Origin of the sequence: Rothia sp. ND6WE1A (genome assembly GCF_001683935.1) — a bacterium.
In the GTDB taxonomy this organism is placed as follows: Bacteria; Actinomycetota; Actinomycetes; order Actinomycetales; family Micrococcaceae; genus Rothia; species Rothia amarae.
Genome location: NZ_LXTU01000051.1, coordinates 57,672 through 115,342 on the forward strand (window position 1 = coordinate 57,672; position 57,671 = coordinate 115,342).

The 57,671-nt window shown below is 49.9% G+C and carries 52 protein-coding genes (2 of these 52 cut by a window edge); 8 read left to right on the forward strand and 44 right to left on the reverse strand.

What is annotated here, in order from left to right:
* From ybeY to hrcA, 5 genes are all read right to left on the reverse strand, one after another.
* Positions 1 to 131, reverse strand: partial view of an rRNA maturation RNase YbeY gene (gene ybeY / locus A7E48_RS06520; protein ID WP_068171113.1) — the 5' end (the start) only. The gene continues 376 nt to the left of window position 1, outside the view; only the first 131 of its 507 coding nucleotides appear in the window; it begins with the start codon at positions 129 to 131; its stop codon lies beyond the left edge, outside the window.
* On the reverse strand, positions 131 to 1,225 hold the full coding sequence (locus A7E48_RS06525; RefSeq protein WP_068171116.1) for a PhoH family protein: 1,095 nt from the start codon (positions 1,223 to 1,225) through the stop codon (positions 131 to 133). The genes ybeY and A7E48_RS06525 overlap by 1 nt, the downstream gene beginning before the upstream one ends.
* Positions 1,226 to 1,319: 94 nt before the next feature.
* On the reverse strand, positions 1,320 to 2,084 hold the full coding sequence (locus tag A7E48_RS06530; RefSeq protein ID WP_068171118.1) for a 16S rRNA (uracil(1498)-N(3))-methyltransferase: 765 nt from the start codon (positions 2,082 to 2,084) through the stop codon (positions 1,320 to 1,322).
* Positions 2,085 to 2,096: 12 nt separating this feature from the next.
* A complete protein-coding gene (dnaJ, locus tag A7E48_RS06535) occupies positions 2,097 to 3,221 on the reverse strand; it encodes a molecular chaperone DnaJ (protein WP_068171121.1) in 1,125 nt (374 codons plus the stop codon).
* Positions 3,222 to 3,278: 57 nt separating this feature from the next.
* Positions 3,279 to 4,274: a heat-inducible transcriptional repressor HrcA gene (hrcA, locus tag A7E48_RS06540; RefSeq protein ID WP_068171123.1), complete on the reverse strand. Its 996-nt coding sequence runs from the start codon at positions 4,272 to 4,274 to the stop codon at positions 3,279 to 3,281.
* 117 nt (positions 4,275 to 4,391) lie between these two features.
* Here hrcA and A7E48_RS06545 point away from each other — a divergent pair, with 117 nt between their 5' ends.
* Together A7E48_RS06545 and A7E48_RS06550 are read left to right on the forward strand one after the other, a co-directional pair.
* Entirely contained in the window at positions 4,392 to 5,261 is an 870-nt protein-coding gene (locus A7E48_RS06545) for a DUF3097 family protein (RefSeq protein WP_068171126.1), read from the forward strand.
* A gap of 138 nt (positions 5,262 to 5,399) precedes the next feature.
* Positions 5,400 to 5,810: a DUF4870 domain-containing protein gene (locus A7E48_RS06550; RefSeq protein ID WP_233126012.1), complete on the forward strand. Its 411-nt coding sequence runs from the start codon at positions 5,400 to 5,402 to the stop codon at positions 5,808 to 5,810.
* A gap of 74 nt (positions 5,811 to 5,884) precedes the next feature.
* On the opposite strand, the gene hemW is transcribed toward A7E48_RS06550, so the two are convergent.
* On the reverse strand, positions 5,885 to 7,135 hold the full coding sequence (gene hemW / locus A7E48_RS06555) for a radical SAM family heme chaperone HemW (RefSeq protein ID WP_233126013.1): 1,251 nt from the start codon (positions 7,133 to 7,135) through the stop codon (positions 5,885 to 5,887).
* Entirely contained in the window at positions 7,132 to 8,979 is a 1,848-nt protein-coding gene (gene lepA / locus A7E48_RS06560; RefSeq protein WP_369796763.1) for a translation elongation factor 4, read from the reverse strand. Before lepA ends, hemW begins: the two co-directional genes overlap by 4 nt.
* Positions 8,980 to 9,159: 180 nt before the next feature.
* Between lepA and A7E48_RS06565 the strand changes: the two genes are divergently transcribed.
* Together A7E48_RS06565 and rpsT are read left to right on the forward strand one after the other, a co-directional pair.
* A complete protein-coding gene (locus A7E48_RS06565) occupies positions 9,160 to 9,714 on the forward strand; it encodes a type II toxin-antitoxin system PemK/MazF family toxin (RefSeq protein ID WP_068171132.1) in 555 nt (184 codons plus the stop codon).
* Positions 9,715 to 9,886: 172 nt separating this feature from the next.
* On the forward strand, positions 9,887 to 10,150 hold the full coding sequence (rpsT, locus tag A7E48_RS06570) for a 30S ribosomal protein S20 (protein ID WP_068171135.1): 264 nt from the start codon (positions 9,887 to 9,889) through the stop codon (positions 10,148 to 10,150).
* Positions 10,151 to 10,252: 102 nt separating this feature from the next.
* On the opposite strand, the gene holA is transcribed toward rpsT, so the two are convergent.
* From holA to leuS, 6 genes are all read right to left on the reverse strand, one after another.
* Positions 10,253 to 11,251 (reverse strand): DNA polymerase III subunit delta, encoded by a 999-nt coding sequence (holA, locus tag A7E48_RS06575; protein ID WP_068171138.1) that lies wholly within the window; start codon positions 11,249 to 11,251, stop codon positions 10,253 to 10,255.
* Between the two features lie 32 nt (positions 11,252 to 11,283).
* Positions 11,284 to 12,195, reverse strand: a complete 912-nt coding sequence (locus A7E48_RS10790; protein ID WP_083147247.1) for a ComEC/Rec2 family competence protein — start codon at positions 12,193 to 12,195, stop codon at positions 11,284 to 11,286.
* Positions 12,188 to 13,750: a ComEC/Rec2 family competence protein gene (locus A7E48_RS06585; protein ID WP_068171153.1), complete on the reverse strand. Its 1,563-nt coding sequence runs from the start codon at positions 13,748 to 13,750 to the stop codon at positions 12,188 to 12,190. Before A7E48_RS06585 ends, A7E48_RS10790 begins: the two co-directional genes overlap by 8 nt.
* Positions 13,747 to 14,658 (reverse strand): ComEA family DNA-binding protein, encoded by a 912-nt coding sequence (locus A7E48_RS06590; RefSeq protein WP_083147248.1) that lies wholly within the window; start codon positions 14,656 to 14,658, stop codon positions 13,747 to 13,749. Before A7E48_RS06590 ends, A7E48_RS06585 begins: the two co-directional genes overlap by 4 nt.
* 124 nt (positions 14,659 to 14,782) lie before the next feature.
* Positions 14,783 to 15,670, reverse strand: a complete 888-nt coding sequence (locus tag A7E48_RS06595) for a DegV family protein (RefSeq protein ID WP_068171155.1) — start codon at positions 15,668 to 15,670, stop codon at positions 14,783 to 14,785.
* Between the two features lie 55 nt (positions 15,671 to 15,725).
* The gene (gene leuS / locus A7E48_RS06600) at positions 15,726 to 18,221 is read right to left on the reverse strand and encodes a leucine--tRNA ligase (RefSeq protein ID WP_068171283.1); all 2,496 of its coding nucleotides are present in this window, start codon (positions 18,219 to 18,221) and stop codon (positions 15,726 to 15,728) included.
* Positions 18,222 to 18,401: 180 nt separating this feature from the next.
* On the opposite strand from leuS, the gene A7E48_RS06605 reads away from it, so the two are divergent.
* On the forward strand, positions 18,402 to 19,313 hold the full coding sequence (locus tag A7E48_RS06605) for an alpha/beta fold hydrolase (RefSeq protein WP_068171157.1): 912 nt from the start codon (positions 18,402 to 18,404) through the stop codon (positions 19,311 to 19,313).
* The gene (locus tag A7E48_RS06610) at positions 19,298 to 20,380 is read left to right on the forward strand and encodes a glycosyltransferase family 1 protein (RefSeq protein WP_068171160.1); all 1,083 of its coding nucleotides are present in this window, start codon (positions 19,298 to 19,300) and stop codon (positions 20,378 to 20,380) included. Before A7E48_RS06605 ends, A7E48_RS06610 begins: the two co-directional genes overlap by 16 nt.
* A 9-nt stretch (positions 20,381 to 20,389) precedes the next feature.
* On the opposite strand, the gene A7E48_RS06615 is transcribed toward A7E48_RS06610, so the two are convergent.
* The 29 genes from A7E48_RS06615 to hisS form a co-directional block, all read right to left on the reverse strand.
* Positions 20,390 to 22,438: a primosomal protein N' gene (locus A7E48_RS06615; protein ID WP_068171163.1), complete on the reverse strand. Its 2,049-nt coding sequence runs from the start codon at positions 22,436 to 22,438 to the stop codon at positions 20,390 to 20,392.
* A gap of 9 nt (positions 22,439 to 22,447) precedes the next feature.
* Positions 22,448 to 23,653 carry a methionine adenosyltransferase gene (gene metK, locus A7E48_RS06620; RefSeq protein ID WP_068171172.1) on the reverse strand — a complete coding sequence of 402 codons (1,206 nt, stop codon included), beginning with the start codon at positions 23,651 to 23,653 and terminating at the stop codon, positions 22,448 to 22,450.
* 9 nt (positions 23,654 to 23,662) lie between these two features.
* A complete protein-coding gene (gene coaBC / locus A7E48_RS06625) occupies positions 23,663 to 24,943 on the reverse strand; it encodes a bifunctional phosphopantothenoylcysteine decarboxylase/phosphopantothenate--cysteine ligase CoaBC (protein WP_068171173.1) in 1,281 nt (426 codons plus the stop codon).
* A 19-nt stretch (positions 24,944 to 24,962) separates the two neighbouring features.
* A complete protein-coding gene (gene rpoZ / locus A7E48_RS10795) occupies positions 24,963 to 25,358 on the reverse strand; it encodes a DNA-directed RNA polymerase subunit omega (protein ID WP_083147249.1) in 396 nt (131 codons plus the stop codon).
* Positions 25,359 to 25,496: 138 nt separating this feature from the next.
* The gene (gene gmk, locus A7E48_RS06635; protein ID WP_233126014.1) at positions 25,497 to 26,066 is read right to left on the reverse strand and encodes a guanylate kinase; all 570 of its coding nucleotides are present in this window, start codon (positions 26,064 to 26,066) and stop codon (positions 25,497 to 25,499) included.
* Between the two features lie 9 nt (positions 26,067 to 26,075).
* A complete protein-coding gene (mihF, locus tag A7E48_RS06640; RefSeq protein WP_068171176.1) occupies positions 26,076 to 26,390 on the reverse strand; it encodes an integration host factor, actinobacterial type in 315 nt (104 codons plus the stop codon).
* A gap of 223 nt (positions 26,391 to 26,613) precedes the next feature.
* A complete protein-coding gene (gene pyrF / locus A7E48_RS06645) occupies positions 26,614 to 27,465 on the reverse strand; it encodes an orotidine-5'-phosphate decarboxylase (protein ID WP_068171179.1) in 852 nt (283 codons plus the stop codon).
* Positions 27,466 to 27,467: 2 nt separating this feature from the next.
* A complete protein-coding gene (gene carB / locus A7E48_RS06650) occupies positions 27,468 to 30,770 on the reverse strand; it encodes a carbamoyl-phosphate synthase large subunit (RefSeq protein WP_068171182.1) in 3,303 nt (1,100 codons plus the stop codon).
* 24 nt (positions 30,771 to 30,794) lie between these two features.
* Positions 30,795 to 31,958: a glutamine-hydrolyzing carbamoyl-phosphate synthase small subunit gene (gene carA / locus A7E48_RS06655; RefSeq protein WP_068171183.1), complete on the reverse strand. Its 1,164-nt coding sequence runs from the start codon at positions 31,956 to 31,958 to the stop codon at positions 30,795 to 30,797.
* A 42-nt stretch (positions 31,959 to 32,000) separates the two neighbouring features.
* Positions 32,001 to 32,522, reverse strand: a complete 522-nt coding sequence (locus A7E48_RS06660; RefSeq protein ID WP_083147250.1) for a hypothetical protein — start codon at positions 32,520 to 32,522, stop codon at positions 32,001 to 32,003.
* A gap of 10 nt (positions 32,523 to 32,532) precedes the next feature.
* Positions 32,533 to 33,843: a dihydroorotase gene (locus A7E48_RS06665; protein ID WP_068171186.1), complete on the reverse strand. Its 1,311-nt coding sequence runs from the start codon at positions 33,841 to 33,843 to the stop codon at positions 32,533 to 32,535.
* Positions 33,844 to 33,858: 15 nt separating this feature from the next.
* Positions 33,859 to 34,839, reverse strand: coding sequence for an aspartate carbamoyltransferase catalytic subunit (locus tag A7E48_RS06670; RefSeq protein ID WP_068171188.1), 981 nt, complete (start codon positions 34,837 to 34,839; stop codon positions 33,859 to 33,861).
* A gap of 3 nt (positions 34,840 to 34,842) precedes the next feature.
* Entirely contained in the window at positions 34,843 to 35,418 is a 576-nt protein-coding gene (pyrR, locus tag A7E48_RS06675) for a bifunctional pyr operon transcriptional regulator/uracil phosphoribosyltransferase PyrR (RefSeq protein ID WP_068171191.1), read from the reverse strand.
* Between the two features lie 161 nt (positions 35,419 to 35,579).
* Positions 35,580 to 35,990: a transcription antitermination factor NusB gene (gene nusB / locus A7E48_RS06680; protein WP_068171192.1), complete on the reverse strand. Its 411-nt coding sequence runs from the start codon at positions 35,988 to 35,990 to the stop codon at positions 35,580 to 35,582.
* A gap of 10 nt (positions 35,991 to 36,000) precedes the next feature.
* A complete protein-coding gene (efp, locus tag A7E48_RS06685; RefSeq protein WP_068171196.1) occupies positions 36,001 to 36,564 on the reverse strand; it encodes an elongation factor P in 564 nt (187 codons plus the stop codon).
* A gap of 127 nt (positions 36,565 to 36,691) precedes the next feature.
* The gene (gene aroB / locus A7E48_RS06690; protein ID WP_068171199.1) at positions 36,692 to 37,789 is read right to left on the reverse strand and encodes a 3-dehydroquinate synthase; all 1,098 of its coding nucleotides are present in this window, start codon (positions 37,787 to 37,789) and stop codon (positions 36,692 to 36,694) included.
* Positions 37,782 to 38,369: a shikimate kinase gene (locus A7E48_RS06695; RefSeq protein WP_233126015.1), complete on the reverse strand. Its 588-nt coding sequence runs from the start codon at positions 38,367 to 38,369 to the stop codon at positions 37,782 to 37,784. Before A7E48_RS06695 ends, aroB begins: the two co-directional genes overlap by 8 nt.
* 51 nt (positions 38,370 to 38,420) lie before the next feature.
* Complete coding sequence (gene aroC, locus A7E48_RS06700; protein ID WP_068171201.1) at positions 38,421 to 39,635, reverse strand: chorismate synthase; 1,215 nt, start codon at positions 39,633 to 39,635, stop codon at positions 38,421 to 38,423.
* Positions 39,636 to 39,739: 104 nt separating this feature from the next.
* Complete coding sequence (locus tag A7E48_RS06705) at positions 39,740 to 40,636, reverse strand: shikimate dehydrogenase (protein WP_233126016.1); 897 nt, start codon at positions 40,634 to 40,636, stop codon at positions 39,740 to 39,742.
* A 34-nt stretch (positions 40,637 to 40,670) separates the two neighbouring features.
* Positions 40,671 to 41,870, reverse strand: coding sequence for an endolytic transglycosylase MltG (mltG, locus tag A7E48_RS06710; RefSeq protein WP_233126017.1), 1,200 nt, complete (start codon positions 41,868 to 41,870; stop codon positions 40,671 to 40,673).
* On the reverse strand, positions 41,867 to 42,424 hold the full coding sequence (ruvX, locus tag A7E48_RS06715; protein ID WP_083147252.1) for a Holliday junction resolvase RuvX: 558 nt from the start codon (positions 42,422 to 42,424) through the stop codon (positions 41,867 to 41,869). Before ruvX ends, mltG begins: the two co-directional genes overlap by 4 nt.
* Before the next feature lie 5 nt (positions 42,425 to 42,429).
* A complete protein-coding gene (gene alaS / locus A7E48_RS06720; RefSeq protein WP_068171211.1) occupies positions 42,430 to 45,114 on the reverse strand; it encodes an alanine--tRNA ligase in 2,685 nt (894 codons plus the stop codon).
* A 63-nt stretch (positions 45,115 to 45,177) separates the two neighbouring features.
* Complete coding sequence (locus A7E48_RS06725) at positions 45,178 to 45,684, reverse strand: hypothetical protein (RefSeq protein WP_068171214.1); 507 nt, start codon at positions 45,682 to 45,684, stop codon at positions 45,178 to 45,180.
* Positions 45,681 to 46,076 carry a DUF948 domain-containing protein gene (locus A7E48_RS06730; RefSeq protein ID WP_068171215.1) on the reverse strand — a complete coding sequence of 132 codons (396 nt, stop codon included), beginning with the start codon at positions 46,074 to 46,076 and terminating at the stop codon, positions 45,681 to 45,683. Before A7E48_RS06730 ends, A7E48_RS06725 begins: the two co-directional genes overlap by 4 nt.
* A gap of 197 nt (positions 46,077 to 46,273) precedes the next feature.
* The gene (gene rpsD, locus A7E48_RS06735) at positions 46,274 to 46,906 is read right to left on the reverse strand and encodes a 30S ribosomal protein S4 (RefSeq protein ID WP_068171218.1); all 633 of its coding nucleotides are present in this window, start codon (positions 46,904 to 46,906) and stop codon (positions 46,274 to 46,276) included.
* Between the two features lie 260 nt (positions 46,907 to 47,166).
* On the reverse strand, positions 47,167 to 48,519 hold the full coding sequence (locus A7E48_RS06740) for a replication-associated recombination protein A (protein ID WP_068171221.1): 1,353 nt from the start codon (positions 48,517 to 48,519) through the stop codon (positions 47,167 to 47,169).
* Positions 48,520 to 48,571: 52 nt separating this feature from the next.
* A complete protein-coding gene (dtd, locus tag A7E48_RS06745; RefSeq protein ID WP_068171223.1) occupies positions 48,572 to 49,006 on the reverse strand; it encodes a D-aminoacyl-tRNA deacylase in 435 nt (144 codons plus the stop codon).
* 190 nt (positions 49,007 to 49,196) lie between these two features.
* The gene (gene aspS / locus A7E48_RS06750) at positions 49,197 to 50,969 is read right to left on the reverse strand and encodes an aspartate--tRNA ligase (RefSeq protein WP_068171226.1); all 1,773 of its coding nucleotides are present in this window, start codon (positions 50,967 to 50,969) and stop codon (positions 49,197 to 49,199) included.
* An 83-nt stretch (positions 50,970 to 51,052) separates the two neighbouring features.
* Positions 51,053 to 52,402, reverse strand: a complete 1,350-nt coding sequence (gene hisS / locus A7E48_RS06755) for a histidine--tRNA ligase (protein WP_068171229.1) — start codon at positions 52,400 to 52,402, stop codon at positions 51,053 to 51,055.
* A 510-nt stretch (positions 52,403 to 52,912) separates the two neighbouring features.
* On the opposite strand from hisS, the gene A7E48_RS06760 reads away from it, so the two are divergent.
* Both A7E48_RS06760 and A7E48_RS06765 read left to right on the forward strand, forming a co-directional pair.
* A complete protein-coding gene (locus A7E48_RS06760) occupies positions 52,913 to 54,199 on the forward strand; it encodes a DUF349 domain-containing protein (RefSeq protein ID WP_068171232.1) in 1,287 nt (428 codons plus the stop codon).
* Between the two features lie 128 nt (positions 54,200 to 54,327).
* Positions 54,328 to 55,119, forward strand: coding sequence for a type IV toxin-antitoxin system AbiEi family antitoxin (locus A7E48_RS06765; protein WP_068171235.1), 792 nt, complete (start codon positions 54,328 to 54,330; stop codon positions 55,117 to 55,119).
* 2 nt (positions 55,120 to 55,121) lie between these two features.
* Here A7E48_RS06765 and A7E48_RS06770 read toward each other — a convergent pair whose 3' ends face one another.
* Both A7E48_RS06770 and secF read right to left on the reverse strand, forming a co-directional pair.
* Positions 55,122 to 57,521 (reverse strand): bifunctional (p)ppGpp synthetase/guanosine-3',5'-bis(diphosphate) 3'-pyrophosphohydrolase, encoded by a 2,400-nt coding sequence (locus tag A7E48_RS06770; protein ID WP_068171239.1) that lies wholly within the window; start codon positions 57,519 to 57,521, stop codon positions 55,122 to 55,124.
* A gap of 128 nt (positions 57,522 to 57,649) precedes the next feature.
* A protein-coding gene (secF, locus tag A7E48_RS06775; RefSeq protein WP_083147253.1) for a protein translocase subunit SecF crosses the window boundary here: on the reverse strand, positions 57,650 to 57,671 show its 3' end. 1,049 nt of this gene lie beyond the right edge of the window; the window shows 22 of its 1,071 coding nt (coding positions 1,050–1,071); the start codon falls outside the window, past its right edge; it ends in the stop codon at positions 57,650 to 57,652.

A 57,671-nucleotide genomic window follows, 5' to 3' on the forward strand; every position in this document is an offset into this window, starting at 1 on the left:
CTTACCTTCATATATTTGAAAGCGGCATCTACTAGGTCTTCAATCACAGCTGGATCAAATGCAGCAAATGCTTTCTGGACGGCGGGAGATTCACCCTCTGAGACTTCTTCAATCTCAAAATCAACAGCCATTAGCTTTGATCCCCCACATCAATCCCTGATTTCTCCAGAAGTTTTTCCGCTGCCGCTTCTATCGTTTGCCGTTTGACTTTACGATTACGTTTGCGTTCCATCGCCGTCTTGTCCTCATCCCACCGGTCGTATGCGGACACGATATCGGAGACCAAAGAATGCCGGACGATGTCGGTAGCTTCGAGAAGACAGAAAGATATATCTTCGACATCCTGCAGGATATTTCGAACCTGCTTCAACCCCGATGCCTGACCATTGGGGAGGTCAATCTGAGTAACGTCACCGGTAATCACCATTTTTGCACCGAACCCCAATCGAGTAAGGAACATCTTCATCTGCTCCACCGTGGTGTTCTGCGCTTCGTCCAAAATGATAAAAGCATCGTTGAGAGTACGTCCGCGCATATATGCAAGCGGTGCAACTTCAATGGTTCCAGCTTCCATCAACTTAGGAATTGATTCAGGATCCATCATGTCGTGAAGGGCATCATACAGCGGCCGCAAATATGGATCGATTTTTTCGTTCAGAGATCCAGGAAGAAATCCTAAACGCTCCCCCGCCTCAACAGCAGGACGGGTCAGGATAATTCGGTTAACTTCCTTCGCTTGAAGAGCATGCACTGCTTTGGCCATTGCAAGGTACGTTTTACCGGTACCTGCTGGTCCAATGCCAAAAACTACCGTGTGGTCATCGATACTATCGACATAGTTTTTCTGGTTAATAGTTTTAGGACGAATGCTCTTTCCCCGAGAGCTCAAAATATTCTGGCTCATCGCTGCCGCAGGCTGCGCCAATTCAGAATTGAGCATCGTTATAACACGCGAAACAGTCTCTTGACCGAGGGGAACACCCTGAGATGCCAACCGCGCCAGCTCGCTCAGTAAGCGAATAGTCGCCCCTACCGGCTCAGATGGACCAGTCACCACCACTTCTACATCGCGAGGACGAACAGTCACCGAGGGAAAATTCGACTCAATAAGCGAAATACTGGAATCGGATGGACCTAATACTGTCACCATTTGCTCACGCGAGGAAAAAGTGAAAGTTCTTGCTACGGACAACGGACGAGTTGCGCCCGAATTCTGGCTGTTCATACACGGCCTAAGGCCTAATCAGAGCTCCTTGAAGTTTGTTATGTTCAGATTATCTGGTGGTGTCCTAATAAAACAGAACCTTGGAGTGAATTTTCTACCACTGCCCAAGTAACGTTTTGAGGACGACAAGGGCTGAAGACCCAGCTGTAGAAGAACGCAATACTTCATTCCCCAGAAGCACCGTATGCGCTCCAACCGAAGTAAACAGCTCTACCTCACGAGGCGAAATTCCTCCTTCTGGACCAACCACTATATAGACCGATCCAGTCAGCTCAGATTTCTGAGCTTTCAGAAGCTCACTCAATTTCTGCTCGGCAGATTCATGCAAAATCAAAACGGTGGCACCAACTGCGCTGTCCTCTTCAAAAACCTCAGCTAAATCTGCTGAAGAGTGAAGATCAAAAACCGTGGGAATAAGAGCACTTCTCGACTGCTTTGCGGCCGCAACCACAGTATTTTTCCACTTGGCATGGTGCTTAGGCAATCGTTCCTTTTTCCACCGCACAATCGAACGATCAGCAAACCACGGGATGACACCTGAAACTCCAAGTTCAGTAGCAGTCTCAATCCCCAGAATGTCACGATCATTCTTAGCTAATGCCTGCACCACAATAAACTCAGTACCTGCATGGGCAGACTGAATTTGGCGAACCTTAACCCTTAGACCATCGTCAAGAAGTTCAACCACTTCCCCGCGCAGCCGCTTACCTTCTCCATCAGAGAGATCAATCTTTTCAGTCAGCTGAAGACGTTTAACATTTCGCGCATGGTGACCTTCGGTCCCCTGCACATCAACTACATCACCCACGGCGACGTCGTCTAGCTCCCCCTCCACAAGATAGAAAATAGGTGCAGACATTATAAAATCACCCTACTTATCGAAACGATCTTTGATACGAGAGAAGAATCCTTGCTTCTCAGAAATCGTCTCGCTCTGTTGCAAATCCTCCTGGCGTAGCTCCGCGAACTTCTCTAGCAATTCCTTTTCCTCACGGCTGAGGTCGGTAGGAGTGCGAACCTCAATATGCACATGCAAATCTCCCCGACCATTCTTGCGAAGATGCTGCACTCCGAGTTCCTTAAGGGTCAGCACATCGCCCGATTGCGCACCGGCTTTGATATCAAGCTTCTGCACACCGTCAAAAGTATCCAAAGAAATCGTGGTACCCAGCGCGGCTGCCGCCATCGAAATACCTACCCGAGCGTGAAGATCGTCGCCCTCGCGCATGAAAGTCGGATCCGGATTAATGCGGAGTTCGACATACAAATCCCCGTTAGGACCGCCGGCGGTGCCGGCCTCACCTTCACCGGAAAGACGAATACGAGCGCCACTATTGACACCTGCAGGAATCTTAACGGTCAGAGGCTTGCGCTCGCGGACACGCCCCTCACCGTAGCATTCCTGACACGGATGCTTAATGACGGTGCCAAACCCCTGACAGGAGGGGCACTCTACCGGCTGCACGACAGTTCCCAAGATGGACTGAACCTGACGCTGCATATAACCCTGCCCCTTACACATCTCGCAGGTTTCAGGGTGAGTGCCGGGTTCGCAACCGTCTCCCCCACAAACATCACATACTACGGCGGTGTCAACAGTAATTGGTTTGTTGATACCAAAAACTGCATCCTTCAAATCAATGCGCACGTTGATGAGCGCATCCTGCCCCTGGCGAGTTCTGGACGCAGGCCCTTGCGGCTGCTGGCTGAAGAAAGTTTCGAAAATATCTGAGAAACCTCCGAACCCGCCGAAGCCGCCACCACCAAAACCACCCTGAGCCTGACCATTTTCGTTACCTGTCTGGTCATAGATACGGCGTTTTTCAGGGTCAGATAGAACATCGTGCGCGTGCGACACACGCTTGAATTCCTCTGCGGCTTCAGGAGAAGGGTTGATATCGGGATGGAGCTTGCGCGCCATCTTGCGATAAGCTTTCTTGATTTCCTCCGGGCTTGCGTCCCTTGCCACGCCCAGGGTTTCATAGTGGTTGCTCAAAGAGTTACTGCTTTCTAATCGGCGTCAAAATTCTGATAAAAGTTTAGTGAGTGAAACTCATGTTCCCAAAATTCTTGAGAGATATTGAGCGACTCCCCGAACCGTTGCCATCGTCGATGAATAATCCATCCGGGTTGGCCCAATCACTCCAAGGTTCCTAGTGATTTCTGGTCCATAAGCTGAAGCAACAATAGAAGCCTCGCTCAAAGGCTGACTTTGTGTCTCGGCTCCGATTCGAACGGTTACTTCCTCTTCAGCCACCATCGCATTCAGCAATTGAAGCATAGTTACCTGTTCTTCCAGTGCCTCAAGAATCGGTGCAATACTTTGAGAAAAATCGTGGGTAGCATTGGCAAGATAAGAGGTGCCAGAGATGAGAAGCCGAGAATTTTGTTGAGCGAGTAACAAATCGTCTATACCAGCAAGAATACTTCGCAAGCTCATATTCGACAGTAATTCATTGTGCGCTACGATAGCTTTATGTGCTTCAAAGAAGCTTTTGCTTTTCACCAAAGAGTGTATTTTCTGCTGGGCATCCTCCGCTGATGCTAAGGGTTGCTTAAGTCCCATTATTTTTTGATGAACCTGCCCTGAATTATCAATCAAGATAACAGCCACGGTCAGCTCTGATGTTTCAATAATTTCTACATGCTGCACCGAATCACCAGTAGCAACGGGCAATTGCAATACAGCCACCTGATGGGTGAGCTGAGATAGCAGCCGCACCGTTTGCTCATAGACTTGATCCAAACTATCTGATGAGTCGAGAAAGCGATGAATCGCATTCTTTTCAGCGGGCTTTAGCGGCCTAGGTTTGGCTATTTCGTCAACAAAAAAACGATAACCTTTTGCCGTTGGAATACGTCCTGCACTTGAATGGGGCGCTTGAATAAGCCCTTGCTCCTCTAGCGCCATCATTTCATTACGCACCGTAGCGCTGGAAACACCTAGCTGATGTCGCTCCACCAGCGCTTTTGAACCTACAGGCTCACGTAAACTGACATAGTCTTCGATAATGGCTTGAAGAATTTGATGTTGACGTGTCAATGACAATCCTTTTCTCCATATCGAAATCTTAAAGTTGGCACTGTAATGCAAGAAATGCTAGTTCAACTCTAATACCTATGGTTTCTCTACCTCTCTTCGTACGCTCAAAGCAAAGGAGCACCGATGCCCAATAGATATGAATGGGGAGCGCAAGATCTTTCTGCCATGAACCAGCAATTTCAAAAACAGCAGCTGCGGGAGGTACCCGTCATGCCGGGGCTACTCCTTGAAGACGTTCAGAGCGGCTGGGTAGGCGTCGTCGTTTCCCTTGAAACAATCGGTGGGATGAGGGTCGTGGGACTGGAAGACGCACGAGGCAGAGTCAAATCCTTCCCCCTGGGCTTTGGTTTCCTACTCGAAGGTGAACCGGTTAAAGTCATCGCGCCGAAACGCGCACCTCAAAAAGCGGCTCGAATGGTGAGCCGTTCTGGCTCTCTCGCGGTGGAGGACGCACCAGCACAGGTGGCGCGGGCCTCCAGGCTATGGGTGGAAGGTATCCATGATGCCGAACTTATTGAAAAAATTTGGGGTCATGATCTGCGCGTCGAAGGTATTGTTGTTGAGCCCCTGCACGGCATAGACGATTTAGCGGAAAAGGTGGTAGCTTTCCAACCTTCAGCGCACCGCAAACTAGGTATTTTAGTAGATCATCTGGTGCCTGGAAGCAAGGAAAGCCGAATCTCTCAAGACACAATGCGCGTTAAAGGTGCCAGCGGCAATATCAAGATTGTGGGACATCCTTACATTGATGTGTGGCAGTCAGTAAAACCCTCCACGCTGGGCATCAAGCAGTGGCCAGTTGTTCCCCGGACGGAAGAATGGAAGGTTGGAATCCTCAAACGGTTTGGATGGCCCCATGAAGATCAAGCAGACATTGCTCATGGGTGGAAAAAGCTTCTCAGCAGGGTAAATAGTTACTCTGACCTTGAGCCTGAAATTCTAGGACCTGTCGAATCATTAATTGATTTTCTGACCGAGCAACCCCAAAGATAGCTTGTGTCTAAACTCTCCTAGCAGTTTAAGGGCATTTCCATTACTCTTCCCTTTTACTCAAAGTTTTACCTTAGAATAAGGGAAAGCCAGATACGTCGTCCGGTGAGAACCCGGTGCTTAGATAAGATTGAGAAATTATTGAAATCTACGTCAACCGCAAAAGCCACATTTGAAGGAAGCTCGTCTACACCCAATAAGCTTACGGTTCATGAGGACCGCAATATTGCGACCCTTGCACACTTCGGTGGAGTCATCGGCTGCATACCTTCGGGCATCGTTTATTACCTCTACCGTGATCGTGGAGCTTTCACTGAGCAAGAATCCCGCGAGGCTTTCAACTTTACGTTGTTACCTACCATCATCATTGTTGTTTCTATGCTCCTCACACCTCTGCCGCTGGTGGGATGGATTTTTGGGCTGGTTGCAGCGCTGCTCTGGAGCTATCTGGCGCTGATGTCTTTAATTGCCGGTATCAAGGTCAATAAGGGAAATCCTTACCAATACCGTGCAAACACCATGCTCTTTGACCGGCTTCTCAGCCGCCGCTAAAATTTTCAATGCATTAAGGGACGACGCCGATGCAGGCGTCGTCCCTTAATTTTCTTAAGGTGCAATATCACTGTTTATTCGGGAAGGAGCTCACGGGTGACGGCATCCCCCAGTAACCGACCTTTAAGAGTCAGCACCACACGGGAATTGAGAGGTTCAACTGCCTCAATCAGACCCTGCTTCTCTAGCCACTGAATCTTCTGGTGTAACTGATCCTCGCTCATCTGATTCTGTCCCTGCAACTCGCGCACAGTCATTCCTTCTCGAATTCGGAGCCGAAGCATTACATCTTCGAAATGTTGCTGATTGGGGGTGAGCACTTCGCAAGCCTGGGCAGGTGAAATCTGTTGGCGTATTCGCTGCGAGTAGGCTAGCGGATGCTTCACATTCCACCAACGAGTTCCGCCCCAGTGGGAATGGGCTCCCGGTCCGATACCCCACCAATTGACGTTGTGCCAATATGCCAAATTATGGGTGCTTCGAGTCGAAATATCCGTAGAGAAGTTAGACACTTCGTACCATTGGTATCCCGCCTCCCCTAGAATGCGATCTGCTAACAGATACATATCTGCCATCGCATCGTCATCCGGCATATCTAACTCACCGCGCCGAATACGTGCCCACATCTTGGTGCCCTCTTCGACAATGAGCGAATAGGCAGAGATATGATCTGGGTGATATGAAACCGCGGCTCGAAGTGACTGCTCCCATTCAGCTAAAGTCTCCCCCGGAGCCCCATAAATCAAGTCGACGGAGGTTTGTAAACCTGCCTGCTGTGCCCACCTCACAACTTTGGGAACATTATCGGGTGTGTGCGTGCGATCAAGAATTTTCAGGACGCGCGGAACCGCCGACTGCATACCGAAGGAGATACGCGTAAATCCACCCTCAGCAAGTATTTGGATGTCTTCCTCATCCACAGAATCTGGATTCGCCTCGGTCGTCACTTCCGCATGGGAAGAAAGCCCGAATAGGGAGACGGCATGGTGCAAAATCCGCACTAAATCAGTGCTGGGTATCCGAGTGGGTGTGCCGCCGCCAAAGAACACCGAATGTAACGGAGTAATCTCTGCACCAGAATTTTGTAAAACACTATGCGCAAAATCGAGTTCAGCAATAGCTTCATCTGCAAAGGTATTGAGATTGACGCCGTCACCGAAATCGTCCTGGGCGTAAGTATTAAAGTCGCAATACCCACACCTCACCGAGCAATACGGCACATGAACATACAGAGAAAATGGTTTGCCAGATCCCGCCTGAACCGATTCTGAACCAATCAATCCATCACCTGGAGCTGGCATACCTACCGGCTGTGCAGGACTCACTTCTTTGCTTTATCCTTAGGCTCATCACTCGAAGAAAGTGCGGCGATGAAGGCTTCCTGTGGAACTTCCACGCGGCCCACCATCTTCATGCGTTTCTTACCCGCTTTCTGCTTCTCCAGGAGCTTGCGTTTACGGGAAATATCACCGCCGTAGCATTTCGACAGCACATCTTTTCGAATTGCACGAATATTTTCACGAGCAATAATGCGTGAACCAATTGCCGCCTGAATCGGCACTTCGAACTGCTGGCGAGGAATGAGCTCGCGCAACTTGCCCGTCATCATCACACCGTATGAATACGCTTTTTCACGGTGGGTAATAGCAGAGAAAGCATCCACTTTCTCACCCTGCAAAAGAATATCAACCTTGACCAGGTCTGCCTCTTCTTCACCATCAAACTTCCAGTCCAAAGACGCATAACCTTTGGTGCGAGATTTGAGTTGGTCAAAGAAGTCGAACACAATTTCAGCCAAGGGCAGTCGATAGCGAAGTTCTACGCGGTCTTCAGAGAGGTAATCCATGCCGCCCAATTGCCCACGCTTGGACTGGCAAAGCTCCATGATTGCCCCAATGAATTCAGCGGGAGCGATAATGGTGCAAGCTACCATCGGTTCACGAATGGTAGCGATTTTACCTTCGGGGAATTCGCTGGGGTTCGTAACTCGTCGTGCATCCCCGTGCTCATCTACGACGTCATAGATAACGTTGGGTGCAGTTGAAATCAAATCCAAGTTGAATTCTCGTTCGAGGCGTTCGCGCACAATTTCCAGGTGGAGCAATCCGAGGAATCCGCAACGGAAACCAAACCCTAGAGCCGCGGATGTCTCCGGCTCATAAATGAGCGCGGCGTCATTAAGTTTGAGCTTATCCAAAGCATCACGCAGTAAGGGGTAATCTGATCCATCAATCGGGAACAGACCGGAGAAGACCATGGGCTTAGGATCCTCATATCCACCCAAGGACTCGGTCGCCGACTTGTGGGAGGAAGTAACGGTATCGCCCACGCGTGATTGCCGCACATCTTTCACGCCTGTGATGAGATAGCCTACCTCGCCCACTCCAAGACCCTTCGTGGGTTTAGGCTCGGGTGAAATCACGCCGATTTCCAACAAATCATGTTCAGCGTTAGTGGACATCATCTTGATTTTTTGACGGGGAGAAAGTTGCCCATCCACTACACGAACGTATGTCACGACACCACGATAGGAGTCATAGACAGAGTCAAAAATCATGGCTCTCGCTGGTGCGTCTGCTTTGCCTTGGGGTGCGGGGATGAGCTCCACGATTCTGTCTAGAAGTTCTTCTACGCCCTCACCCGTTTTACCGGAAACACGAAGGACATCTTCAGGTTCCACGCCAATCAAATTAGCCAATTCCTCGGCATACTTATCTGGATTCGCAGCGGGAAGATCAATTTTGTTAAGCACCGGAATGATGGTGAGTTCATTCTCCATCGCCAAGTAGAGATTCGCCAGCGTTTGCGCCTCGATGCCCTGAGCTGCATCCACCAGTAAGAGTGCACCTTCACAAGCAGCCAAGGAACGAGAAACCTCATAGGTGAAGTCAACGTGACCGGGAGTATCAATCATGTTGAGCGCGTAGGCTTGCCCGTCTACTTCCCAGGGCATACGAACAGCCTGAGATTTAATGGTAATTCCGCGTTCGCGTTCAATATCCATACGGTCAAGATACTGTGCTTTCATCTCGCGTGGAGTTACTACTCCGGTTGCCTGAAGCATACGGTCAGCAAGGGTGGACTTACCATGGTCAATATGCGCAATAATACAGAAATTGCGGAGAATCTCCGGATTAGTTGCGGCCGGTTCAGGCGCGTGGGTAGCCATAGGTGACACTGAGGAATTTCCTTTCAGGCGCAATAAGCTGCGAGGTACATAGAATCAATTAACTAGTGTCCCACGATTTTGGGTTTTATGCTCGTTGGCGGTGTACACTTCCTCGCTCAAACACGGTGTTTTCCCTCAAGTTCTTCCAAACTCACAAGGGAGCAGACTAGATTTGGGATTATGCAGATAAATTTTGGCACCATTAGACGATTCCTAGGCTTAGCACAGCGCGCCTATAGCGAATATCAAAAGATACAGGGAAAACAACCCCAATCTTCGGGATCAGCTTCCTCCCAGCGTCATCGTACAAGCGACTCCCTTCGTCGGACCTCGGTTCCTGGAACTTACCCCGGGGACTACGTAGGTCCTGTGAACTTCTCCTACTCTCCCGATGCCGACGGCGCACCTGATCCTGGTGAAGTCGTGTGGGCATGGGTTCCTTATGAAGAGGACTATTCCCAGGGAAAAGACCGCCCGATTATTCTCATCGGTAAAGACGGACAGTACCTGCTGGCTTTGATGCTCACTAGCAAAGACCACAACAATAGGAACACCCATGACCCGGCTTACCTGGATATTGGAGTTGGGTTATGGGATAAACAAGGGCGTCCTTCGGAAGTTAAACTCGACCGAGTAATTCGCGTGCTACCCGAAGAAGTCCGCCGCGAAGGAGCCATTATGGACGGCGGTACATTTAACCGCATACAGCGTGCCTTTGAGCAAACTAACAATTAATCTCTTCTTAACCCCTGAACACCGAACGTTCTTTCTGATAAAGTGAACGCTGTGTGTCCGATGGTCATCGGGCACTGCTGACCGATTGCCATAGGCATCCCCACGCCACTCAGTCGATGATTGGTCAGCATTAGCCCTCACCGACCAATTAGACAAAAAGAAAGTTTTAACCGTGGCAAACATTAAGTCCCAGAAAAAGCGTATCCTCACCAACGAGAAGGCTCGCCTGCGTAACAACGCTATCAAGTCTGATCTCAAGACTTCTCTCCGCAAGGTAGATTCTGCTGTTGAGGCGCAGAACAAGGAAGAAGCTGTTTCAGCTCTCCGTACTGCAAGCCGCAAACTGGACAAGGCCGTCTCCAAGGGCGTTCTTCACAAAAAGAATGCTGCTAACAAGAAGTCAGGTCTTGCTGCACGCGTAAACAAGCTTTCCTAATTTATCGTTGCCTCTGGCAACTGTCTATTAGTGAAGTGACTGTAAAGCCCCGGAGTTTATACTCCGGGGCTTTGCTGTTGTCTGATGCAAAGGAAGTTAGGTCTAACGCGCTCTAGCAATGGTGAGAACGGCTTTTTCAAGTGAGTACAGGGGGTCCGCAGATTCACCTTTGAGCTGAGAATCGACGTCTGCAAGAACTCTCAGAATATTGCTGAGGTCTACATCTGAATACCTCCGCGAGTCGCGTTGCGCCTGTTCTACTTGCCACGGCGCCATCTTCAGTTCGGAAGCTAGGCCAGCGGCATTTCCACGGCTTCCATGTACTCGGGCTATATTTCGGATTCTCATGGCCAGTGCGCCGACCAGCGGTATTGGTTCTACACCGGTATCGAGCGCATGACGAAGCAATTTCAGCGCCTGTCGACTATCTCCTGCCACTGCAGCATCGCTCACCTTGAACGCCGATGCCTCGGTACGTCCTCCGTAGTAAATATCTACCAGGTTTTCTGTGATGGTTTCTGGGCCGTCATTAATTAACTGCAAGCAGGCAGAGGCTAACTCTGCGGTATCGTTTCCCGCAGCTGCCACTAGTAACCGAATCGCTTGAGGTTCTATCTTCTTGTGGTGCTCGCGAAATTCAAAATTAACAAACGTTACTTTGTCATTCTCCGTTTTGAGGGGTTTGGTTTCGACCCAAAGTAACTTTCGAGAAGCACGCACGGTATCCAGTAGTTTTTTCCCCCTGTTACCACCCGAATGATGCATGACTAGCATGTTATCGGTCTCGGGATTAGCGCAGTATTTCAAGGCATCCTCTAAGAAATCTTCATTCATAGAAGCGAGGTTTTTTACTTCGATGATTTTAGAATTTCCAAAGAGTGAGGGGCTCGCCACTAGGTCAAGCTCACCCTTGGAATAGTCTTTAGCGTTGAGTGAGACGAGCTCAGAATCTACATTGAGTTCACGGAATGAGCTACGTAATCTTGCTTCGGTTCGTGATACGAAGTATTCATCATTCCCATACAGCAAAACGACGGGAGCCGGGCTAACGGAACGCCATTCTTGGGTAGCTGTAGATTTTGATGAAGTAGCGCGTGCCATAGAATTCCTCTCGCAGATTAGTACTCATTCTTTCATGTTTTCTGAGTAACTACAGACAACGAGGATTGCTCATTGGAGAGAGCAAAAGCAATATCACCTGCTTGGCTGCTTTCATAAATTTGGGTTCCTGCATCGGTGAGCGAATCCATAATTTCTCTATGCGGATGACCGTAGGAATTGTTGAATCCCGCTGAAATTAGACCTACGGAGGGACGTAACTTCTTTTCTAGGGCATCTCCTGAGTGTTTAGAACCATGATGAGGAACTTTGAGTATGTCTACCGGAAGATTTGAGAGTGACGGCAGAATGTTGTGCACTGTTTCCTGCTGAATATCGCCGGTAAGAAGAACATGGAATGAACTCGAATTTTCAGTATTTCTTATATCGAGATAAAGAACCACCGAGCTATTATTCTCTTGAGCTGATTTGCCATCACCCGGCACAAAGTCGCTCGTCGTTGGTGCATTTAATATCCTGATAGAGAGTGTCGGCGTCGGTTCCAGTAAGGATTTTACCGTCAGTACATGATAGTTTCCTCCCGAATACTCATGGCTGATTGCGCTGGCAGAATGCTCAGAGGTCCAAATGTCACACCCGTTGCAAATCCCCGGTAACCCGCCATCATGATCTGCATGAGCATGAGTAATAATTACGGCATCTATTGTCTTGATGCCCGCCCATCGAAGGCAACTCTTAGCCTTCTGCGGATCGGGCCCGGCATCGACTAAAATAGCTGAATTATTTCCCGTGCGTAGAAGGGACATATCTCCCTGCCCTACATCGCAGCTGATGAATTGCCAATCTGCTGGTGCAGACCCCCTGCTTTGAGGCTGGAATTTTAGGATGATGAAACAGATCGCTACGCATACTAACAATGCACAAAATATTTGTTTTCTTGAGGATCGCTTATATTTTTTCTTCTTGATAAGAGAATGCTTAGACACGACTAAATTCCTCCGTTGAACTGAGCAGATAATGAGTTAATTTTTGGTCGAGCATAAGGATCATCCCGGAAATGATGAAAACCGATAGGCAGGTCAGCGACAATGAACTGGGGCTGAGCGGACAAGATATAGTGCTCCCTGGTAAACGTGAAATGAAATCTGCCAGGCTAAGTAAGGGTTGCGAAAACAGCGTTGAAAGGTGCGCGAGCAACTCGAAGATGGCGGGTGTATGGACAAGAAAACAAACTAAGGCGAGTAATCCAGTCAGCGTAAGCGGTACCACCAGAGGAGCAGCCAGAACATTTGCGAAAACTGAGTAGGGCATGAACTGCTCGCTGAGGATGAGAATCAGTGGAGCCGTCCAGAGACTCGCAGCACATGGAACGGCAATGATTTCAGCCAGCAACTTAGGTAGTACGCACTCCAACAAGCGCGTGAGCGCAGGTGCGATGACAATGAGTGCCACGGTGGCAAAAAGTGACAGCAGAAAACCAAAGTTAAGGCTGAGCTCAGGTCTAAGCAATAAGAGAAAAAGGACGGCGGTGGAGAAGACGGGCAACGCTGATTTTCCGCTCCCCATCACCAAAGCTATTGCTCCCACCATGCCCATGCACCAGGCGCGGATGACCGACCCCTCCCAACCCACCAGAGTGGCATAAGCCAATGTACCTGTCCATGCCAGCATAATTAGGGGTGTCCGCCGTACGTAAAAGAGCTGACCGAACCTATAAATCACCATAAAGATGAGCGTGATATTTGCACCCGATACAGCCGTCAAATGAAGCAAACCTGCCACCTTAAAGTCGCCTTTTGTATCCGCAAGCATGGAGCTGTCGTCGCCATAGGCTAGCCCGAGCAGAAGCGCCGTCTGGTCTGCTGAAATTGCGCTCAGAGTAGCACTTCGTACAGAGTCTTTAAGTTGAATAACCTGCGATGGCGTAGCTGGAGGCTGGTGAGCCGTAATATGGGGCTTTTCTAGCTGAACCTTTCCCTTCTCCTCACTGAGTATGCCGACTACTTCTATCTCTGTGGACTTCTGAACAGGTTCCGGAAGAAACGTTATGACAGATCGAGCAAAGGTATGTTTTTGTCCTGCGCACTGGATGAAGTCAACGTCCAGTTCGGTGAGGGATGACCCCGTGCTGGTTTGGCGGGAAGAACGGACTTCTGCGTGAAGGCGAGCTGCATGATGAGAGCACTGGTCCACGACCGTCTGGTCGTTGAAATAGCCCTGTGCTGCTAAGGAAAGAACCTCCAAGCTTGCAAAAACTAGACACACCACTATCTGCGACTGGGCTTTGGAGAGCCAGGACAATGACTGGAATGAAGAACTTCCTATTCGAAAGAGAACCCCTATCGCCAGAGTAGCTAGCAGTATGGAGACAAGCGCTTTGCTACCCCACAGCATGAAGATGATGAGGAGAACAAGAACAAAGAAGCTGCTCAAAAAGAGCCTAAAATCCATGAGTTTTGGCTTTTGCGCCTCATGAATCTTCTCGTCTTTACCCTGAATTGTCGCTAGAAACTTCCGTCGGATATGTGCGGGAGAATTCATCCGACACTAACCAAGGGTGTAATATTTTCCATCATGGCGGGTCCGATACCAGGAACGCCATCTAAATCTTCGACCGATGTAAATGATCCTATTGATTCCCGGTATTCGATGATTTTTTCAGCCAACTTGGGTCCGACTCGAGGTAGCTTTTCGAGTTCTTCTGCGGTAGCAGTGTTCAAATTAATCAGAGTTGTTCCCGGTGAGGAAGCCTGCTGAGATGGCGCTAGTTCTTTACTTGCCTGAGCAGCCTGTGGTGCTGCCTCTATCTGTTCACCCTGGCGGGGAACTAGAATTTGTACCCCGTCCTGAACTGGTTGAGCTAGATTAATCCGGTTAAGATCTGCCTCTGGCAGTGCTCCCCCAGCAGTTTTAAGGGCATCCCCCCAACGCATAGTTGATTCCAGGGTGTACAGTCCCGGTCTTTTGACAGCACCTGCCACATGAACCTGTACAGATGACATCGAAGCGGAGGAATGTGCTGTAGCTCCGGCGGATTCAGAAACCGGTTTTTGAGATGCTCCCTCTGTATCTTCTAGTGCAAGGGATGATGTAGTCAGTGGAACGGTTTCAGGATCATCGGGGGAAAAGATACTGTTCCAGAGAAATAAACCCAAAAGAGCAACAACGCCCACTGCCAGCACTGCGATGATGGTCTTAAACGGAATGCTCCAACGATACCTATTGCCGAAGCCTGAAGTAACTTCTTGTTCAGGAAATATCTCTAGTTCCTCGTAGAGGCTCTCAGCACGTCCGTCTGAATCGGCCCAAGCATTATCTTCGCCCTCGTCAATGACATCATCGGAGAAGTTGTCCAAGGAATTGTCCCAGGTATTTTCTGGTTTAAGACGGCGGGCGCGAAGAATGCGATCAGGATGCTCTCTTGGGGTGGGGTCGCTACGGTGACTCATGCAATGAACGCTAGAACAAAAGTGAGTTGCTCATTTCTTACTGAGTCGCAATCTGTGGATAACCGAGCTGATTTCTCTTAATCCACAGGTTCTCGTACCTCATTTGGTCAGTTCTTGCAGATTGTTAATAGACAGCCACCGCTAAGGCTCCTAACCCTGTGTGCGCGCAGAGTACCGCAGGTAGGGGCGAAATAAGAATATTCGACGAAAACTCGTTTGCCTCAATCCAGCTTTCTAACTCGGATCGGTTAGCTGAAAAATGTGCCCCCACAATAGCTCCGGTAGCAATTGGAGTTCGTTCATGCTCAGGATAAAACTCAACTGCATGGCGTCGATCACTTTCCCTCTTGCAATGAGCAGCAAGGAGGTCTTTGGCTCGTTCTATTGTTCGAGGGCGCTCTAGATATATCAATTTTCCATCTTCGACCGTGGCAACAGGACGAATTTGGAGGAGCTGCCCCACACGCGCTAAAGCAGGACTAACACGCCCTCCCCTTTTTAACGCATCGAGTGTTGGAATATAAAAGAAGAGCTGAATATTCTCACAGATTTCGTGGGCGATTTCTGCCAGTTCTCGCGGGTTTTCAAGGGTTTGCGCCAACTCATGGATTTTCAGTACTGCCCACCCCAGGGCTAGCGCTACTGTCTGGGAATCTACCACAATGATTTTTGCTGAAAAATCTTTTGCTGCAGTCCGAGCTACATCATAGGTACTAGATAACTCAGAGGAAAGATGTAACGAGAGAACCGTTTCAAAGCCCTGGTTCAGCAAATCTCGGTAGGTATTTTGAAATGCACCGATTGACGGGCTGGCTGTCTTAATAGTGTGACCTAACGCATGGGCGAGAGCAATGCGTTCACCTACTTCATCCTCTGAAAGATGACCAAGACTGCTTCCTTCAATCTCTACCGAAAGCGGCACCACTGCAAAACCTCCACACTTCTGAAGTTTGAGAATCATTTCAGAAGGAAGGGCAGCAGAAGAGTCCGTAACAATCGCAATTTTTTGCATACGAAGATTAGTGGCGGATACGAATATTCATTCGTATCCGCCACTTCGCCTTTAATTAGATAACGATATTGACGAGTTTTGGAGCTCGGACAATCACCTTGCGCACCGTAGCATCGCCAATAATTTTTTGAATAGTTTCAGACGCCACAGCAAGGGCTTCCAAATCCTGCTCAGAAATATCCTTCGAGACTTCCAAGCGATCTTTAACTTTGCCCTTGATCTGGACGATAGCGGTTACCGTATCATCAATCAGTTGAGCTTCATCAATTGCGGGCCAGCCAGCTTCGAGAACCGGCTGGGTATGCCCGAGCATGTGCCAGATATCTTCTGCTGTATAAGGAGCGTAAAGAGACAGTAAAATAGCTATTGCTTCAGCGGCTTCACGCACTGCGGGATCTGCCGAACCAGCACCAGAATCAATGGCCTTGCGGGTAGCGTTCACCAATTCCATGGTGCGTGCAACGAGAACGTTGAATTTACCATTTTCAACCTGTTCTGCGGCGTCGTGCATCGTGCGGTGGACTAGCTGATGCAACTTCTTATCACCGGTTGCAAAATCGACGCCAGGTTCACTGGTGACATCTTGACCAATACGCCAGGCACGGGCCAGAAACTTCTGGGCGCCGCCGGGAGATACATCTGCCCAGTCGACGTCGTCCTCCGGCGGAGAAGCAAACACCATGGTGGTACGCACTGCATCGACGCCAAACTGATCTAGCTGTTCGCCAAGATTAACACCATTACCCAGGGACTTTGACATCGCCTTACCCTGGTTGAGTACCTGCCCCTGGTTCATTAATTTCTTAAAAGGCTCACCGTGCTCAATCAATCCTAAGTCACGCACTACCTTGGTGAAGAAACGTGCATAAAGCAAATGCAAAATAGCATGCTCGACGCCGCCGACATACATGTCGACCGATCCCCACTTCTTCATTTCTGCAGGGTCAAAAGGACCGCCCTCAAACTGTGGAGAAACATAGCGCAGGAAATACCAGGATGAATCGACAAAGGTATCCATCGTGTCTGAATCGCGCTTAGCCGGTTTGCCGCACTGAGGACAATCTACTGAGTTCCAAGCATCGTCAGCAGCCAAGGGTGACTGTCCCTGAGGAGCCAGGTCTTCGCCCTTCAGATTATCGGGCAACGTCACGGGTAGCTGATCTTCAGGTACCAAGACCTCGCCGCAATCCTCGCAGTGAATTACAGGGATCGGCGTGCCCCAAAAACGCTGACGTGATAGCAACCAGTCACGCAAACGGTAGATAGTTTTACCTTCACCGGTTCCCGAAGCTTCAATAATCTCAATCGCTTTCTGAAGCGCTTCCTTCTGAGGAAGTCCCGAAAGCTCGCCGGAATTGATGAGAGTTCCCTCTCCGGTGGTGGCAATACCGGTTTCAGCTGGGTCTTCCTCACCAGTTTCAATAACAGTGACAACAGGAATATCGAACTTCTTCGCGAAATCAAGATCGCGCTGATCATGCGCAGGAACAGCCATAATTGCGCCTGTACCATAATCTGCCAGAACATAATCCGATGCCCAAATGGGAAGCTTCTCACCCGTCAAAGGATTCACGGCATAGCGCCCGGTGAAGACACCGGTCTTCTCGCGCTCAGTAGACTGACGGTCAATATCAGACAAAGCCTTAATAGACTCCCGATAGGCCTCAAGCTCTTCCCTCTTCTCCTCAGATACAATTTCCAAAGCTAAATCTGAGTCAGCAGCAACCACAAAGAAAGTAGCACCGTAAAGGGTATCTGGTCGAGTGGTAAAGACGGTAATATCCGTTGCGCCCTGGCTCCCTTGCGCTTCTATAGCAAAACGGACTTCCGCTCCCTCCGAACGTCCAATCCAGTTTCTCTGCATAGCCAAAACACGATCGGGCCACTGACCCTCTAGCTGCTTCATATCTTCAAGCAGCTCTTCAGCGTAGTCAGTAATCTTGAAGTACCACTGATTCAAGGACTTCTTAGTAACAGCTGTACCGCACCGCTCACACTCGCCATTGACCACCTGTTCATTGGCAAGCACAGTCTGATCCTTAGGGCACCAATTCACCTGAGAATACTTGCGGTACGCAAGACCCCTCTTATAGAACTGCTCAAAAAGCCACTGAGTCCAACGATAATATTCAGGATCAGATGTATGCAGACGACGAGACCAGTCCACCATAATGCCATAACGCTTAAAAGAATTAGCCTGAGTCTCAATATTCTTATAGGTCCACTCTTTCGGATGAGTATTATTCTTAATCGCCGCATTTTCTGCAGGCAAACCAAAAGAATCCCAGCCGATAGGATGCAGAACATCAAAGCCCTGCTGCTTCCAATAACGCGCATTCACGTCCCCAATCGCAAATGCCTCCGCGTGTCCCATATGCAAATCCCCAGAAGGATAAGGGAACATATCCAGAACGTAACGGCGCTCCTTAGCGGGATCGTTAGTGGGTGAAAAGACTCCTGTCTCCTCCCAATAAGGCTGCCACTTAGCCTCAATTTCCTGGAAGTCGTAGGACTTTTCTTGAGATTCTGCAGGTTCTACCTCAGCTGACACAGCGGTAATTCCTTCAATTCGATGGGTGATAACGCGGTACACGTTCCCGGTGCAACCGCGAACGTGTACATTCCTACACATTCTAGCTTGAAACCCAAAGACGAGCAGGCACCAAAGATGGCAGGGTAAAGTGCTATTAAACAAACTTCTACCCACATACGTGAGATGCGAGCACGCTAGATGAGTGAACAAGGCGAAATTTTTGAACCTATCCCGCAAAATGTATCTGCAGGTACAGAGCACGTTACGTGCATCCTAGGCGCTCGCACACGCTACTGGGAGTATGGAAAACTTGACGGCACTCCCCTCGTTTTAGTGCACGGTTTTCGCGGCGACCACCACGGGTTAGAACTGATTACCCACTATCTCGCGCAGTTTAGAGTAATTGTTCCTGATTTGCCTGGGTTTGGAAAAAGCGATGCTCTCCCCGGCATCCAACATCATCTCTCAACCTATGCTGCTTGGTTAGATGAATTTCTGCACCATGTGGTGAAGCAAGAAACTATTTATCTGGTAGGCCATAGTTTTGGGTCCATAGTATGTAGCTACTTTGCCGCTAATAGACCCGAACGGATCCGTCGTCTTGCTCTGATTAATCCCATTAGCCAGCCTGCTCTGGAGGGCAACCAAAAGGTGTTGTCTCGTTTAGCTGATCTTTACTATTCAGCTGGAGAAAAACTTCCGGCCCCGTTAGGGTTCAGCCTTCTGAGGTCGTCCATTGTAACTATGCTTTCAAGCAAATTCATGGCCAAAAACAAGGATAAGAAACTCCAACGGTATATTGATGGTCAGCATCATGCCTACTTTGGAAACTTCACATCACGCCGGGCTCTGCTCGAAGCCTATCGAACTTCAGTGAGTGAAACAGCTGCCCGCTATGCCCCTTCAATTCTTATCCCAACTCTCATGATTGTGGCAGAAAAAGACGATCTGGGCACTCTAGAGACCCAGCATTCTATGGCTCAGAGCATCCCCCACTGCACCCTGAAAATCATCCCGCGGGTAGGGCACCTCATCCACTACGAAACCCCCCGACGCGCGGCCCACCTGATCTCAGATTTTTTTGAAGGAAACTCATGCGATTACTCATAGACGCACGCTACGTTCGCGTTGGATTTCACGACGGCATCAGCCGCTATACTGCTTCCCTCCTCCAAGCCCTATATGACCTCAAGCAAAAAGATCACCCCCTTACCCATGATATCGACATCGTCATGGCGGTGAGTGAAGACGGTCAACTGCAGATGCTCCCCCCTTTCCCCCATCTCAGACTGCACTCTCCCACAGGTGTACTCGAACCCTTCAGCGCGCTGATTCTCAACCGATATCGCCCCGATATAGTGTTTTCCCCCATGCAAACCATGGGTAGCTGGGGTAGAAAATTCAAGTTAGTCCTCACCCTCCACGACCTGATTTACTACTCTTATCCCCAACCACCCAGCTTTCTTCCCTTACCCGTGCAATGGGGCTGGCGCCTCTTCCATCAAACTTATTCTCCCCAGCGTTTTCTTCTCAACGGCGCCGACGCTGTCACCACGGTTTCCCACACCACCGCAGCACTGATTCGCACCCACCGGCTTACCCGCCGTCCTCTCTGGATCATCCCTAATGCTCCACAACAAGTAGAAACAGGAACACCCTTACCCCAGAGTCAACGAACTAAGAAACTCATCTATATGGGTTCTTTCATGCCCTACAAAAATGTAGAAACCCTTCTACAAGCCATGCATGAATTACCGGAGTACGAACTCCATCTCCTCTCAAAAATTCCTGCCGCCCGACAAACAGAACTAGAGCCGCTCACCGCACCAAACACCCACTTCCACCACGGTGTAACTGATGCTGAATATCGCCAACTTCTTCACGATAGTTTTGCACTCTTGACTGCATCCAAGGCAGAGGGCTACGGGTTGCCCGTCGTCGAAGCTCAATCGGCGGGGTGCCCCGTCGTCATCAGCGACATAGAAATATTCCAGGAAATCGCGCCTCACAGCCTTCGATTCGACACAGATAACCCTTACGGTCTCGTCAAAAAAATCAGAGAGCTTGAAAACCCCGACACCTACGCCAGCATCCAAAAGTTAGGACGACTCGACGCCGCTCAATACAGCTGGGAAGAATCGGCGCTAAAGTTATTGGGTCACCTCAAAAACGTGTAACACGATGGTTTACAAAATATCTAGACCATCGCATTTGATGTTGACCGGCTCCATCTTTAGTGCGGCATTTGACGCCCGGTGGGCCCGCAACGCGCCCGTTACTGTATCGCCCTGGGCGTAGCTGAAAAATAAAAGAGCCTGAAAACGGTCCTCATCTGAAAAATCATCTACTTCGATAGGACCGCGCTGGGTAACACCGGCTGGCATATTAAGAGTTTCTAAGAAGTGAATGATGCCCTTTTCAGTACCTGTAATGGTGGCGGTTCGTACAGCAGGGGGAAGCTTCAGTTCTGCTCGCTCATCTAATTCCCAGAGCGCAAATCGAGCTGGATCCCACCGTTTCAATGCCTCAACCGCAGGCGAATGGCTAGCAGTTATGACAACCTGACCCCCCTCAGCAAAGGAACGGGTCAACGCGGCCGCATTGAGCCACTTACGCAAAGCAACCTCAGGGGCGCGAAGGGAATCTCTTTGTAGCATCGAATCAGCATCGAGCAGAATGGTGGCAGCATATCCTCGCGGTGCAACTGGCTCAGCACCAGGAGTCGCAACAACTAACGCAGGATAATCCCCAATTTTTGCCACAACGTTTTCCCCGCTTGAAGAAATAACGGGAACATTGGGAAAGGCCCGTCCTAGTTCTTCAGCAGTTCTGATTGCCCCTGCCACATTGTGTCGAAATTGATCAAATCCACACTCCCCGCATTGCCAATGGCTGGCTAAGCGTCCGCACCACCCGCAGGCTGGCACTTGACCCTGACTATGGATAATCAATGGCCCATGACACTCACTACAGCGGGCTGCCATGCGGCATCTCTGGCAGGATAACGCCGGTAAATATCCGCTGCGGGAGACCTGAATCAATACCGGTCCCCGAGTGAGCCCATCTCGCGCTGTCTCAAAAGCCAAGTGAGGAATTCGCGCGGTTGCCGCCAAGGGATCCCGCGCTAGCTGATAATCGGAGCCAGTATCGACGACGCGCGGGGTGTGCTCGCGTACCACCTCACGCGGTGCTGCCAGAAAACTTGCCCATCGGCTTCTGACCAGACGCGCAGTTTCGCTACTCATGCTAAAGCCAGCAAACAGAGCTGCCGCCCGGTGCTCCGTAGCTCTGATCAGTAAAACATCGCGGGCATGGCAGTAAGGGGCTCTTTGCTCGATGAGGTTGGAGTCACCGTCGTCCCACATCATCACCAATCCCAAATTATCTACGGGCGCGTAGGCGGCAGATCGAGTGCCTAACACAACTGGTGTATTGCCCCATTTGACGTTCAGATATGCACGGTAGCGGTCCGTCGGCTTATCAGCTGAGGTAAGCCGCGCTATCAGTGATTGATCTATCCGTTGACTCACAGCAGTATAAAGTCGGTCTAAGTCTTTGATATTGGGAACTACTGCAACAACAGATTTGCCTTGGTGTGCAGTCTGTTGAATCGCAATTGCAAACAAATCTTCCCAGGAGCCTTCATCGTCCGCAGGCAAGACGGTCAAAACAGCCCGTGTGGGTGCGCCCTCCCCCAAATCTTCAATAAATTCGGGTCCACCCGTATAGTGGGAATAATTTTCTGGGTCTGCTGGCGGAGCAACCTCAGGGAGCGACTCGACTTTCTCCAAAGTTTTCTCCACGCTCGCGATACGTGGCGGAACCGCCAATCGAAGAACGTTCGACATCACATTGGCATAGCGTTCTGCCAGTCGCTCCGCTAAATCAAAGATATCCTCAGTGACTACAGAAATAGGGGAAACGACGTCGTCAATAAATTTCAGTCTACCCATAAATTTTGTGTGCTGAATTCTCCGGCGAATATATCCAGTGAGCTTTTGTTCTCCTAGATGAACGCGAACCCGCACACCGATTTGAGCACTCTCATCTAGTTCTAGAGGCACTAGGTAATCGAAATATCTATCTAGATGCGGAACATCTGTTTCTAGCAAGACCTGCGCCACGGGTAGCTCAGGTGCAACTGGACGACCACCAAAGCTCGAAGCGGGCTCCAACCCCTGAATCCCCTCAAACAAATCAGTTTGAAGGGATTCAAGGTTTTCGCTGTGAGTCATAGACCTATTTTAGCCATTAACAACGGAGAGTAAATCATCTTTTCGGTCTGTCCGCTCCCAGGTAAAGTTCGCATTTTCACGCCCAAAGTGACCGTTTGCCGCGGTTTGTGCGTAAATGGGGCGTCGCAAATCTAGATCTCGAATAATTGCCAGGGGGCGCAAGTCAAAGACTTCTCGGATAGCGTTCTCAATTTTTTCCGGAGCAACTTTTTCCGTGCCGAATGTTTCGACATACAACCCAACGGGTGATGCCTGCCCGATAGCATATGCAACCTGAACTTCTGCACGATCAGCCAATCCAGCTGCCACCACGTTCTTTGCCACCCAGCGCATTGCATAAGCAGCGGATCGGTCAACCTTAGAAGGGTCCTTACCAGAAAACGCGCCACCGCCGTGGCGGGAGAAACCGCCGTAGGTATCGACAATAATCTTACGACCGGTCAAACCGGCGTCACCCACAGGTCCTCCCTGAACAAATTGACCTGCGGGGTTAATGATGTATTTGGTGTGAGAGGTATCAAGGTCTAATCCATCAAGAACCGGAGAAATAACATGATTTCTGATATCGGTTTCAAGATCCCTCAAATCGTAATCGCGGACATGCTGAGTGGATACCACCACAGTGTCAACTGAAACGGGGCGGTCGCCGTCATATCCCAAGGTAACCTGAGTCTTGCCGTCTGGTCGTAGGCCTTCTAGCGAGCCATCCTTGCGAACGGAGGTCAGGCGTTCTGAGAGACGATGTGCTAGCCAGATAGGAGCTGGCATGAGAACATCTGTCTCATTCGACGCGTAGCCGAACATGATGCCCTGATCTCCTGCGCCCTGCTTATCCAGTTCGTCGTCGGATCCCTGTCGAATTTCCAAAGAATTGTATACGCCTGCGTTGATATCAGGAGACTGCTCGCCGATAGAGACGGAGACGCCACAGAACTCCCCGTCAAAACCATGGGTGGAGGAATTATAGCCAATATCTAAGATTGTTTGACGCACAATAGAAGGAATCTCTACATAAGCGTTAGTCGTTACTTCGCCAGCCACATGGACTTGACCGGTGGTAACCATTGTTTCCACGGCAACATTGGAATGAGGATCTTTTTCTAGGAGTGCGTCCAGAATAGAGTCCGAAATCTGGTCACAGATTTTATCGGGGTGTCCCTCTGTTACCGATTCACTGGTAAACAATCTTAAATGAGAGGTATTAGAAGAAGTCACGTATCTACTCTACTCGCTAACTCGCTGGGAAGAACTGGTCAAAGGTTCACTGAGATGCTGGGCCACCGCCAGCAACAGTTCTGAAGAAACTTCTTCCTTAGTTCCCTCACAATGAATCTCTTGATTATTAAATTTACTCAGGATAGTCAACGCATTACTATCAGTGCCGAACCCCGCATTGTTGCTGACGTCGTTGACGGCGAGAAAATCACAGCCTTTACGCACAAGCTTTTCTCGTCCGAGAGACAGATAACTCTTCTCCGCAGATCCTGTTTCTGCGGCGAACCCAACGATGACGGCTGGTTGTTGCTGTTTCTCCTGCTGACGTCGCACCACTATCTCACGCAGAATATCAGGGTTGCGAACCAGCTCGATGGTTGGAGCATCATTGGTATCGGCGTTTTTCTTTATCTTAAATTCTTCATAAGCAACCGGTCTGAAATCAGCTACTGCTGCTGCCATGATAAGAATGTCGGCATCTCGGGATAAATTCTCAACCTGATTTTTGAGTTCCAATCCAGTAGATACTCTGACCGTAGAAATATCTTCTGGAATATCAATATCAACATGTGCACAGATGAGTTTAACCTCTGCACCCATTCGTTGAGCCACTTGGGCAAGGGCTATCCCCTGCTTTCCCGATGACTTATTACCCAAGAACCTTACCGGATCAAGCGGCTCGCGGGTACCGCCTGCTGTAATAACAACACGCTTACCATCTAACGCTAAGGAATTGGGATCTGTCAGGGAAGAGAGTTCCCCACGTTGTTCGATTACTTCCAATGCGGCGGAGAAAATGTCTTCAGGTTCAGGCATCCTCCCCACGCCCGAATCAGGGCCGGTTAAGCGTCCATGCGCAGGTGGGATAATTTCATAACCAAAAGAGCGTAGTCTCTGCACATTTTCTTGCGTGGCTGGATGCTCCCACATCTGCGTGTGCATAGCAGGGGCCAAGATGACGGGAGCATGAGTTGTCAAAACCGTAGCAGTCAGTAAATCGTCTGCACGACCCTGCGCTAATCGAGACATTAAATCAGCGGTTGCAGGAGCGATGACCACTGCATCAGCTTCATCAGCTTGACGGACATGGTTTACATCCTCCACCCGCTCAAAAACTGAGGTGGAGACAGGATTCGAACTCAGAGCTTCCAGCGTGGGCTTACCAATGAACTGAAGAGCCGCTTCAGTGGGCATGGCGATTACTTCATGACCAGCTTTAGAGAATAAGCGAAGGAGCATCGTGGCTTTATAAGCCGCGATGCCCCCTCCAATACCAACTACAATACGCATCTTATCTGAGACGGTACGCTTACTCTGAAGCCTCTGCTGAAGGATCTACGTACTCAACCTCAGCAGCCGAACCAAATTCTTCAAGATAGAAATCACCGGCAAGGAAAGCCGAAGGTTCAGCATCATGAATCAAGTCGCCGTTTTCGTCGAACTTTCCATCAACAACATGGTGGTTCTGAATGAGACCTTCGTTGATTTCACGCATAGCAACGGAAAGCGACTTCTCATTGGGCTCGCTATCCACCAACGGACCAACATGATCAAATAGGTTGTCATGTAGCTGTGAGTAGTAAGCATTAATCTGGCGGGCACGACGAGCGCCAAAAATCACCAAACCATACTTGGACTCCGCCTTCTCGATGAGGGCATCCGCGCTGGGATTGATGATTCCTTCTTCATTGTGTGCGTTTGCCACGAATACTCCAATAAAAATTGATCACTGCATACTCTGATTTAAGCATGCACAAGACAAAGGACAAGTATATCGAACACTAGCTGTTTTTGCATTAAAAAACCTGTGCTCTCCAGGTGGGGAGAAGCACAGGTTTTTGTTTTAGGACCGAGATATACCCATGAGCTGAATAATTTGCTCAGCCGCTGTTGCGACGTCGTCGTTAATCACGGTGTGGTCAAATTCAGGTTCCGCAGCCAATTCAATTTTGGCAGTTTCTAAACGGGCCTCTTGTTCTTGGGCTGATTCGGTACCTCTTCCCACGAGGCGATTCACGAGTTCATTCCAACTAGGAGGAGCAAGGAAAATGAGGTTTGCTTCAGGCATGTTATTGCGAATTTGCCGGGCACCTTGCAAGTCAATTTCCAACAACACTGGACGGTTCGCTTCCAATGCCCTGTTGACCATAGACCGCATCGTGCCGTATCGATAGCTGTTATGAACCTGAGCCCATTCAAGCATTTGGCGATTCTCCACCATCGAATCGAATTCCTCATCCGATACAAAGTAATAGTGAACGCCTTCTTCTTCCCCCGGTCGCGGATCGCGTGTGGTGGCTGAAACTGAGAACCAAACTTCGGGATAATGCTCCCGAATATATTGAGAGACGGTTCCCTTGCCGACTGCTGTGGGGCCTGCCAGCACCGTCAATTGATTCTTTATTTCAGTCACGTATATCGCCTACCGTTCTAGATAATCAATGAGTGCGCGGCGCTGGTGAACACCTAGTCCACGCAGGCGGCGCGATGTTGCAATATTCAACTCCCGCAGAATTGCCTCTGCGCGAACTTCCCCGATGCTGGGCAGAGCCATCAGCAAATCGGTTACTTTGAGTCTACTCACTGCTTCATCAGAATCGGAACGCTCAAGAACTTCAGAGATGGTGATTTTACGATTCTTGATGGAATCTTTTACTTCTGCGCGGATAGTGCGTGCAACTTTTGCTTTTTCGCGAGCTGCTGCGCGTTCTTCTTCGGTGAGTGGGCGAAGTGCCATTTTTATTCCCCTTTGTAGGTATAAGCGAAGTGATTAATAGGTGCGAACCTTTCCGAAAACAAATGTGGAACGTACCCTTAGGAACGTTCCACATTGCCTATCGGTTAGCTTTAATCTAACACTTAGGGGGACATAGTTTTTTGTATTACTTGTGAGTAACTACTTTGTTTGTACTAACCAATTCAGAATTCAATCAAATAAACGACGACGCCATATTGAAGTGTCAGCTATTAGATTTCAATAAGTCCGAATTTGCTAATTCGATCGAATCAATGAGAGCTTCAACACATGGACCGTGTCGTAGGATTCCACGGCTTGAATTGACCAAAATCTGGCTCTCACTACCGTGAAAAGTAGCGAATAGCGACGCCGCACTTGCTCCTTGAGCACCATAGCCAGGTGCCAAAATAGGTCCGTTGAATTGAGATAAATCAATCTCCAGCTCACGCAGGGCTTCCCCCACCGTGGCGCCTACAACCAATCCGCAAGAGCCCATTGTTTCGAATCCTTGCCGTGAGTTTTCTTCCGTAGCGGCTTCGATGATTTGTTTGGCGACTGAATTAGTCTGCCCTACATGCTGAATGGTTTTACCCTCGGGATTAGAAGTCAGAGCTAATACAAAAGTACCTTTATCATGCTGCTGCGCTAGGTCTAATGCAGGGCGAAGAGACTCGAAACCCAAATAAGGGCTGAGAGTCACTGAATCAGTGGAAAGAGGGCTTCTCTCCCCCAGCCAGGTATCTGCATAGGCAGACATGGTAGATCCGATATCTCCCCTCTTTGCATCGGCAATCATCAAGATATTCAGTTGTCGCGCTTCAGCCAGCACCTCTTCCAAGACTTTAAAACCCTCTGAACCATGTCGTTCAAAAAGCGCTACCTGAGGCTTGACTGCAGCGACCCGTCCCCGAGCGGCGTCCAAGATCTTTTCCGAGAAAGTTGCCAGAGCTGCAGGGGTATCTTCCAGCCCCCACTGCTGCAACAATCCAGGGTGGGGATCGATGCCCACGCATAACTGCCCCGATGACTTCATTGCCTGAGCTAGCCGATCCCCAAAACCTAGATTCGTGTTCATAATTAGCCACGTGCCTTCTGAGCGTCGAGTAAGGAAGATTCATGTTGCTGGAGGCTCATGACTTCCCAGCTCGGCTCACGCATTGCCTGTATACCCTGTACCGCTGCGCCAAATTCGGACACGGTGGTTACAATCGGGACACCCAAGGAAGTGGCTGCTGCTCGAATCTCATAGCCATCTCCTCGCGCCTGTCCGCCTCCGCTAGGCGAATTGAGAATCAACGCGATTTCTCCGGCATTAATCATGTCTACAATAGATTTCTCACCGTTCTGGGTTTCTTGAATCTTAGGAACAACAGTGGAAGAAATGCCATTACGACGCAGCACATCGGCAGTCCCCCCGGTAGAAACAATTTCAAACCCAAGATTCTCTAGCATGCGCACGTAAATAATAGAACTGCGCTTATCCTTGTTGGCAACCGAAACAAATACTTTACCTTCGGTGGGAAGGGGCGCTCCAATGGCTGCCTCCGCTTTAGCAAAAGCAGCGTCGAAGTTGCGGTGCAAGCCCATAACTTCGCCCGTCGAACGCATCTCTGGGCTCAGCAGGGAATCCACAACGATGCCTTCTGGAGTGCGGAAACGGCTGAAGGGCAGAACAGCTTCTTTGACCGCGATGGCGGTCTCTGCAGGCAACGAAGCGCCGTCCATTGCCGTGGGCAGAATGCCTTCTTTTTTCAGATCAGTAATAGTCTTACCCGTTCCGATGAGAGCGGCCGCCTTAGCCATTTGTACGCCCGTTGCCTTCGAAACAAAAGGAACGGTGCGTGATGCACGGGGATTCGCCTCAATTACGTAGAGAATATCCGACTGAAGAGCAAACTGGATATTGATGAGACCCTTGACGCCAACACCTTGAGCAATTTTGAATGTAGCATCCTTGACTCGATCGATGACGTCGGGAGCCAATGTAATCGGTGGCAGTGTACATGCAGAGTCGCCTGAGTGAATGCCAGCTTCTTCGATGTGCTCCATGACGCCGCCAAGGTACATCTCTTCGCCGTCGTAGAGTGCGTCTACGTCAATTTCGATGGCGTCCTCAAGGAACTTATCGATGAGCGCAGGTTGCGAGGGAGAAACCTCGGTTGCATTTTCTAAATAGCGTGCGAGCTGTTCTTCCTCATACACAATTTCCATTCCGCGACCGCCCAACACATAGGACGGGCGAACTAGTACGGGGTAGCCAATTTCATCCGCAATACGCTTCGCGTTCTCGAAAGTATAGGCAGTCCCGTTCTTGGGCGAGAGAAGATTTGCATTTTCCAGCACACGGGAGAATTCACCGCGATCTTCGGCAAGATCAATAGCTTCAGGGGTGGTGCCAAGAATCGGAATTCCTGCGTCCTTCAAAGCCTGGGCAAGCTTCAACGGAGTCTGACCACCTAGCTGTACGAAGACACCCAGGAGACCGCCGGTTCGACGTTCAGCTTCTACAATTTCCAGAACATCCTCAAGGGTGAGCGGCTCAAAGTACAGGCGAGTTGAAATGTCGTAGTCGGTCGAAACTGTTTCGGGATTGCAGTTAACCATGACAGTTTCATAGCCTGCCTGGCGCAGCACCATGGAGGCATGCACACAGGAATAATCAAATTCAATACCCTGGCCGATGCGGTTCGGACCGGAACCCAGAATCATGATTGAAGGCTTTTCGTGTTCTGCGACTTCATCTTCTAAGTCATATGAAGAGTAGTGATAGGGCGTGAAAGCTTCGAATTCTGCTGCACAGGTATCCACAGTCTTGAAGACTGGGCGGATATTAAGTGCATGACGAATACCGCGGACTACTTCTTCGCTGTGTCCGCAAATCTCGCCGATTTGTGCATCAGAGAACCCGTGGCGCTTAGCCAGATGTAGCGAACTTTCGTCGAGAGAGCCCTGAGTGATTTCTTCAGCGACTTCGTTCAGAAGCTGTAGCTGATCGATAAACCAGGGATCAATCTTTGTTGCTTCATGAATTTGTTCGAGAGTCGCTCCCGCCAGCAACGCGCGCTGTACCTGGTGAATACGCTCGGTGGTAGGGACTTTCATCGCTTCGAGCAACTCATTAATCTGATCCGCTGAAAGATTCTCCTTCTTGAAAGAGAAAGATGATCCCTTCTGCTCCAGCGATCGCATTGCTTTTTGAAGTGCCTCAGTGAAGTTACGGCCCATTGCCATCGCTTCGCCTACAGACTTCATAGTGGTAGTCAACGTAGAGTCAGCCGCGGGGAATTTCTCGAAAGCGAAGCGGGGAACCTTCACGACGACGTAGTCGAGGGTTGGCTCGAAGGACGCCGGTGTCTTCTGGGTGATATCGTTGGGAATTTCATCCAGAGTGTAACCCAAAGACAGTTTGGTAGCGATTTTTGCAATCGGGAAACCAGTGGCTTTCGATGCTAGCGCGGACGAGCGAGATACACGAGGGTTCATTTCAATAACAATGATGCGCCCGGTCTGTGGGTCAACCGCGAACTGGATGTTGCATCCACCAGTGTCCACGCCGACTTCACGAATAACGTTGATAGAAATATCGCGTAGCTTCTGATATTCGCGATCGGTCAGAGTGAGTGCAGGTGCTACGGTGATGGAATCGCCTGTATGCACGCCCACAGGGTCGAAGTTCTCGATAGAGCAGACAACTACCACGTTGTCGTTCTTATCGCGCATCATTTCCAGTTCGTATTCTTTCCATCCGAGGATGGATTCCTCAAGCAGAACCTCGCTGGTGGGGCTGTACTGGATACCCGCGCCGGCAATGCGGTAAAGGTCTTCTTCGTTGTAGGCAAGACCTGAGCCGAGACCACCCATGGTAAAGGATGGGCGAACAACCATGGGGTATCCGAGGATTTCAGCAGCCTTCAACGCCTCTTCCATCGAGTGCACAATTTCAGATCGCGCGGATTCGCCGCCGGCACGTTCTACTACGCCTTTGAAGGCTTCGCGGTTTTCGCCGAGGTTGATAGCCTCAATGTTTGCTCCGATAAGCTCTACGTTGTACTTTTCCAGCACACCTGCGGCATCAAGTTCGATGGCTGCGTTCAATGCAGTCTGGCCGCCGAGGGTTGGCAGGATAGCGTCGGGCTTTTCCTCGGCGATGATCTTCTCGATAACCTCGGGAATGATGGGTTCGATGTAGGTTGCATCGGCGAACTCGGGGTCAGTCATGATGGTCGCGGGATTCGAGTTGACGAGAATGACGCGCACGCCTTCTTCTTTCAACACTCGTAGTGCCTGCGTACCAGAGTAATCAAACTCTGCTGCCTGTCCAATAACAATCGGGCCGGAACCAATTACCAGAACGGAATTGAGATCTTTTCTGCGTGGCATAATCTATTATTTCCTTCGTTCGTCTTAGTTCTTGTGCTCGAGCATGAGGTCTACAAAGCGGTCAAAAAGGTAGGCCGCATCGTGCGGTCCCGCTGCAGCTTCTGGGTGGTACTGAACGGAAAATGCAGGAATGTCGAGGCAACGGAGTCCTTCCACCACGTTGTCGTTGAGCCCGATGTGGGAAACTTCCACCCGGCCAAATTCATTCTGGGGAGCCTCTGTAGGACCATCCAAAGGAGCATCCACTGCGAAGCCGTGATTCTGAGCGGTAATTTCTACCTTATTGGTGGTGCGGTCCATCACCGGTTGGTTGATTCCACGGTGACCAAATTTGAGCTTATATGTACCGAATCCTAAGGCTCTGCCAAGAATCTGGTTGCCAAAGCAAATACCGAAGAATGGCAGTTTTTCTCTGAGAACATCCTGAAGGAGTTCTACTTGCTCATCTGCGGTAGCCGGATCACCAGGACCATTTGAGATGAAGAAACCATCAGGATTAATCGCCCGAATATCTTCGATAGTGCTGGTAGCTGGCAAAACATGGACGCGCACGCCACGTTCAGCAAATCGCTTGGGAGTCATTGCTTTGATGCCCAAATCAAGAGCTGCAAGTTCTGCTACAACAGGCTTATCCCAGCCCCAATCCGCTGGTTCAACAACTTCGGTCTGTGAAATAGAAACCGATTCCGCTAGCTTGCGCCCGGCCATGGGCTCAGAAGCCTTAACCTTTTCTACCAGATCAGCTATGGGGCGATTAGCCTCTTCCCCACCGAAGATACCTGCACGCAGGGAACCAACATCACGCAAATGGCGGGTCAATGCGCGTGTATCAATCCCCCGGATGCCAACAACGCCCTGCTCTACTAGATGGTCGTCGAGAGAAAGTTCGGAGCGCCAGTTTGAAGGACGACGTGCGGCGTCCCGCACCACATAACCAGCTACCCAAATTTTGCGAGATTCTGCATCTTCAGCGTTCACGCCAGTGTTACCAATGTGAGGGGCCGTTTGCACGATGATTTGCCCAGCATACGAAGGGTCCGTCAATGTTTCTTGGTAGCCGGTCATGCCCGTTGAAAATACGGCTTCACCAAGGGTAGTCCCCTGAGCACCGTAGGAACGGCCACGAAAGGCTGTGCCATCTTCAAGTACCAAGACGGCGTCGTTACGCTGAGCGGTTTTGTTGGTCATCATAATGTCCTAACTGAAAGTCAGCAGCAATAGCTGTTCTGTCTAAGAATGGGGAAGTACGGTAAACGCATCAGGAGCAAGATCAAGAATCATGCGCTGAGCTGTTTTTTTGTCTTCTGAGAATTGAGTGCGAAACGCCGAGTCCACCGGGTGGTTCCCAAATAACCAGCTCACGACTAGGAGCCCGTCTTTTTCCACGAATTTTCCGTTAACACCGGATTCCGTTCGGACACCTTGAATCTCTGAGGCAGAGAGATAAATGTCTTGGGCTCCATCACGAGAAATAATGAGACCGTCATCAAAAATGAAGAGTTGACCGGCTGATTTCACGCCGAGACTTTCAACAGAAACACGTTCTAGCCAATCGCCTTCTAGAGTTGTACACACATAGGTTCCAGGAAACACTGCGAGAGGATTTTTCTCATCGTATTGCAGAGGAACTTCTGAGAGTTTCCCCCAGCTTTTCTGACTTTTCTGGCGGTTACTCCATCCCCGTTTCATGAGCGCAATCACCAAGAAAATGATGGCGATGCAGATGAGGGTTGGTATTAGTTTGCTTCCCAAACTCTGTATCCTATCGCTGGGTATGCGGGGTTGCTAGTGCACCGTCAAGAACTGTGGGGTGTCCTTCAAAGAAGGTTGCCCGGACGGCACCGGGAACATGCATACTCCGGTAGGGATTATTTTTACCCTTAGTTGCCTGTTCCTGAGGATTGATAATCCGCTCTGCATGAGGATCTATCAGCACAATGTTTGCAGGTTCACCTTCTGCAAGTGGACGCCCTTGATCGGAAGCTAAACCGATTTCGGCTGGTTTAGAGCTCATAATTTCTGCAACTCGAGACCATGAAATGAGCCCTGTATCTACCAGAGTTTTTTGCACGATTGAAAGTGCCTGCTCGAGCCCTGTCATGCCGTTGGCTGCGCATGCCCATTCGCAGTCCTTAGCCTCAAGTGGATGCGGGGCATGATCCGTGCCAATGATATCGATGATGCCCTCAGCTACTGCCCGGCGCAGAGCCATTACATCTTCCTCTGTGCGAAGAGGAGGATTTACCTTATAGACCGGATCATATGTACGCACCAGTTCATCAGTTAGCAGGAGATGGTGCGGGGTAACTTCTGCGGTGACGTTGATTCCCCGTTCCTTGGCCCAACGTACAATTTCTACCGAGCCCTTTGTTGAAAGGTGGCAAATATGGAGGCGGGAGTTCACATGTTCTGCGAGTAAGACGTCGCGTGCGATGATGGATTCTTCGGCGACGGCAGGCCAGCCAGCTAAGCCAAGTTCTGCAGAAACTTTGCCTTCATTCATTTGAGCATTTTCAGTGAGGCGGGGTTCCTGTGCATGCTGGGCAATCACGCCATTAAAGGTCTTCACATATTCAAGAGCCCGGCGCATCAGGGCTGGATCCCATACGCACATGCCGTCATCGGAGAACACTCGAACCTGGGCACGGGAATCGGCCATAGCTCCCATCTCAGAGAGTTTTTCACCTTTGAGACCTTGAGTAACAGCGCCGATTGGCTGCACTTTCACCCATCCGGAATCTTTGCCCAACTCAAGAACCTGTTCGACCACACCAGCAGTATCAGCAACAGGTTTTGAATTTGCCATGGCAAAGACTGCGGTATAACCGCCCAAAGCCGCTGCTTGTGTACCGGTTTCGACTGTCTCTGCATCTTCTTGACCAGGCTCACGAAGATGTGTATGCAAATCCACTAGGCCTGGAAGCGCTATGAGCCCCTCGCCATCCATGACGGTTGCGTCATGGGCTTCCAGTGAAGATGCGATACGTGCAATTTTTCCGTCTTCAATGAAGATATCGGAGGTATTTTCACCGAGAATTGAAACGTTTTTGATGAGGTATTTTGAAGTCATCATTAGCTCTTTCAGCATTTAGTGGGTTTGAAAATCTGCGGAAGAACCGCCGGTCATCAAGAGATAAAGGGCAGCCATTCGTACGGATACACCGTTGTTAACCTGCCGGAGAACCCAAGATTGCTGGGAATCAGCAGCAATCGAAGAAATTTCTAATCCACGATTCATGGGACCAGGATGCAAAATTGCGGTCTCTTGTTTCGATTTATCCAGCGTTCTGAATCGTTCAGGGGTAAGACCCCACAAACGTGAATATTCTTCAACGCTCGGAAAGAATGCTGCATTCATGCGTTCCATCTGGATGCGGAGCAACATGACTGCGTCCAGATCTGTTTCCATTGCTTCATCGAAACTATAGAAGACCTCGCAAGGCCAGTCTTCAACTCCGATAGGTAGCAAAGTTGGAGGGGCCACGAAAACTACTTCAGCGCCCAAGGTATGCAGCAACCACATGTTTGAGCGTGCAACGCGCGAATGCAGAATATCTCCCACGATTGCTACCCGCATGCCCTCCAGCGTTGATCCTCTTGTCGGAATGCCAGTGACCGATTCTCTGAATTGACGCAAAGTCATTGCGTCCAAGAGCGCCTGCGTGGGGTGGGCATGAGTTCCGTCGCCAGCGTTAAGAATTGGAACGTCAATCCATCCTGCTTCAGCTAAACGCTGCGGAGCTCCTGACGCACTATGGCGCACTACCACCGCATCAGCGTTGATAGCTGCTAGAGTCTGCGCAGTGTCCTTCAGGGATTCGCCCTTAGAGACCGAAGACCCTTTAGCAGCAAAATTAATAATGTCTGCCGAAAGACGCTTCTCAGCTGTTTCAAAGGAAAGACGGGTTCGAGTGGAGTCCTCAAAGAAGAGATTAACGACGGTCCGACCTTGCAAAGCTGGAAGTTTTTTGACGGTCCTCGTGCCAACTTCCCGCATGTAATCGGCAGTATCAAGAATATTGAGAGCATCCTCTAGAGAAAGATCTCGGGTGTCTAAAAGATGTTTCATGGTCTACTCCCCCGCCTTCTCAGCTTGCATAATTTCAACTCGATCTTCAACGTTGGGGGTATCGCCAAGATAAACCTTTACTTTTTCATCTGAAGATGTGGGTAGGTTCTTACCGACGAAGTCTGCTCGGATTGGTAATTCACGATGACCACGATCTACTAACACAGCAAGACGCACAATATCGGGGCGTCCATAGTCTTTCAATGCATCTAGAGCTGCTCGTATTGTACGACCGGAATACAAGACGTCGTCCACCAGCACAATTTTTTTACCATCGATTCCAACAGCAGGAAGCTGAGTGGGCTCAGGAGAACGACCGGGAATCTTCAGCAGGTCGTCTCTATACATCGTGATATCTAACTGCCCCAGGCATTGGGAAGCAGAAAAAGAAGAATCTGCCTGGGCTATTTTTTCAGCCAAACGCTGAGCGAGCGGGTACCCCTTGCGGAGAATACCCATCAGAATTATGTCTTCGCTGCCTTTATTCGCCTCAAGAATTTCATGGGCAATGCGTGTCAGCGCACGGTTGATGTCGGCTTCATTGAGTATGATGCGAGCCTTCTGCTCTGTATTACTCATATGCCGGCCTCCTTCCCCGCCTCACAGGACGGATTTAAAGGTTGCTTGCTCAATTCAATAATTTACCACGCCCCAACCCCGATGAAACCACCGACTGGCGATATGGCGTACCTGCTCATGGCAAAAATGGAGTAACGCTTTGATGCGCTACTCCATTTAATCTATGCAAGCAAAGTTGGTTTAACCTGACGCAAACGATCCAGCAAACCGTTAACAAACTTAGGTGAATCATCTGTTGAAAGAGTTCTGACCAAACCTGTTGCTTCTGAAATAGCAACAGGATCAGGAACCTCGTCGTTAAACAATAATTCCCATGTTCCCAAACGGAGAGCTACCCGGTCTACGCTAGGCATACGATCCATCGTCCAACCCTGCGAATAGGTTTCAATATATTCGCGAATTTCTTCATCATGGTCACGTACACCGCGCACCATCTGTTCAGAATAAGCTGAGATTTGAGCCGAAGTGTACATACGACGGCGAACGAGTACATCCATGATGTCGTCGTTTCTTTGTTCAGCTTCGAACAATACTTCAAGTGCCCGAAGGCGTGCTTTTGTCCGTGAGTTCACAGTATCCTAATTAGTCGTTGACGCGACCGAGATATTCACCGGTGCGAGTATCTACTTTGACTTTGGTGCCAGTTTCCAGGAACAAAGGAACCTGAATCTGAGCGCCGGTTTCAACAGTCGCAGGCTTGGTGCCACCGGTTGAGCGGTCGCCCTGTAGTCCCGGCTCGGTGTAAGTAATTTCCAAAACAACAGAAGCAGGAAGCTCAATGTAGAGGGGCAATCCTTCGTGCAATGCAATAGTTGCCATCTGTGATTCGAGCATGTAGTTAGCAGCATCGCCTACAACAGTGCTGGGAACATTAATCTGATCGTAGGTCTTGTTGTCCATGAAGACATAGTCGTCGCCGTCCTGGTAAAGGTACTGGTAGTCAGAGCGATCAACGGTTGCGGTCTCAATCTTTGCACCAGCGTTGAAAGTCTTATCAACTACTTTGCCGGAGGTAACGTTGCGCATCTTAGTGCGAACGAAGGCGCCACCTTTACCGGGCTTCACATGCTGGAATTCGATGATTGACCAGAGATTACCGTCAATCTTCAAGACGGTTCCGTTTTTAATATCGTTGGTAGTAGCCAACCGACTCTCCTATGTTTGGAATTTTCAAGTATCAAAAGATTCTTTGCCATTGTAACGCGAATAGCCGGCTCAAGGCAGAAAATATGTTTTATAGTACAGCGATAATCTGTGGTCTGTGATTCACAAGTTATTCTGAAATTTCTTGGAAGGTAGCAAAGAGAATAGATTCATCGGGCACTTCATAGATACGCGGTTTCCCAATTTCTTCTAAGACAACAAATCGCAACAGGTTGCCTCTTGTTTTTTTATCTCGACGCATGGTCTCCAAAAGTTGCGCCCATTTATCTGCGCGGTAGGTAGTGGGTAATCCTAATGAAGCGCAAATCTCTCGGGTGCGGTCTACAGTTTTCTCGTTCAAATATCCCGCAGCCAGACTGAGCTCGGCGGCAAAAACCATACCTACTGCTACTGCAGCTCCATGACGCCACTGGTAGCGTTCAGCATGTTCGATGGCGTGACCGAGGGTATGCCCGTAATTGAGGAACTCCCTGCGACCGGTTTCCTTCAAATCCTCTGAAACTACCTCAGCCTTAACTCGAATAGAGCGCTCAATGAGTTCGCGCACTACCTCAGATTGTGAGTCGCGAACTTTTTCTGGGTTATTTTCAATGAGATCAAGAATCTTAGAATCCGCGATAAACCCACATTTGATGACCTCAGCCATACCCGTGAGCAACTCATTTTCCGGCAATGTTCGTAAAGTTCCCAGTTCGCAGAGGACAGCAAGCGGAGGATAGAAAGTGCCGACAAGGTTTTTGCCCTCCGCCGTATTTATAGCGGTCTTTCCCCCGACCGCAGCATCCACCATCCCCAGCAAAGTTGTCGGGATATGAATAACCTTCACACCTCGCATCCACGTGGACGCTACGAATCCTGCCAAGTCGCTGACGGCGCCACCTCCTACAGAAATGACCGCGTCGGTTCTAGTGAAATCGTTCTGGCCGAGCACCTGCCAGCAAAAACCTGCCACCTGAAGATGCTTACCTTCTTCAGCGTCGGGGATTTCAGCACTAAAAGACTCATATCCTGCAGAACGTAAATCTTCCATCACGAGTTCGCCGGTAGACCGTAAAGCCCTGGGATGAATCACCAAAATCTTTTTTACCCGATGCCCCAGAATGCTCGGTAGCTGTGGTAACAGATTATCACCCACGAGAACGTCGTAATGTTCCGATGGCTGTTTACCAGAAACATGGATGGTGGTGGGTGCAGAATTTTCACTCATTGATATCTTCCTCAGAACGTTCTTTCTGCAAAAACTCATAAAGTTCCGCAGCCATCTCAGTTATGGGTCGCCCACCCCGAGCATCCAGAATATAGCTTGCAAGCTCTTCATAACGGTGGGCGCGTTGCTCAAAAATCTCTGACCACTTCTGAACCGGATGGGGTTGAAGCAGCGGTCTATTCTTATTGTGTTCAATACGTGGACGAACAGTTTCAGCATCTACCTGAATATAAACAACCTGTTCACCGCGAAGTAGACGTGCTACTGCATCGGACATAGGAGCGCCTCCTCCTAATGAAAAAACACAGTTTCTAAAATGAGGCGAGGTCAATACTTCAGAGATAACTTCGGCTTCTACCTTCCGAAAAAACTCTTCTCCTCTTTCCTCAAAAATTTCAGAAATAGGACCGTATTTTTCAACAATCAGGTGGTCAGCGTCCACAAAGGAAAACCCGTAAAAGCGGGCAAAATGCGTACCAATATACGACTTACCTGCCGCCATGGGACCAATGATAATAAGAGGGCGTTTCTTTTCTAGATAATCCTCTTGGACTTCTCTTACCTTCTGGGGATCAGGCAAGTCTCGTGAAGATAAATTAGCCTGCCCGCGGGGAATCTCGGGCTCCATGTTTTAACGATCCCAACCAGTCACATTGGATTCCCACGCAAGTTCTTCAGGAATTGCTTGAAGGTAGGTATCCATATTCCGTCGCGTTTCAGCAATGGAATCTCCCCCAAACTTTTCCAGAGCGGCCTCAGCCAAAACAAGACAAACCATAGCTTCAGCAACTACCCCTGCAGCTGGTACTGCACAAACATCGGATCGTTGATGGTGGGCACGTGCAGGTTCACCAGTGTTGGTATCGATAGTTTTTAGAGCCTTGGGAACGGTAGCGATAGGCTTCATGGCTGCGCGAACACGGAGAAGATCGCCGATAGACATGCCCCCTTCAATACCACCTGCACGATTAGAATCTCTTTTGACGCCGTCGGGACCAACACTTATTTCATCGTGAGCACCCGTACCCGGACGACGAGCAGTGAGGAAGCCGTCCCCTACTTCGACGCCCTTAATAGCTTGGATACCCATCAGGGAAGCCGCTAGACGGGCATCTAGTCTACGATCCCAATGGACATATGACCCCAGCCCAGGAGGCAATCCGTATGCAAGAACCTCAACGACACCACCAAGGGTTTCGCCATCCTTGTGCGCCTTATCAATAGTTTCAACCATCCGCTCTGAAGTTGTTACATCAAAGCAACGCAAAGGATCTTGATCTAAGTAATCAACATCAGACGGCAGGGGGCGAGGAGCATCAGATGGCGCTTCGACGTCAGCAATCGCAGTGGTGTGGCTGACAGTTGAGATACCGAGTTCTCTCAGTACCTGTGCCGCGACAACACCCAAAGCTACGCGAGTAGCAGTTTCACGTGCCGAAGCCCGTTCTAAAACAGGTCGTGCCTCATCAAATCCGTATTTTTGCATACCAGCAAAATCTGCATGTCCCGGTCGAGGACGGGTCAAAGCAGCGTTGCGGGCACGGCCCTCTAGTTTTTCCTGGTCTACCGGGTCGGCGCTCATGACGTCCACCCATTTGGGCCATTCGGTATTCGCGATTTCTATGGCGATTGGACCACCCATAGTTTTACCATGACGCACTCCACCCAAGATGCGAACTTTATCCTCTTCAAACTTCATGCGCGCCCCACGACCGTAGCCCAGGCGTCGTCGAGCAAGAGCATCTCGAACCATCTGAGAAGTAAGTTCAACACCGGCAGGTACACCTTCGATGATGCCAACCAAAGCCTCACCGTGGGATTCGCCAGATGTCAGCCAACGCAACATAAGTGGGATTCCTTCTCGTCAAATGGGTGCATAGCGCACTACTGTTTTAAATAGCCTACAAAGAATCCTCTAGAAACCAAACTTTAGGTTCAATCCATGAGGAGTTAGAGGCTAGATATTGAAGCCTCAGGATCAATAGCCCAGGTTCTCAACCGATCTCTGGGTGGAATCGAAATTGAGTCGCACATTGCGTTCATCATTTCTAGTTCATGGGGAAGCTTCTGAGAGGGGGTACCACCAATGAATAACTTAATCTGATCAATTGCTTGATAGAGAAGCATATCTTTGCCTGATACAACTGAGCCCCCTAACTCATTCCATTGAAGAGCGAGTGCAGATGGCCAGGGATCATACGACACATCTAACAAATCACCTTCAAGCACATTCGTTAATTGAGGCACCCACGAATCTGCTGCACCAGCAGGCAGAGTAGAAATGACGGTAGCATATTGGGAGGCCAGGCAAGGGAAGTATTCCAGAGGGAAAACATCTAATTTAATGTCGAGTGAATCAGCAATAGGTATTAAGGACTGAGCCTTCACCTGATTCCGCACATACATATCTACTTGCCGGGAACCTAGCACCCTCAACGCGGCTAATGCTGATGCCGCGGTATTTCCGCCCCCCAAAATAGCTCGAGGAACCTGCGAGGACCTTTGTGCTCCTGCCCAATCTAAAGCATTAAGGATTCCCGCGACATCGGTGTTATGACCATATGAAATAGGTTGTCCCTTTTCTTCACGCCAATACACCGTGTTGATTGCACCAATAGCCTGAGCAAAATCTCCTACCCTGTCTACATAGTTAAAAACTGCTTTTTTCAGTGGCATGGTAACGGAGTAACCGCGGATATTTAACTGTGCTGGGACTGTGCCGAAGCGATGTGCTATATCAGATTCGGCGGTTTCCCAGCGCGCATAGTCAATAGGTACATCCAAGAAACTGTACGCTGCCTGATGCAATAAGGGTGAGAGCGAGTGTTGGATCGGTTGACCCAACACAAACGCTCTCCCCCGAATGATGTTTTCGTTTCCCCTAGGCACACTTACCTTCATTGTGAGAACACCATTTCTCATACTCATCCACATTTTGGAGGTGTTCTGCGTAGGTTTTAGCAAACTTGGTTTCACCGGTCACCGTATTGACGGTCACCCAGAAGTAGTAATCATTCTTTTCTGGATTCGATGCAGCCTTGATAGCAGCATTCGCAGGTGAACCGATGGGGCCTACAGGCAGTCCCTTGTAGTAGAAGGTGTTGTACTTATTAGATGCATCGTTCTTCTGCTCCGTTGAGATCTGGAAGGTCTTCTTACCCAAGCCATAAGCAACGGTGGCATCGGACTGAATATAACCGCTGGTTTCACCCTCGGGATTATTCATACGGTTCTCGATGGCACCAGCAATCGCCGGATAGTCTTTCTCCAGACCTTCGAATTCGAGGATTGATGCAACAGTCAGAACATGGAAAATACGATCGTCGCCCTCCACGCCTTCTTCTTTAAGAACGTCATTCGTCTTATCTACTAACGTCTGAATAATTTGCTCTGCGGAGGCATCCTTTTCAAAGTAGTACTCTCCAGGGTGCAACCAGCCCTCAAGAGACGGGAACTTAGATGGAATCCCAAATTTTTCAGGATGCTGATCTAAATCTTTAAACTCTTGAACCGAAATACCAGTAGCCTTTGATATTGCCTCATAAGTTTCGCTCGAACGCCAGGTCTGGTTGATAGCAACATAGTTCTTATTTGCCTGATCCAGATTCAGCAACGAATGCAAGGCAGCTTCTGAGCTCATTTCCTTTTCGAGCTGGTACTCACCGGGCTGAATAAACTGTTCTTTGCCCATCTGATTGTATTCTTCGAGGAATCGACCCGCATCAGCAATCACGCCGTCTGCCTCTAGATCCGTGGCAATCTGAACGTTCGTTGCGCCGTCGGGCACAACATAGCTAACAGTGGTTCCGTTGCCGTCACCGCGATAGTCCTTGCGTTTGAACCACCCCTGCTGAGGAGCAAGGATTGCCACAATCATCACCAGTGCAACAGAAAAAACCAAAATTGCGGTAATAAGAGTATTTCGACGGCGCGCTTTAAGGCGACGACGCTCCTCTTGGGTGTATTCATCGTGCTCAACAGAGAGCCCTAGAATACCCTCGCGCTGGTCTTCGTCATTCGAATTGAGAAGCATTCTAAGGTTCTCGGGTTCCTGCGGGCGGCGCTTTGATGAATCGCTCAACTCGGGTTCTCCGTATCCTGTTCGTCGCCAGCAGTTACATGTGCTGAATCGGCGTCTTGTATAGCTAAACTCGGGTCAATCTCAACCTTATACCCAGCTACATTTTGACCAGCTTTTAGCGAATCAACTGCAAATTGCAAAATATTGATTGCTGCAACCTGATCTACCATAGTTTTGAAATCTCGGGTGCTGACCCCTGCTTCGTGCAGCGAACGGTGGGCACTTACCGTGGTAAGACGCTCATCTACTAACCACACAGGGATAGTGATTCCCTCCTCATATAGCTCGTGTACCAAGGCTTGCGCGTAGGTTTTTGCCATTTCGGTGGAAGGGCTCTCGCCACCACGCATAGTGCGGGGTAAACCGACGAATACTTCCGTTACTTCGTTAACTCTTATCAGAGTACGAAGAACTTTACGATCCGAATTCTTTTTAGCATCGCGTCGGAGAGTCTTCAGCGGGGTGGCGAGAATTCCATCAGGGTCGCACTTTGCGACGCCGACGCGGGCATTTCCCACATCGACCCCCAAACGTACACCTCGAGTAAAAGCCACAGTTTTTATTTCGTATCGGCTATTGCTGAGCGGATGGCTACAAAAGCGTCGTCAATCTTGGACGCATCTTGACCGCCGCCTTGGGCAACGTCGTCTTTACCGCCGCCTCCGCCGCCAAGAACTCCCGCAGCTACGCGTACTAGCGCACCTGCTTTCACTCCGGCTTCACGAGCGCCCTCGTTCGTAGCAACAAGGATGACGGGGCGATTGTTATTGATGCCAATAACAGCAACCACTGCGGGGTCTTCACCCAGGCGGTTGCGAAGGTCAAGCGCTAGACCACGAACCTCATTCGCAGACAGCTCACCTGCATTGTGAAGCAGTGCGCGCACAGACCCAATGGACTCAGCCTTTTCCACCAACTTGCCGGCTTCGCTCTGAAGCTTTTCCTTACGGAGTTTCTCCAGCTCTTTTTCCGCAGTTTTCAGTTTATTCAGAGTCTGATTCAGTTTTTCAGGCAAATCGGCTGATGACTGAACCTTCAACATTCCAGTGAGCTGGTTTACCAAGGTTCGCTCAGCCGCCAGATGGTTGAAAGAGTCCAGCCCAACAAGAGCCTCCACACGACGGTTACCAGAACCTACAGACTGTTCAGTGAGCAGGGTCAAAGAACCAATTTCTGCGGAGGAGTTGACGTGGGTACCACCGCAAAGTTCTCGGGAAAAGTCACCGCCCATTTCAACTACGCGCACAATATCACCATATTTCTCACCAAAGAGACTCATAGCACCTAGCTTTTTCGCTTCGTCAAGAGGCATCTCACGGGTGATTGTAGAGAAATTGTCGCGGATAGCAGTATTTGCTACTTCTTCCACCTCGCGTTGGACTGAATCGCTCAACCTTTCATTCCAAGCAAAGTCAAAGCGGAGGTAACCTTCTTTATTGAAAGAGCCGCGCTGGGTGGCTTCATTGCCTAATACCTGGTGCAAGGCTGCGTGAATAATGTGAGTACCTGAGTGAGCCTTTTCACCGTCACGGCGACGTTGTTCGTCCACGTGCGCCACTACAGAGCTACCGGTGGCTACTTCACCTTCACGTACTACACCGCGGTGGACAGACAGACCCTTCACTGGCTGCTGCACATCTGAAATATCAATGGTGAAACCGTTACCTGAAATGACGCCTGTGTCCGCCGCCTGGCCGCCAGATTCTGCGTAGAACGGAGTTTCGTCCAAGACAACTTCAATTTTCTCGCCCGCTGAAGCAGCGGGAACACTCGCGCCATCCTTCAAAATTGCACGCAAAATAGTCTCAGTTTTGAGCTCTGTGTAACCAGTGAAGACCGATCCACGCTCGTTAGCTAGCTGGCGAAGAGCGGAAAGATCCTCGAATGCGCCCTTCTTAGCCTTAGCATCGGCCTGAGCGCGATGGCGCTGTTCTTCCATCAACGCACGGAATGAAGTCTCATCAACCTTCACGCCAGCTTCTTCAGCCATTTCAAGTGTGAGGTCAATGGGGAATCCGTAAGTATCATGCAGAGCAAACGCTTCTTCACCTGAAACGAGGGACTTGCCCGTTGATTTGGCGTGCTTTACAGCTTCTTCAAGACGCTCGGTGCCGGATTCGATGGTTCGCAAGAAAGCTTTTTCTTCAGCATATGCAATGCGTGAGATACGCTCGAAATCTTCTGCAACCTCTGGGTAGGCACCCTTCATTGCATCGCGCGACGCGGGGAACAAAACAGGAAGACAAGGCTCAGTGACGCCCAAAAGACGCATAGCGCGGATTGCACGGCGCATCAAGCGACGCAGAATGTAACCGCGACCTTCGTTGGAAGGAATAACACCATCTGAAATAAGCATCAATGAGGAACGAATATGATCGGCGACCACACGCATCCGCACATCATTTTCGTAACCTTCATCCTGAGCTGACTCGGACCCATGGTATTTCTTGCCTGCAAGCTCTGATGCCGCATCTAGAACAGGACGAACCTGATCGGTTTCGTAGAAGTTCTCTACGCCCTGAAGTAACATAGCCAGACGCTCAACGCCCAAACCAGTATCAATATTCTTAGAAGGCAACTCTCCTAGAATCTCGAATGAATCTTTACCGGTACCTTCGCCACGCTGGTACTGCATGAAGACGAGGTTCCAGATTTCGATATAGCGATCATCGTCAGCTGCGGGGCCGCCCTCTTTACCGTAGGCGGGGCCGCGGTCGTAGAAAATTTCGGAGTCAGGCCCAGCAGGGCCGGGCTGACCTGTTGACCAGTAGTTCTCAGCCATACCCATCCGCTGGATACGAGATTCAGGGAAGCCAACCTTTTTGGTCCAAATCTCGAATGCTTCTTCATCACCCTCATAGATGGTGACCCAGAGCCGCTCTGGATCAAGCCCGAAACCACCGGATTCTTGGGGAGAAGTGAGTAGTTCATATGCCCAAGGAATAGCGGTTTCTTTAAAGTAATCGCCGAAGGAGAAATTTCCAGCCATCTGGAAGAAGGTTCCGTGACGAGCTGTCTTACCGACTTCGTCAATATCCAACGTACGGATGCACTTCTGAACTGAAGCTGCACGGCTAAAAGGAGGAGTTTCTCGACCCAAGAAGTAAGGAATAAAGGGAACCATACCTGCAATGGTGAACATCGCACCAGGTTCATGAGAAATGAGGGATGCTGAAGGCACCGGGGTGCAACCGCGTTCCTCAAAGAAATCAATCCAGCGCTTCGTGATTTCCTGTGAAAGCATGTCGGTTTTCCTTACGTTGTGAAAAATTTCGAAAAGTTTATTGAAAGTCTATTAGTCGAAGGACTATGCAAAAAAGTCTTTGCCCAGAGTCTCGTCGCGGGCTATTCGTGCGCGGGTGGCGCTGGCTGAATCGCTGTCAGCGCCCAGTGAACTCTGCTGTGCTACCTGCGTGTCTCCGTCGATGACGTCGCGAGAAGGGTGCGAGTAATCTTGCAAGTTCTGGGGAGTATACGGAAGCTGCCATTCGTCGACCGCTCCTGGTCGGGAATCAGACTTTTGTTCAGCGAACTGATTCTTGAGCTGCGCTTCTCGCTCGTCCATGCCTCGCTTTACCTTGCCGGCAAAATCCATAGATTTCAGCGCATATGGCTGAAGGCGTTGACCCAGTGGTGAATCGAAGAATCGTGACAAGGTTCCCTCCAAATTAGTGGTTTGCGCTAATGTGCCGGGGTTCTTTCGCAGAAGTGCGGAGTTATTTTCAGCAGAAAATGGTGTGGAAGCCACCTTGGATACCGCAAAGCCAGCTACAGCTCCACCCACAATCAGGGACAAATTTTTGAGAAAACTCATTGGTCAGTACCACCTGAGGTATGCGGGTTCTGGGCTTGCTCAGTCCCGTCGTCTCCACGCATTGCTTTCTTCAAACCATAAGAAAAAGAAGCAACCTTAATGAGGGGTTGTCCTACCGTAGAGGTGACCAGCGATGAAAGTGCCGAAACATTCGCTGAAGCGTCAGAAACGTTATTGGTAATATCATCAACCTTTTCAAGCTGCGAATTGGTTGTCTGGACGGTTTTAGTGAGTTCTCCGATCAAAGGAGTAGCTTCGCCATTGAGCGAGCGAATTGTAATGATTAGCTCCTCAAATACTGCGGTCAGTTTAAGGATAGGCTTTGCCAGCAATGCCACTAGTATCGCAAAAACTAGAGCTGCAATCAGACCTGCGATATCTGCTCCGCTCATAGGCTCCTTCTTCAGACCGGTTGCCGCTAGGACAAAATGACACGATTTGATAACAATACTACGACACCACGTTGCAACAACGCACCTTTCGCGCACGAAATGCGCTTTCTCTCACGTAGAGAGGAACTGTCGACTATCCACTCGATAAACAAAAGGCCCGCCATTCACGAATGAATGCGGGCCTTTCGAGGCTTGGATTATGCCAGGCGTGAGTAGTATTCAACTACGAGCTGCTCTTCGCAGGTCACGGGGATTTCCTCGCGCTTAGGTGCACGTTCCAGCTTTGCGTGAAGCTTTTCGATTTCCACGTTCAAGTATGCAGGGGTGTCGGGCAATACTGCCTGGTGCTCACCGGTTGCTGCAACCTGGAAGGGGGTCATCTTTTCAGACTTGGGGTGTACGTGAATGAGCTGACCGGGCTTAACCTTGAAGGAAGGACGGTCAACACGAACGCCGTCAACCATGATGTGACGGTGCACAACGGCCTGACGAGCCTGAGCGATGGTGCGAGCAAAACCTGCACGAAGTACAAGAGCGTCAAGACGAGTCTCGAGAATCTCGATCATGTTCTTACCGGTCTGACCCTCAATGCGCTTAGCTTCGAGGTAGACACGACGCATCTGAGCTTCGCGGATGTTGTACTGCGCGCGCAAACGCTGCTTCTCACGAAGCTGTACGGCGTAGTTCGAGTCCTGCTTCTTGCGGGCACGACCGTGCTGGCCGGGGCCGTAAGGACGGCGCTCGAAGTACTTTTCTGCCTTAGGGGTCAGTGCAATGCCCAGGGCACGGGACTGACGCACGGTACGGCGGGTGCGGTTATGATTAGCCACAATTTACCTTTCATAGCGGTTGGTATTAGGAGACTTACTCCCCCAACACCATTTATTCTGTATTGGCTTGGCCTCCAGAATCTGCACACATTTCGTGCAGCGGAGAGTTCGGAGCAGCCGCACTCCTCACTACAACAACCCAGTGATCAAGAATTCTCTTGCGTTTTTGATTGCTTGCCAGCCAAAGTTCTACTTTACAGAGCAGAACAACACTTAGCTAGATTAATTTCTAGTTTGTTCAGGTGGCATGACTCACGGATTTACTTCCCTTTGAGCAAAGAATAGATATTTTTTAGCCGAGCACCTATAGATCGTTCATGGCCGTTTTCTGTCGGTCTGTAGTAGCGGCGTCCTTCGAGAGCATCTGGAAGGTACTGTTGTTGCGCAACAGAATAAGGAACATCGTGAGGGTAGATGTAACCTTTTCCATGCCCCATCTGGCTCGCTCCCCCATAGTGAGCGTCCCGGAGATGAACTGGAACCACCCCGGCATTGCCCTGTTTGACATCCGCCATCGCCTGATCAATCGCTGCAATTACACCGTTAGATTTGGGTGCGGTCGCTAAATGTATCGTAGCCTGAGCAAGGTTAATACGTGCTTCGGGCATACCAATGAGCTGAACCGCCTGCGCCGCGCTGACCGCCACGGTGAGTGCAGAAGGATCTGCCATCCCAATGTCTTCGCTGGCATGGACCACCAGACGTCGAGCAATAAACCGTGGATCTTCTCCCGCTGAAATCATCCGCGCCAGATAGTGTAGCGCTGCATCAACATCTGACCCTCTAATCGACTTGATGAAGGCGCTCACTACGTCATAATGCTGATCCCCGTTGCGGTCATACCTTACGGATGCCTGGTTCAGCGCTTCTTCGGCGTGTTTCAGACTAACTACAGCCTGAACATCCTCACTGTTCTCACCGTGAGCGACAGCAACTGCCGCTTCCAAGCTGGTCAGCGCTTTACGGGCATCGCCGGCAGAAAGTTTGACGATGTGATCTTTCGCCTCGTCGCTGAGCTCAATTTTGCCCCCGAACCCTCGTGAATCTTCCATCGCGCGTTGCAACAATTCCTCAATATCGCTTTCTTCTAACCCCCGTAATGTGAGCAAGATGGAACGAGAGAGAAGCGGAGAAATCACCGAAAACGACGGATTTTCCGTAGTCGCGGCTACAAGTACGACCCAGCGGTTTTCTACTCCAGGTAGGAGGGCATCCTGTTGAGCCTTGGTGAATCGGTGGATTTCGTCCAGAAATAGAACTGTCGTGGTTCCGTGTAAATCACGGTCAGTGAGTGCCTGTTCCATGACCGCACGAACGTCTTTGACACCCGCAGTAATTGCAGAAAGTTCCACAAATTTTCGAGTGCTCCCCCGCGCGATGACGTGTGCAAGTGTCGTTTTCCCCGTACCGGGCGGACCCCAGAGAATGACTGACTGCGGACCAGCGGGACCAGAAGATTCGCCAGCCAAGACCCGCAGTGGGGACCCTGCATGGAGCAAGTGCTTCTGCCCTACCACTTCATCCAGATTTCGCGGACGCATACGGACGGCAAGCGGACCACGGCGACTCCGGGCATCAAACTGCTCAGCGTCATCCGATTCTGGTTCAGGCATATCAAATAAAGGTTGACTCACACTTTTACTCTAATGGGGCAGACCAGATTTTTTAGAGGTGTTCGCTATCAAGAATCAGCGTAAAAGGACCATCATTGACCAACGAGACCTTCATATCCGCCCCGAAAACCCCCGTCTCAACCTTTGCCCCTAAGGAACGTAGATGCTCAACGTAATGGTTGTATAGAGGCTCTGAGATATTTCCTGGAGCCGCTTTGGACCACGACGGACGGCGTCCCTTTTTGGGATCTCCATACAAAGTAAATTGAGAAACGGCTAAAATCGGTGCGTTCACATCAGAGCAGCTTTTTTCGTCTTCCAAGATTCGCAATTGCCAGGTCTTCTGGGCGAGTTTCTCCACAGTTGCTTCGTCGTCTTCGTGAGTAATCCCTACGAGAGCGAGAATACCGGGTTCGGTGATAGAGCCCACTGTCTCCTCGTCCACCTTAACCGAGGCTTCACTGACTCGTTGTAGAATGACACGCATTACTTTTCTCCTTAATTCTTCAGCCTATGCGGACTAACTTTGTGAAATTTGTTTCAAGGATTATCGAAACAAGAAAAATCGGGGGCTCCGTCTAGCCTTTTTCTGGCGGTCGTATGCGACCTCCAGAAGCGGACCAGAGGCGCGCCCCCGATTCTTACTGATGAAAAAAACTTAGAAAAGAAATCTGGTTCTACTTCTTCTCGTCTTTCTTTGGCTTGAAATCAACTCCAGCTTCTTTACGCTGCTGCTGAGTAATGGGCGCAGGAGCCGCGGTGAGCGGATCATAGCCGTTGCCAGTCTTGGGGAATGCAATGACGTCGCGGATGGAGTCGGTACCGCCAATGAGCTGAAGCACGCGATCCCAGCCAAAAGCGATGCCGCCCATGGGAGGCGCACCGAATGAGAATGCGTCTAGCAAGAACCCGAACTTCTCTCGTGCTTCATCTTCACCGATACCCATCACCTTGAAAACGCGTTCCTGAACGTCTTTGCGGTGAATACGGATAGAGCCGCCGCCAATTTCGTTGCCGTTACAAACGATGTCGTAAGCGTATGCCAGGGCTTCGCCAGGTTTCTCATCAAATGTTTCAAGGAATTCAGGCTTTGGTGAAGTGAAAGCGTGGTGTACTGCGGTCCATGCTGAGTGGCCCAACGCCACGTCGCCTGAAGCGGTGGCGTCCGCAGCCGATTCGAACATGGGTGCATCTACAACCCATACGAATGACCAGTCGCCGTCCTTAATGAGACCGGTACGGTGACCAATCTCTACTCGTGCTGCACCCAAGATAGCTCGTGATGCCTTTGCCTCACCTGCGGCAAAGAAAATGCAGTCGCCTGGCTGAGCTCCCGTTGCTGTTGCAAGACCCTGGCGCTCTTCTTCAGTGATGTTCTTAGCTACAGGACCGGTCAGCTCGCCGTCTTCCTGAACCAAAACGTAGGCAAGACCCTTAGCGCCGCGCTGCTTTGCCCACTCCTGCCATGCATCCAATGTGCGACGTGCCTGAGAAGCGCCACCGGGCATTACAACAGCACCAACATAGGGAGCTTTGAACACACGGAAGGTGGTGTTTTCGAAGTATTCAGTCAGTTCGGTGAGTTCAAGTCCAAAACGAAGATCAGGCTTATCAGAGCCATACTTCTCCATTGCGTCCTTGTAGGTGATTCGTTCAATAGGGCGAGGAACCTTTACATCGATCAAACCCCACACAGCTTCAACGATTCGCTCACCGAGGTCGATGATGTCTTCCTGATCCACGAATGAGGCTTCAATATCGAGCTGGGTGAATTCAGGCTGACGGTCAGCGCGGAAATCTTCGTCGCGGTAGCAACGAGCAATCTGGTAATACTTTTCTATGCCACCTACCTGTAGCAACTGCTTGAAAAGCTGAGGCGACTGAGGAAGCGCGTACCAAGAGCCGGGAGTCAAACGAGCAGGAACAAGGAAGTCGCGTGCGCCCTCGGGGGTTGAGCGAGTTAAGGTGGGGGTTTCGACTTCGGTGAACTTGTCCTCAGCCAAAACGTTGCGAGCAACTCGGTTAGCTTCTGAACGCAAACGCATCAAACGAGCTGGCTCGGGGCGGCGCAAATCAAGGTAGCGGTATCGCAAACGCGCTTCTTCCCCCACTTCAACATGTTCATCAATTTGGAAGGGAAGGGGAGCTGCAGTGTTCAGCACCTCAACCTCGTTGACCTCAACTTCAATCTCGCCGGTGGTGAGGTTGGAGTTTTCGTTACCTTCCGGGCGCTCGGTAACAACGCCGGTAACCTTGAGCACATACTCATTGCGGAGGTGATCGAAGTCCTCTTCATTATGGAAAACACATTGGGTAACACCTTCGCGATCACGAAGATCGACGAATGCAACACCGCCGTGGTCGCGGCGTCGTGCCACCCAACCGGTCAGCGTAACTGTTTCTCCAATGTTCTTAGCGGTTAATTCGCCAAGGGTGTGTGTGCGTAGCACTCTTTTCCTTTCCAAATACTCCAACTGGGTGGAGCTTTTCAAATCTTGTGGTAATTCTACCGAAAATCTTGAGAGGCAGTTGGTTATTGCGCTGCCTCAATGCGCACGTGAAGGTCTTCTGTTGAAGGTGCCCAATGCTGGGGGTCGGCTTCAATCTGCTCGCCGGAGCGAATATCTTTGACCTCGTGTTTAAGGGATCCGTCTTCTTTTGTGCTAACGAACCAGACGAATGGGATGCCGCGCTTTTCAGCGAATTTAATCTGTTTACCAAATTTTGCAGCAGTAGCAGAGACTTCACAGGCAATCCCGCGCTGACGCAGGGAATCAGCGACGTCCTGAGCGTCCGACCATGTCTGATCGCTAGTGAGAGCAATCAAAACAGCGGAAGGCACCTTACGGGTTGGTTCAGCCATTTTTTGGCTAATGATTCGAGATACCAGGCGAGTAACGCCGATTGAAAGACCGACGCCGGGGAAATTCCGCTTACCATTTGATGCGAGAGACTCATAACGCCCGCCTGAGCAGATAGACCCTAGTTTCTCGTGCCCCACCAATACAGTTTCATAGACCGTTCCTGTGTAGTAATCCAAACCGCGAGCGATAGAAAGATCTGCAACAATATTGCCGGGAGCTCGTTTCGCTGCCTGACCTACAACCTCTTCAAGCTCGCGGAGTCCTTCTTCAAGCAGCGCGTGTTCAACGCCCAACTTTTTTACTTCATCGACAAAACTGGTGTCTTCAGTACAAATCTGAGCCAAATTCAGCGCCGCTTGCGCCTGCTCGTCGCTGGCGCCCAATTCGTCTTTCAGCAGTTGTGCAACGGCGTCGGGACCAATTTTTTCGAGCTTATCAATGGAACGCAAAACGCCGGCGGTATCGTCTAATCCAATTCCACGATAAAAACCTTCGGAGAGTTTGCGGTTATTAACACGAAGCTTGAAATCTCCGATTTCAAGCTTTCGCAAGGATTCAATGACAACCAGTGCCAGTTCGACGTCGTAGCGGAAGGGCAGAGCGCCGTCCCCCACAACATCTACATCTGCCTGGGTGAATTCGCGGAAACGACCATCCTGCGGGCGTTCACCACGCCAGACTTTCTGCATTTGATAACGCATAAAGGGAAAGTTCAGATACCCCGCATTTTCGACGACATAGCGGGCAAAAGGTACGGTGAGATCAAAGTGGAGAGCCAGCTGCTCCTTCTCTGATTTAGTCGTCGAGTTTTCATCGAGCAAACGGGAAATTCCGTAAACTTCTTTATCAATCTCGCCCTTGCGCAAGAGCTGCTCTTTGGTTTCTACCGATCGGGTTTCAATATTTGAAAAACCGTGAAGTTCAAAGGTCTCGCGCAAAGTATCAAGTACATGATTCTCTACCAAGCGTTCCTCGGGAAGTAGTTCGGGGAAACCTGATAGTGAAGCTTTGCGAGCCATATTCACTCCTTGATGTAAAACCGTAGATTGGCAGATTTTGATTATATTCCCTATAAGAATAACGTACGGCGGATACCGGACAGGCTGGGCAGCAGTGTGAGAGCCCGTGCTTTTCTCCAGATGGCGAGGTATCCAATTTTTATCTTTCCCCCTGAGAGAATCTCGGTTTGCGTCAAACCACTTAATAGGGGACAATGAAAATGTGTTGTTGATTTCCAGTTTTCATAACTGGAAAAGTTATAGGACTTTTGTCCCCCACTGAGAGAAAATCCCCTAGTATCTCTCAGATGAAGACCCGAGAACGAGGTGGCTGCGAACCTCTTCCTCTCGGGTCTTTTGCATATCAAGTTTTATCCAACCGAATCTATTGCTCACATTCGATAGCGACCGGTAGTATTTGAGATACGCAAAAGTAAGTTTCGCATTCACTGATACGCAGTGAATCAGACTTTATTTGCGATTTTCTTTGTTTAATGCGCTCCAGCGCCCCGAAGTGAAAGAGTTTTAGCGGTGACTTTAAAATCCGACGACACCTCACAGGTTAATCTTGAAAAAGCACGTCAGTTTGGACGCGTCACAGAAGACGGCCACGTTTTTGTGATTGTAGAAGGCGAAGAATACGCCGTAGGTCAGCTTCCTGAAGCGACCGAAGAAGAGGCTTTGAGCTATTTTGCTCGCAAGTTTGAAAATGTTGAATCACAGGTTGAACTACTTGAAGCACGAGTTGAACGCGGCGCACCTGCCGCTGACCTACAAAAGTCTGTAGAACAGCTTGGCGCACAGGTAGCAAACCGCAATATGGTCGGTGACTACGCAAACCTGCAGGAGCGTTTGATTGCACTGACCGCAAAAATTGCAGAGCTTGAAGAAGCTGAGAAAGCTCATAAAGCTCAGGCTCAGGAAACTGCATTGAAAGCTCGCGAGGAAATTGTCTCCGAAGCTGAAGCAATTGCGGTCCAAGATACCGCTACAACCCACTGGAAAAACTCTCACTCGCGCATGAACGAACTTTTTGACGCGTGGAAAGAGACCCAGCGTAAGCATCACCTGCCAAAGTCTGTAGAAGACGAGCTGTGGAAACGTTTCCGTGCAGCTCGCACCACCTTCGACAAGCATCGCCGCGCCCACTTCTCTTCGTTGGATGAGGCAAACGCTAAAGCAAAGCGCATCAAAGAAGCACTTATTGCTGAAGCTGAAAGCCTTGCAACTTCCACTGACTGGGCAGACACCTCAGCCAAGTACCGCAGCTTGATGGACAAGTGGAAGGAATCGCCCCGTGCGTCCCGCAAAGAAGATGACTCCCTCTGGGCACGATTCCGCGCCGCACAGGATAAGTTCTTTGACGCGCGTAACGCAGCCAATGCTGAATTGGATAAGGAATACGAGCAGAACCTCACGGTAAAAGAAGCTCTGCTGGAAGAAGCACGTGCTCTCTTGCCTGTAACCAATCTGAAGCAGGCGAAGACTAAGCTTGACGACATATTGGACCGTTGGGATGCTGCCGGACGAGTTCCCCGTAACGCACTGCGTCGTGTTGAAGGCGAGCTGAAGAAGGTACAGGACGAAATCCACCAGGCAGAAAGTGCCAAGTGGAGCAAGTCTGATCCTGAAAAGAAAGCACGCGCGAACTCAATGCTCACCCAGCTAGAAGACGCTATCGCCGGTCTTGAAAAAGATTTGCAGAAGGCAGAAGCTAGCGGGGATGCTCGCCGCATCAAAAAGGCACAGGACGCACTGGATGCTCGTCGTCAGTGGCTAGAAACCTTGAAGGCATCCTCAGCTAACTTGGGCTCGTAAATAAGCTTTCCACAGTTTCACAGGTCATACTTTGACTAATTGAACTGCGAAAGACATAAAGATGCGGTTATCCACAGGGTGACCGCATCTTTGTCTATCAAGACACCGAATCAGCGCAGAATGATGATATGACCAACTCTGTTTCAATTCTGCAAAATCTTCCTTACCCTTTAATGGCGCGGGCAAATTCCCGAAATGAGCAGCTCATGCGTATGCATTTGCTCCCTCCTGAGCAGGCAAAATTCTCCGAGGGGAATTTTAGTGACGTGGTGATTCAGCAAGCTCAAGAAAAGCTCATTGATATTCAACAAATAGCTCGCTCCACAGGTGAGCAAGAACGGCTGATTAAAGATCATCAGCTGCAGCATATTTATAAGAACATGTATACACTGCCCCACATTACTCTCACTCCCCTCTTGAAAGCTCAAGCAATTCAAAGCGCCGAACCCGTTTTAGCGAAGCGGAATCAGAGAATCTCACGGCTAACTGCAGCTTGGATTTGGGGTTATCTGCATCAACGCCCGCCTCTGCTTTACGTCGACTTTGAGAGAAGCTGCCGTATCAATCGCACTACACCTGGTCGAGAACATATGAGATTTCGCCAGGTACATTTCACTCCATTTGACTATGTACAGCTAGATAAGCTCTATATAGCAACACCCCGGAAGATTGCCCTTGATCTGCTGACAGTTGGAGAAGCCTCACTAGAATGTTCAGAAGAAAAGCTTCTCGAAGATATCCTTACGGACGGTGCACACAATGGGTGCCGTACATCCACCCTGCTCTATGTCCTGAAAGAAACGAAATACATCAGAAATAGAGAAAGGGCTCAGCAATGGCTTCAAGATTTTGAAGATAAACAAAATCAGTTCAACACAGCTGAGCCAGCCTCAGATAAAGCAAGATTCAGAGAGCTCTAATATCAATTAGTTTTCTCGCGAACAGGCTTAGCGCCCGTCATCCGGTATACCTTATAAACCCCTTCGACGTTCTGCATGACGTTGAGCAAATGCTCCAGCATGTGACGATCGCGAAGTTCCAGAGTAAAGCGATTGATAGCAAATCGATCGGCGTTAGTGAGGACTCGCGCGTCCACAATGTTTGTTTGATTTTCAGCGATCACACGCACCAGATCCATGAGTAGTGATTTCCGGTCAATACCTTCAACCTGGATAATCACTCGGTAGAGCGCAGACGAATCCTGCGCCCATTCCACTTCAGTGGCTCGCGGTTCAGAGTCAACATTTTTCATGTTGGGGCAGTCTGTACGATGCACCGAAATACCGTGAGCTTTAGTCACGATTCCAATGATGTCATCTGGTGGTACGGGGTTACAGCACTTTGCAATTTTAGTAAGCACACCGTCAGCGCCTGGAACGATAATGCCGTTATCCGGTGACTGCTGATGCGAGGAGAACATGTCCTCATCGAACTCTGAAGCTTCGATCTCACGATCATCTGTTTCCCCATAGTAGATTTTGACGAAGACGTCGATGACGTCCTGCGCCTTAATCTCGTTCTCACCTAGGGCATGGTACAGGGAGGCGCCGTCATTCTTGTTAAACTCGTGGGCGACTTCCATCAACATTTGAGGAGTTATCATCTTAGTTAACGGAAGCTCATGGTGGCGCATAGCCTTAGTCAGGGTTTCTCGACCCTTATCAATTGCTTCTAGGCGGCGACCTTTAGCGAAGTACTGACGAATCTTGGTTCTTGCTTTAGAAGTGCGTACGAACTTAAGCCAATCCTCACTTGGCCCTTGATTTTCATCGCGGGTAGTGAGAATCTCAACCATGTCGCCTGAATTCAGCCGTGAATGGAGCGGCACCAAGCGTCCATTGACCTTCGCGCCAATGGTTTTCTCTCCTACCTCGGAATGAATTGCATAGGCGAAGTCAACGGGGGTGGAATCCGTAGCTAGAGTGATAGGTTCACCGTGAGGTGTGAGCACAACAATTTCATCGGTCTCCAACGTATCTGCTAAAAGTTCATAGAATTTTTCAGACTCAGGGTTAGAGTTCGAAATCTCTGCAATATTCTGCAGAATTCCAACGTTCAAAGCGGCATTATGCGTCTTTGGATCCTTAGTAGAAATCCCGTTGGATACGGTTTCACCGCGGGAAGCAGCTTTATAGCGCCAGTGGGCCGCTACACCGTACTCTGCTTCTTCATGCATCTTATAAGTGCGGATTTGAATCTCGAGCGGAAGGTTGCCAGGACCATTCACCGTCAAATGTAGTGACTGATAGTGATTATTTTTTGGAGATTTGATGTAGTCCTTGAACCTGCCCGCCACAGAGTGCCAGAGCGACATAACATGACCGAGCACCGCGTAACAGGTGTCTTCATCTTCCACCAAAATACGTACTGCCAAAATGTCATTAATTTCGTCAAAGCTTTTATTCTTTGACTTCATTTTTTGGTGAATCGAATAATAGTGCTTGGGTCGCCCAGTCACCGTGGCATCGATGTGAACCCGGGAGAGTCGTTCTTCAATAGTAGTTTTGGCTTCCCCGAGGTACTTTTCCAGTTTGGGGGTTCGCTCCCCCACCATGCGTACGATTTCGCGGTAGATATCCGGGGACATCGCAGCAAACGAAAGGTCTTCGAGCTCCCATTTGATGGTGTTTAGTCCCAGCCGGTGTGCCAAAGGCGCATAAATCTTAAGCGTTTCCTCAGCCTTTTTTGCTGCTGACTGGGCTGGCACAAACCGCCAGGTACGGGCGTTGTGAAGGCGATCGGCAAGTTTGATGAGCAAAACACGAATGTCTTTGCTCATGGAAAGAACAAGCTTGCGAATGGTTTCAATAGGTGCTGTATCGCCGTAGGCTACCTTGTCAAGCTTAGTGACGCCGTCGACTAGATAGGCTACTTCTTCGCCAAAATCGGCGGTGAGTTGCTCATGGGTGTAATCCGTGTCCTCCACCGTATCGTGCAACAAGCCAGCAACCAGCACAGGCCCCGTCGCACCAATCTCCGCCAAAATAGTTGTAACAGCTACAGGGTGGGTAATGTATGGGTCACCGCTCTTACGCTTTTGACCCTGATGGTACTTATTCGCAACGGTGAATGCCTTTTGAAGAATCTCCAGATTTTCTTCTGGATGATACTTCTTTACTGTTCTGATAACAGGAGCTAGAACGGGAGAATAATGGCGCAACTGATCCTGCTGATTGGGGATTCTTCTGCCAAAAACATGGCGGGTTGGAATCCTCTCCCCAGCAGACATCACCCGGTGTGATCCGCGGGGAGATTTCTTTCCGATGCTCTCGGATAGTTTCTGATCGACCATCTTCTCGACGGGGTGCTGTGAATCCGACATCGACGAGTCCTTCCCACTCTTAATGGCGTTAATCATACCTCCGCTCCGCTGTTCTTTCTAACACACATGCGGTGGCCATATAAATATGACCACCGCATGAAAGTGCTATTGAGAAGGAAGAAGTCTTATTACCCCAAATTGACGGGATTG

What these genes read in the sequence shown, in the direction of transcription:
- A7E48_RS06525 (WP_068171116.1), bottom strand. Translation starts at nt 1,225, where the DNA reads ATGAACAGCCAGAATTCGGGCGCAACTCGTCCGTTGTCCGTAGCAAGA.
- A7E48_RS06530 (WP_068171118.1), bottom strand. Translation starts at nt 2,084, where the DNA reads ATGTCTGCACCTATTTTCTATCTTGTGGAGGGGGAGCTAGACGACGTC.
- A7E48_RS06545 (WP_068171126.1), top strand. Translation starts at nt 4,392, where the DNA reads ATGCCCAATAGATATGAATGGGGAGCGCAAGATCTTTCTGCCATGAAC.
- lepA (WP_369796763.1), bottom strand. Translation starts at nt 8,979, where the DNA reads ATGGCTACCCACGCGCCTGAACCGGCCGCAACTAATCCGGAGATTCTC.
- A7E48_RS06565 (WP_068171132.1), top strand. Translation starts at nt 9,160, where the DNA reads ATGCAGATAAATTTTGGCACCATTAGACGATTCCTAGGCTTAGCACAG.
- holA (WP_068171138.1), bottom strand. Translation starts at nt 11,251, where the DNA reads ATGGCACGCGCTACTTCATCAAAATCTACAGCTACCCAAGAATGGCGT.
- A7E48_RS06585 (WP_068171153.1), bottom strand. Translation starts at nt 13,750, where the DNA reads ATGAATTCTCCCGCACATATCCGACGGAAGTTTCTAGCGACAATTCAG.
- A7E48_RS06590 (WP_083147248.1), bottom strand. Translation starts at nt 14,658, where the DNA reads ATGAGTCACCGTAGCGACCCCACCCCAAGAGAGCATCCTGATCGCATT.
- A7E48_RS06595 (WP_068171155.1), bottom strand. Translation starts at nt 15,670, where the DNA reads ATGCAAAAAATTGCGATTGTTACGGACTCTTCTGCTGCCCTTCCTTCT.
- A7E48_RS06605 (WP_068171157.1), top strand. Translation starts at nt 18,402, where the DNA reads ATGAGTGAACAAGGCGAAATTTTTGAACCTATCCCGCAAAATGTATCT.
- A7E48_RS06610 (WP_068171160.1), top strand. Translation starts at nt 19,298, where the DNA reads ATGCGATTACTCATAGACGCACGCTACGTTCGCGTTGGATTTCACGAC.
- A7E48_RS06615 (WP_068171163.1), bottom strand. Translation starts at nt 22,438, where the DNA reads ATGACTCACAGCGAAAACCTTGAATCCCTTCAAACTGATTTGTTTGAG.
- coaBC (WP_068171173.1), bottom strand. Translation starts at nt 24,943, where the DNA reads ATGCGTATTGTAGTTGGTATTGGAGGGGGCATCGCGGCTTATAAAGCC.
- mihF (WP_068171176.1), bottom strand. Translation starts at nt 26,390, where the DNA reads ATGGCACTTCGCCCACTCACCGAAGAAGAACGCGCAGCAGCTCGCGAA.
- pyrF (WP_068171179.1), bottom strand. Translation starts at nt 27,465, where the DNA reads ATGAACACGAATCTAGGTTTTGGGGATCGGCTAGCTCAGGCAATGAAG.
- carB (WP_068171182.1), bottom strand. Translation starts at nt 30,770, where the DNA reads ATGCCACGCAGAAAAGATCTCAATTCCGTTCTGGTAATTGGTTCCGGC.
- carA (WP_068171183.1), bottom strand. Translation starts at nt 31,958, where the DNA reads ATGACCAACAAAACCGCTCAGCGTAACGACGCCGTCTTGGTACTTGAA.
- A7E48_RS06665 (WP_068171186.1), bottom strand. Translation starts at nt 33,843, where the DNA reads ATGATGACTTCAAAATACCTCATCAAAAACGTTTCAATTCTCGGTGAA.
- A7E48_RS06670 (WP_068171188.1), bottom strand. Translation starts at nt 34,839, where the DNA reads ATGAAACATCTTTTAGACACCCGAGATCTTTCTCTAGAGGATGCTCTC.
- pyrR (WP_068171191.1), bottom strand. Translation starts at nt 35,418, where the DNA reads ATGAGTAATACAGAGCAGAAGGCTCGCATCATACTCAATGAAGCCGAC.
- aroB (WP_068171199.1), bottom strand. Translation starts at nt 37,789, where the DNA reads ATGAGTGAAAATTCTGCACCCACCACCATCCATGTTTCTGGTAAACAG.
- aroC (WP_068171201.1), bottom strand. Translation starts at nt 39,635, where the DNA reads ATGTTGCGTTGGCTGACATCTGGCGAATCCCACGGTGAGGCTTTGGTT.
- alaS (WP_068171211.1), bottom strand. Translation starts at nt 45,114, where the DNA reads ATGCTTTCACAGGAAATCACGAAGCGCTGGATTGATTTCTTTGAGGAA.
- A7E48_RS06725 (WP_068171214.1), bottom strand. Translation starts at nt 45,684, where the DNA reads ATGAGTTTTCTCAAAAATTTGTCCCTGATTGTGGGTGGAGCTGTAGCT.
- A7E48_RS06730 (WP_068171215.1), bottom strand. Translation starts at nt 46,076, where the DNA reads ATGAGCGGAGCAGATATCGCAGGTCTGATTGCAGCTCTAGTTTTTGCG.
- A7E48_RS06740 (WP_068171221.1), bottom strand. Translation starts at nt 48,519, where the DNA reads ATGCCTGAACCAGAATCGGATGACGCTGAGCAGTTTGATGCCCGGAGT.
- dtd (WP_068171223.1), bottom strand. Translation starts at nt 49,006, where the DNA reads ATGCGTGTCATTCTACAACGAGTCAGTGAAGCCTCGGTTAAGGTGGAC.
- hisS (WP_068171229.1), bottom strand. Translation starts at nt 52,402, where the DNA reads ATGGCTCGCAAAGCTTCACTATCAGGTTTCCCCGAACTACTTCCCGAG.
- A7E48_RS06765 (WP_068171235.1), top strand. Translation starts at nt 54,328, where the DNA reads ATGACCAACTCTGTTTCAATTCTGCAAAATCTTCCTTACCCTTTAATG.
- A7E48_RS06770 (WP_068171239.1), bottom strand. Translation starts at nt 57,521, where the DNA reads ATGTCGGATTCACAGCACCCCGTCGAGAAGATGGTCGATCAGAAACTA.